Here is a 55,722-nt window from a genome sequence, read left to right on the forward strand (position 1 = left end):
GGCGCCGCCGTCGCGATCCGGCTCGCGACCCTGCCGGACGACGGTCCCCGGGGTGAGTTCTTCGACGACGCCGGGGTGGTGCCGTGGTGAGGTGTCCGTAGGCCTGCTTTCGTGGCTGACCAGCAGGGCTAGGAGTTACGTTGCACGACGGGCGGTGCACCGTGCCCGCCCGTGTGCGGAGAGGACTTCACGTGAGACTCGTTCGGTCAGTATCCCTGGTGGCGGTGACGGCCACTGCAGGGTCGATGCTGCTCTTTGCTCCTCTCACTGCTACCGCAGAGCCTCGGCAGGCTCCGACGTCCGCCTCGGTGGCCCACGACCCGGTCCCGGATCCGGAAGAGGAGCTGCGGGTCGCCATCGCCACCATCCTTGGTGACCCCGGGACGGGCAAGGCGGTGCGCGCGGCGGCGATCAAAGCCCTGGACGACGGCACCGTGGAGGCCATGACCTACTTCCTGGAGACGGGCCGCTGGATCGCTCAGTACGAGGACGACCACGTCGCGGTCGCCACCGTCCTCGCGGACCCGTCGTCCGGCGTCGCTGTACGCCGCGCTGCGATCGAAGCGCTGGAGGACGGTAGCGCAGAGGCGCTCGCCTCCTTCCTGGAGACGGGCCGCTGGATCGCTCAGGACGAGGACAACCGTGTCGCCATCGCGACCATCCTGGGTGATCCGGGGACGAGTGCCGCGTTGAGGCAGGCGGCTGTCGCGGCGCTGGAGGGCACACCGGAAGACCGGGCGTACTTCCTGGAGACCGGCCGGTACGAGGTGGAGTAGCGCCCACCTGCGCACCGGCGCGCTGCTCGCCGGCCGACCTACTCGCCGGCCGGCCGGGCAGCCTCCAGCAGCACGTCGACCAACCGCTCAGCGGCATCGGGGCGCCCGTGCTCCCGGGCGGCGTGAGCCATCCGCTCACGCCGTCCGGCGTCCGACAGCAGTGGCCTGAGCGCTGCCCGGAGGTCCCGCTCGTGCACGTCGCCCTGGAGCGCGACGGCCGCTCCCAGGTCCTGGAGCCGACGGGCGTTGTGCGTCTGCTCGTCCCCGGCCGCCGACGCGAGCGGCACCAGGACGGACGGCTTGCCCAGCGCGGTGAGCTCCGCGATGGTCCCGGCGCCGCTGCGGGAGATGACGACGTCGGCGAGGGCGAGCACGTCCGGCAGCTCGGCGCCGACGAACCCCAGGACGCGGTAGCGGGCGGCCAGCTCGGCAGGCAGGGTGGCGGTGCGGTCGAACATGTCCTGGAGGTTGTTCGGCCCGCACTGGTGGATGACGTTCGCGTGCTGGAGCAGCCAGGGCAGCGCCTCGGCGACGACCGTGTTGATCTGGACCGATCCCTGTGCCCCGCCCGTCACGTACAGGACGGGGAGATCGGGGTCGAACGAGTCGAGCCCCAGCGCGTCGACGGCCTTGAGCGGCTCCCCGTGCAGTACTTCGGCGCGGACCGGGTTACCGGTCACGACGGCCCGCTCACGCACGTTCTCCGGCAGCAGCTCGAGGGTCGACGGCGAGGACACCGCGACGCGCGTGGCCCGCTTCGCCAGCAGGCGGTTGGCCAGCCCGAGCCGCACGGTCTGCTCGTGCACCACGAGCGGACGCCGGCCCGCGGCGAGCCCGATCGGGACGGCGACATAGCCGCCGGTCGACAGGATCACGTCCGGCTTGAACTCGGCCACGATCGACCTGGCCTGCGCGACGCCGAGCGGCACGCGCGCCATGTCCTTCATGTTCGCCGTGCTCAGCATGCCCAGCGGGTTGCTCGACCGGCGGATCTTGCCCGTGGCGACGGTCACGAACCGGATGCCCTCGGACGCCGTGACCGTGGCCTCCAGGCCGTCCGCGGTGCCCGCCCAGAGGACGCTGACGGCGGTGCCTTCCGCTGCGAGCCTGGCCTGCAGGGCGCGGAGCGTGGTCAGCGCCGGATAGGTATGACCGCCGGTCCCTCCACCGGTGACGAGCAGACGGAACTCGCGCGGGTGTGAACTCACGAAGACATCTCCCAGGACGGCAGGGGGTGGGCGCGGGTCAACTGTAGAGGATCCACGGGGCACTGAACTTCGCGGTTGTGGTCCTGGGTACACGTGTGTGCTGCGCTCACCGGCTCGCGGCCAGCACCGCCGAAAGTCCTTCCTGCAGATCCCTGACGAAGTACTCGGGCACCTCCAGCGACGGGAAATGTCCGCCGGCCTCCGGCGTCCTCCAGCGGACGATCTGGCGGTACCGCTCCTGGGCCCACGGGCGCGGGCACTTCTCGACGTCGCGGGGATACATGGTGAGTGCTGCCGGGACGTCGACCCGGAGCTCGGGATCGAGCGAGTTGTGGCTCTCGTAGTAGATCCGGGCGGCCGAGGCGCCGGTCCGCGTGAGCCAGTACAGGGTGACGTCGTCGAGGACGCGGTCCCTGGAGATCGTCTCGAACGGGCTGTCCTCGGTGTCGGACCACTCGGCGAACTTGTCGAGGATCCAGGCGAGGAGGCCGACCGGTGAGTCGACGAGCGAGTAGCCGATGGTCTGCGGCCGGGTCGCCTGCTGCTTCGCGTACGCCGCGCGCCTGCCCCAGAAGTCGCGGGTCTCCTCGACCCACCCACGCTCGACCGCCGTGAGCCCGTCCGTCGTCAACCCGGGCGGCGCCTCCGCAAAGGTGGTGTGGATACCGAGAACATGCTCCGGGAACCGGCCGGCGAGAACCGTGGTGATGTTGCCTCCCCAGTCGCCGCCATGAGCCAGGAACCTGGCGTAGCCGAGCCTGCCCATCAGCTCCACCCAGGCGGCGGCGACCTTCTCGGTGCCCCATCCGGTGGTGGCCGGCCGGTCGCTGTAACCGAAGCCGGGCAGCGACGGGACCACGACATGGAACGCCGGGGCGTCGGCATCCCTCGGATCGGCCAGCTCGTCCACGACATCGATGAACCGGGCGACGCTGTCCGGCCAGCCGTGCGTCAGGAGCAGGGGCGTGGCGTCCGCACGCGCCGACCGGCGGTGCAGGAAGTGGATACCCAGGTCGTCGATGGTCGTGCGGAACTGACCGACCTGGTTGAGGCGCTCTTCGAACGGCCGCCAGTCGTACCCGGTGCGCCAGTAGGTCACGACGTCCACGAGGTCGGCCAGGGGAACGCCCTGTTCCCATCGGCGCCTGCCGGGCCCGGCGGGACGGACCGTCTCGGGCTCCGGCAGTCGTGCGGCGGCCAGTCGTGCACGGAGATCGTCGAGGTCGGCGTCGGGCGCGTGGGCTTCGAATGCTTGCACGTCGCTGGTCGGGCGGGGCATGAGACCTCCTGGCCGTCGTGGAACCGGGCTGTTCATCGAGAGAACCGGCTAAGCCGGTTCTAACAGTTCCTCGGGGCGCGTCGCAACCGTCTAAGGTGGTTCCATGCGCGCTGGGTTCCCTGACTTCCGCCTCGGTAGCGTGCTGGCGACCAGCTTCACGGGGACTCTGTCCGAGCGGCATGGCGACGCCGTGGAGCGCATCCCCACGCCGCAGCGGCTGATCGACTGGCTGGCGGAGTACGGCCTCGCCGTGGACTCCTGCACCCCTGCTCAGCTCGACCTCGCCCGGGAGCTGAGGGAGTCGATTCACGCCGCCGCGACGGCGGCCGCTACGCAGGACGCGCTTCCCGCACCCGCTGTGCAGGTCATCAACGACCGCAGCGTTCAGGGTCGGGCCGCGGCGGTCCTGACACCCGAGGGCGAGCGGCGGTGGCGGCTCAGCTCGCCGTCCCGCGTGGAGGACGCTCTCGGCGTGATCGCCGCCGACGCGGTCAGCATCGTCGCCGGCGAACGAGACGGCAGGTTGGCCCTGTGCGCCTCACCCACCTGCCGGGCGGCCTTCTTCGACACCAGTCAGAGCCGCACCCGCAGGTGGTGCGACATGAACACGTGCGGGAACCGCCAGAAGAAGGCGCGCTTCCTCGCCAACCAGCGCAAGGACTCCGGATCTCCCCGCTGCTGACAGCAGAAGCGCCGCCGTCGGCCGGACGGTCGGTCCTACGCTCAGGTATGGCCGAAAAACGAGAGCCGCTGTGGCGGCACATGGTCGGCGAACGCCTGAGGCACCTGCGTCACGTGCGCGGCGAGACCATCGACCAGACCGCTCGTCGCGCGGGGATCTCGCCGCAGTACCTCTCGGAGATCGAGCGTGGCGTCAAGGAACCGTCGAGCGAGATGATCGCGGCGGTCACCGGTGCGCTGGACGTCCCGCTGGTCGACCTGGTCTCCGGCGTCGCCGAGCGGCTGGTCGCCGTGCGCGACACCATGCGGCAGCCGACGGTGCAGGCGGCGTTCGCGCTGGCGGCGTGACTCCCGGGCCCGCCGGACGGTAGGTCCGGCGGACCCGGGAATCGCGCCCTGCGTCACCGCTGGTCGATCACGTGGTCCAGGAGGCCGTACTCGCGTGCGGCGGTGGCCGTGAAGATGCGGTCCCGGTCGGTGTCCGTGCGCAGCGTCTCGACACTCTGACCCGTGTGCTGGGAGAGCGAGGTCTCCATGTCCGCACGGATACGGACCACCTCGTCGGCCTGCAGGATCAGGTCCGGGATCGCGCCGCGGCCCTGCGCAGCGGGCTGGTGCAGGATGACGCGTGCGTGGGGGAGCGCCGCACGCTTGCCCTCTGCCCCGGCGGCGAGCAGCACGGCGCCGACCGCCACGGCCTGTCCGACGCACGTGGTCGACACCTGGGGCCGGATGTAGCGCATGGTGTCGTAGATGGCCATCCCGGCGCTCGGGTCCCCGCCCTCGCAGTTGACGTAGAGCTGGATGTCGCTGTCCGGGTTGCTCGACTCCAGGTGGAGCAGCTGGGCGATCAGGGCGTTGGCGACGCCCGCGTCGATGGCGGTGCCGAGGTAGATGATCCGCTCGGAGAGCAGCTGGGAGTAGACGTCCATGATCCGCTCGCCCCGGGGGTGCGACGCGATGACGTTCGGGATGGTGTAGCTGCTCATCGTGCGTTCCTCTCGGTGACGGCGCTGAATCCGGTGGGCTGGCGGTCGCGGGGCCGGATGCCCTCGAAGCCCTGCACGATCGTGTCGATGAAGCCGAAGTCGAGAGCCTCGTCGGCCGTGTACCAGTGGTCGTGCAGCGAGTCGTCGAAGATCCGCTCCACCGGCTGCCCCGTGTCCTCCGAGATCAGCCGCAGCACCGTGTCGCGGGTGTGCCGCAGGTCGTCCGCCTGCAGCTCGATGTCGACGGCGGTGCCCGCGATCCCGGCGGAGCCCTGGTGCATCAGCACCCGCGAGTTCGGCAGCGCGCGACGCTTCCCGTGGGTGCCCGCCGAGAGGAGGAACTGTCCCGCGCTGTAGGCGATGCCCAGCACGAGCGTGGAGACGTCGTTGGGGATGGTTCGCATGATGTCGCGGATCGCCAGCATCGCCGGCACCGATCCGCCGGGGGAGTGGATCCACAGCTCGATGTCGGACGACGGGTCCTCGGTGGCCAGTGCGATCAGCTGTGTCATCAGGAGCGTCCCGTTGTCGTCGTCCAACGGTCCGTCCAGGACCAGGACGCGGCGCTCGTAGAGCTCGCGTCGTGAGTTCTCGCCGAACATCGGCGCCTTCGGTGCATCAGTCATGACCTCACCGTGCACTCCGGGAGGGGTTCCCCGGGGCCGGATCTGCCGTGAGCAGCCCTGCTCTCAGCAGCGCTGCTCAGGGCAGCGACGTCGGGGCAGCGAGGTCACGCTGGGGAGCGGGGGCCACCCGGCCGGCGACGTCAGATCCAGCCGCGTTCCTCCGCGAGGAGCACCGCCTGCTGGCGGGAGTCGACGGCGAGCTTGCCGAGCACGGCGGAGATGTGGTTGCGCACGGTGCCGGGGGCGAGCGACAGGGTGCGGGCGATCTGGCCGGTCGTCTCGCCGCGCCGGCCGGCGCGCAGGACGTCGAGCTCCCGGTCGGTCAGGGGCGAGCGTTCGTCGCTCAGCGCGTCGGCGGCGATCTCCGGGTCGACGTACCGCCCGCCCGCCGCCACGCGGCGGATGACGGCCGCGACCTCGTCGGCGGAGCGGGACTTGGGCAGGAACCCGGCAGCCCCGGAGGCCAGCGCACGCCGCAGGACGCCGGGTCGGGCGTGGCGGGTGACGATCACGCACCGGGTGGCCGTCGTGCGGTTCAGCTTCTCGGTGACCTCCACGCCGTCGAGGCGGGGCATCTCGAGGTCCAGCAGGCACACGTCCGGCGTGAGGCGCTCGGCGTCGGCCACGGCCGCGGCGCCGTCGGAGCACTCCGCGACGACGTCGATGTCCGGTTCCAGACGGAGCAGCGCGGCCAGCGCGGAGCGGATCATGCCCTCGTCGTCGGCGAGCAGCACACGGATCATCCAGCAACCTCTTCTTCCGCAGGTGCCTCGTGGGCAGGCCTGTCTTCGGCGGGGACCGTGACGACCACGGTGAACGTCTCGCCCTCGCGCCGCACCTCGAGGTCGCCGTCGGCCTCGGCAGCTCGCCGGGCGATCCCCTCCAGGCCTGCACCGCCCGCGCCGCCTGGCAGGTCGGGGACGTCAGGTACGTCGGGGACGTCGTTGGCGATCTCGTAGCGCCACGCCCCGTCGGTGCGGGTGAGGGACAGGCGCGCCCACCGGCCACCGCCGTGGCGCAGCACGTTCGTCGTCGTCTCCCGGACGACCGGCCCCAGGGCGGACGCCGGGGCGAGCGACGCGTCGGGGTCGACCGTGGCCTCTGCCTTCGTACCGGCGGCACGCAGCAGGTCCACCGCGTTGGCCAGCTCGTCACGCAGCGGCACGGAGCGGAAGCGGGTGGCCAGGTCACGCGTGCCCTGCCGGGCGCCGTCCACGCTGGCGCGTGCGGCGCGCAGCTGTTCCATGCCCGCCTCCGGGTCGCGGGGCATGAGCCGCTCGGCGAGCTCCAGCTGCAGGGCGATGACCTGGAGGTGGTGCCCCTGCAGGTCGTGGACGTCGGTGGCCAGGCGCAGCCGCTCCTGGGTCGCGGCCAGCTTGGCCTCCGAGGCGCGAGCCTTGTCGAGCGCGACGAGCACGTCCCACCACCACAGCGAGGAGACGGTGACGACCGGAAGGATGACGGCGAAGACGGCCAGCTGGATCCAGCTGGCGGTGCTGTCGTCCGCGACATGGGCGCGGAAGTCGATCACCGCGAGCGCGACGAGCAGAACGGTCACGACCAGCACCAGCCGGAACCGCACACCCGGCGGCCAGTTCAGCAGCATGGCGACCTGGAGCACCGGCGCGAGGCTCACCACCCAGGTCTCGGTCACGAGCCCGGCCGTGAGCCCGAAGACCACCCCGATCAGGAGCGGCGTGAGGTGGCGCCGCCAGATCATCAGCGGTGCGTCGACCGACCGGTGCCGATAGTCGAGCAGCGGGACCAGCGTCGCGAGCCACCAGAGCAGGGCGCTGATCCCGACCGTACCGGCCGCGACCGTGCCGGCGTCGGTCTCGGCGACAGCAGCCACCGCCAGGAGGACGACCGTCCCTTCGAAGAAGACCACGCTCACCGCGACGTACCACCAGGTCACGTTGATGCTCCGCGTCAGCCGCAGCGCCGTGCTGCGGACGTCCGACGCCGCAGGCTCGGGGGCGGCGGACTCGGGCAGGCGGCTCATCCGCCCAGGTTACGGCCATGACACATGTCACGGGTGGGGCGTGGGAAGGGCCCGGACAGCGGTGACAGCCAGGCACTTCTGGGCTGCGCTCCCGAGCGGTGGACTGGAGTCAGTACCGGGGGCCACCCCGAGACCCCTAGCGACAGGAGCACATCATGAGCCTCATCGACACCCTGCAGGACCTCGTCGGGCAGGTGCCCGAGCTCGTGCAGCCGCTGATCGTCGCCGTCGCGGGCGGCATCCCGTTCGTCGAGGGCGAGGGCGGCGTCGCGATCGGGATCATCGGTGGGATCAACCCGTTCGTCGCCGCGATCGCCGCGATGGCCGGCAACTTCCTCGTCGTGGCCGCGCTGGTGCTGCTCAGCTCCGGTGCGCGCAACGCCGTCGTGACCCGGCACCGGGAGAAGGTCCTGGCCCGGGACGGTGCTCCGGTCCACGTCGGGTCCACGCTGGAGGTACCGCCCGGCGAGAGGCCGGACAGCCGGAGCGCCGCGCGCCGCGCGAAGTTCCAGCGCGCCTACGAGCGCTACGGCGTCCCCGGCGTGAGCCTGCTCGGCCCGCTGCTGCTGCCCACGCACTTCACCGCCACGATGCTCGCGGCCTCGGGCGTCGGCAAGGCCCGCATCCTGATCTGGCAAGCCGTGGCGATCATCGCCTGGACCACGCTCACCGCCCTCATCATCAGCGGCGTCATCAACGCCGCCGCCTGATCGCTCACAGGCAGGGCGTGACGAGCCGCGCCCCGGCGACCGTGATCTCCACGAGGTCTCCCGGCGCCACCGTGAAGTGGGAGTGCGGCGCACCGGTCATGACGACGTCGCCCGGGCCGAGATCGACCCACGAGGTGACGTAGGCGAGGCATGCGGCGATCGACGACGGCAGCTCGTGGCTCCCGGTCGCGGCACGCTCCTCGCGATTGACGGCGACGTGCAGGTCCACCCGATCGAGATCGACGTCCGTCTCGACGAACGGCCCGAGCGGGGTGTAACCCGCGCCGCCCTTGCCCTCGAAGTTCCGCACGTCGACGGCGTTCCGGTCGGGGTTGGTCACGTCGTTCACGGCGGTCACGCCGAGGACGTACTCGTGAGCGTTGTGCACGTCCAGCCCGTCGGTCGGCCGGCCGATGACCACCGCCACCTCGCCCTCAGCGATGACCCGGCCCACCTCGCGCCGCAGCCGCACCCCTGTGCCGCTCGGCACGACCGTGCGGGAGCTCTTGAGCCACGCCTGCACGGGCAGCGGGGCGTCCGGCCCGTTCTGGGCGATGCCCACGAGCACGCGTGGCTCGCACGGGGCGAGCACCTCGGCCTGTGCGGCCGGTACCGGGGCCGCACCCGTCGGACGCGGCTCGCGACCGGCCGCGAAGGCGACGAAGGGGTCCTCGCACGCCAGGTACGTGTCGCCGTCGGCCCGCGCGTAGGTGGGCCCGTCCGTCGTGGCGATCCGGGCGATCCGCATCAGGCGACTGCCGTCAGGTCGAAGAACTTCATGTCAGCGCACTGCTCCCTCTGTCGTGGCCGCCCGCGATCCCCACCGAGAGCTCCCTCGCCCTCGTGATGCCCAGGCGATGGTGCCGGTTGCCGAACGGCTCGGGCAGCATCGCACACCGCGGGCCGGCCGATCACGCGGAGACGAGCAGAACCGGTCGGCCGGACCTGTCGTGGTCGCTCACCAGCGGGTCAGGGCACCTCACCGCGCCCCCAGCCTCCGGCTGACCTCCCGCGCCGCACGGGTCGCCTGCTCCGCCAGCCCGGCTCGCCCGTCGTCGTCGTAGGCCTCCGAGCGGAAGGTCACCGCCAGCCCCGCCACGGGTCGTCCCGTGTGGTCGACCACCGCCGCGGCGACGGACGCGAATCCGGCGGTGACCTCGCCGTCCTCCACCGCGAACCCCCGGGCGCGCGCCTCCCGCAGCACCGTCCGTAGCTCCCGCAGCGTGCGCGGCCCGGCGCTGGTCAGGCCGGTGAACGACCCCGGCGTCGGGTACAGGGCGCGTACCTGCGCCGGGGGCAGCAGCGCGAGCACGGCCCGCCCGCTGGCGGTGAGGTGGCTCGGGAGGTGGACGTCGACGTCGGTCACCAAGGGCGGACGGCCCACCGCCCGCTGCTCCACCAGGTACAGCACCTCCCGGCCGTTCAGGACGGCGAGGTGCCCGTTCTCCCCGGCGGCCTCCACCAGCCGGGCGACCACGGGGGTGGCCAGCCGGGTGAGCGGCGCCTGCCGCGTGTACGCGCTGCCCAGGCCGAGGGCGGCCACGCCCAGGCCGTAGCGGCGCTCGTCGGGAAAATGCCGCACGAACCCCTCGTCGCCGAGCACAGACAGCAGGTGGTAGACGCTGGACCGCGGCACGCCGATGCCGTGCGCGATGGCGCCAGCGGGCACGGGCCCGGGCTGCGCCGCCAGAAAGCTGAGCAGCCGCGCGGTCGTGCGGGCGGCGGGAACGCTGCTGCTGCCTGCCATGGCTCCCTCCTGCGTCGGGTGGTGGCGGGTGGTCGGCAGTTCGTCAGGTGATCGGCATTCCGAGCTACCGACTACCTGACGGACTACCGATCACCTGACGGAATGCCGACCACCCACCACCCACTGCGAGTCTCGTATCCCAGACTGTATCCGTCCGGGCGGGCGTGCCAGCGGGGGTTCAGCGGGGTTCTATGAGCGCATGAGCACCCTGCACCACGAGGCCACGCCGCCGGCCACCCGCCCGGCCGACCGGGACCTGCCCCAGCACGTCGTCCTGGACGGGACGCCGCTCACCGTCGAGCAGGTCGTCGCCGTTGCCCGCTACCGCGCCGCTGTCGAGATCCACGAGGACGCCCTGGCGCGCATGGCGACCAGCCGCGCCGTCATCGACGACCTGGCGCACGACACCGTTCCCCACTACGGCGTCTCCACCGGCTTCGGCGCGCTGGCCCGCCGGCACATCCCCACCCAGATGCGGGCCCAGCTCCAGCTCAGCCTCGTGCGGTCGCACGCGGCCGGGTCCGGCCCCGAGGTCGAGACCGAGGTGGTGCGCGCGCTGCAGCTGCTGCGCCTCGCGACGCTGGTCACCGGGCACACCGGAGCCCGTCCCGTCACCGCGCAGACCTACGCCGCGATGCTCAACGCCGGGATCACCCCGGTGGTGCACGAGTACGGGTCGCTCGGATGCTCCGGGGACCTTGCGCCGCTCGCCCACGTCGCGCTGGCCGCGATGGGGGAAGGGCAGGTGCGGGTGCTGGGCCCGGGGGTCTCGGCACGCTCGACCGACGGAGCCGCGGGCGAGCCCACCGAGGCCGCGGAGGCGCTCGCCGCAGCCGGGATCGACCCGCTCGTGCTCGCCGAGAAGGAAGGGCTCGCGCTCATCAACGGCACGGACGGCATGCTGGGCATGCTCTGCCTCGCCATCCACGACCTGCGGCGCCTCCTGACCACCGCCGACGTCGCCGCATCGCTCAGCGTCGAGGCCCTGCTCGGCTCGGACGCCCCGTTCGCCGAGGACCTGATCGGCATGCGCCCGCACCCCGGCCAGGCAGCGTCGGCGTCGAACATGCGGCAGGTCCTGGCGGGCTCGCCCCTCATGGCGAGCCACCGCGAGCTGGACGACGCCGGAAACCCCGCGTGCACCCGCGTCCAGGACGCCTACTCGCTGCGCTGCGCGCCCCAGGTGCACGGCGCCGCCCGCGACACCCTGGAGCACGCCGCCACGGTGGCGGGCCGGGAGCTGGCGTCCGCCATCGACAACCCGGTGGTCACGGTCGACGGGCGGGTGGAGTCCAACGGCAACTTCCACGGCGCTCCGGTCGCGTACGTGCTGGACTTCCTCGCCATCGCGGCCGCCGACCTGGCCAGCATGAGCGAGCGGCGCACCGACCGGTTCCTCGACGTGTCGCGCTCCGAGGGTCTGCCCGCGTTCCTCGCGCACGACCCCGGCGTCGACTCGGGGCACATGATCGCCCAGTACACGGCGGCAGGGATCGTCTCGGAGATGAAGCGCCTGGCCGCGCCCGCCAGCGTGGACTCCATCCCGAGCTCCGCGATGCAGGAGGACCACGTCTCCATGGGCTGGTCGGGCGCCCGCAAGCTCCGCCGGTCCGTCGACGGGCTCACGCGGGTGCTCGCCATCGAGGTGCTCACGGCCACGCGAGCCCTCGACTTCCGTGCGGAGGCGCCCGCGGCGGGCACGGGCGCGGTGCACGACGCCGTCCGCGCCGTCGTGCCCGGTCCCGGACCGGACCGCTATCTCGCGCCGGAGATCGAGCACGTGGTCCGCCTCGTGGCGACCGGCGCCATCGCGGAGGCGCCGGCATCCGCGGTGGGCTCCCTCCTGTGACCCCCTGTGCTGTGGGCGCGAGCTGTGCGCCTGAAACGGGTAGGACGTCGCAACGATCACGCCCACAACCACGAAGGAGAGGCACTCATGGAGAAGCTTGACCGGGGGGTCCCCGTGCCCGTCCGGGCGGCACGGGGTACCACCCTGACCGCCCGCAGCTGGCAGACCGAGGCCCCGCTGCGCATGCTGATGAACAACCTCGACCCCGAGGTGGCCGAGCGGCCCGACGACCTGGTCGTCTACGGCGGCACCGGCCGCGCCGCGCGGGACTGGCCGAGCTACCACGCGATCGTCCGCTCGCTCACCGACCTGCGCGACGACGAGACGCTGATGGTGCAGTCCGGCCGCCCGGTCGGCGTGCTGCGGACCCACGAGTGGGCGCCGCGCGTGCTCATCGCCAACTCGAACCTCGTGGGCGACTGGGCGACGTGGCCCGAGCACCGCCGGCTCGAGCAGCTCGGCCTGACGATGTACGGGCAGATGACCGCCGGGTCGTGGATCTACATCGGGACGCAGGGGATCCTGCAGGGCACGTACGAGACGTTCGCGGCGGTGGCGGCGAAGTCGTTCGACGGCACGCTGGCCGGCACCCTGACCCTGACCGGTGGCTGCGGCGGCATGGGCGGCGCCCAGCCGCTCGCGGTGACGCTCAACGGCGGCGTGTGCCTCGTGGTCGACGTCGACCCCGCCCGCCTGCACCGCCGTGTCGAGACCCGCTACCTCGACGTCGTCGCCTCGTCGCTGGACGAAGGGGTCGAGCTGGCGCTCGCGGCGAAGAAGGAGCGGCGCGCGCTGTCGGTGGGCGTGGTCGGCAACTCCGCCGACGTCGTGCCGGAGCTGCTGCGTCGCGGCGTCGAGCTCGACATCGTCACCGACCAGACCTCCGCGCACGACCCGCTGTCGTACCTGCCGTCCGGCGTCGCGCTGGAGGACTGGGCCGCCGAGGCCGAGAAGGACCCCGTGGGGTTCACGGACCGCGCGCGGGAGTCGATGGCGCGGCACGTCGAGGCCATGGTCGGCTACCAGGACGCGGGCGCAGAGGTGTTCGACTACGGCAACTCGATCCGCGACGAGGCCCGCCAGGGCGGGTACGGCCGGGCGTTCGACTTCCCCGGCTTCGTGCCCGCGTACATCCGCCCGCTGTTCGCGGAGGGCAAGGGCCCGTTCCGCTGGGCCGCCCTGTCGGGGGACCCCAAGGACATCGCCGTCACCGACAAGGCCGTGCTCGACCTCTTCCCCGAGAACGACCACCTGGGCCGCTGGATCCGCGCGGCGCAGGAACGGGTCGCCTTCCAGGGCCTGCCCGCCCGCATCTGCTGGCTCGGGCACGGCGAGCGTGACGCCGCGGGGCTCCGGTTCAACGAGCTGGTGGCGTCGGGGGAGATCTCCGCGCCGCTCGCGATCGGGCGTGACCACCTCGACTCGGGCTCGGTCGCGTCCCCGTACCGGGAGACCGAGGCCATGGCGGACGGGTCCGACGCCATCGCCGACTGGCCGCTCCTGAACGCCCTCATGAACACCGCCTCCGGCGCTACGTGGGTCTCCATCCACCACGGCGGCGGCGTCGGGATGGGCCGGTCGCTCCACGCCGGCCAGGTCTCGGTGGCCGACGGCACGCCGCTCGCCGCCGAGAAGCTGGCCCGCGTGCTCGCCAACGACCCCGCGACCGGCGTGCTGCGGCACGTCGACGCCGGGTACGACGACGCGGTGGCCGCCGCCGAGCGCGGCGGGCTGCGCGTCCCGATGCGGGAGAGGCCGTGACGGCGACCCCGGCCGGCACGACCCCGGCCGGCACGACGTCGGCGGGCCGGCTGCTCGCGGCGATCGCCGACGTCGGGCGGGCGCCGTCGGGCGGCTACGAGCGGTTCGCGTGGACCACGCACGACCTTGCGCTGCGCGAGTGGTTCGCCGCCGAGGCAGACGCTCGGGGCCTGACCGTGGTGACCGACCGCGCCGGCAACCAGTGGGCGTGGTGGGGCGACCCGGACGCCGACGGGCCGGGCGTCGTGACCGGCAGCCACCTCGACTCGGTGCCCGGGGGCGGCGCGTTCGACGGCCCGCTCGGGGTGGCGAGCGCGTTCGCGGCGCTCGACGCCCTGCGCGCCGCGGGCGTGCGCCCGGCGCGGCCGCTCGGGATCGTGAACTTCTCCGACGAGGAGGGCGCCCGGTTCGGGCTCGCCTGCCTGGGGTCGCGGGCCGTCACGGGCACCGTGCCCGCCGACCGGCTGCTCGCCCTGCGCGACGGCGCCGGGGACAGCCTCGCCGACGTGCTGGACCGGGTCGGCCGCGCGGGTTCGGGCGACCCGACCGCAGGGTTCGGGCCCGCGCACTACGGGCGCGACGAAGAGGCCCTGGCGCGCGTCGGCGTCTTCGTCGAGCTCCATGTGGAACAGGGCCGGTACCTCGCCGACCTTCCGCCCGGTGAGGAGGCTCCCGTCGCCGTCGGCGCCGCGATCTGGCCGCACGGTCGCTGGCGTGTCGACCTGGTGGGCGAGGCGAACCACGCCGGCACCACCCCGCTGGCCCACCGCCACGACCCGATGCTGGACCTCTCCCGGCTCGTCACCGACGTCCGCTCGGCCGCCGAGCATGCGGGAGCGCTCGCCACGCTGGCCAAGGTTCAGGTCGAGCCGAACGGCGTCAACGCGATCCCGTCCCGCGTCCGCGCGTGGATCGACGCCCGCGCGGATCAGGAGTCCACGGTCCGCAGTGTGCTGACACACCTGTCCTCCAGCTCGGCACCCGACGGATCCGGTGCCGGGTGGGAGCTGGTCCAGGAGTCCTGGACGCCCGCCACGGTGTTCGACCCGGTACTCGCGGCGCGGCTCGCGGACGTCGTCGGGCGGCCGGGTTCCGACCTGCCCGCACCCGTGATCGGGACGGGCGCCGGGCACGACGCCGGGATCCTCGCGGCGGCCGGCGTGCCCACGGCGATGCTGTTCGTGCGCAACCCGACAGGCATCTCCCACTCACCGGCGGAGCTCGCGGAGGAGGCCGACTGCGACGCCGGGGTCCGCGCCCTGACCGCTGTCCTCGCGGACCTCCTCACCGTCGGGGAGAGCCGATGAGCTTCTGGTGCGAGCGGGCCTGGCTGCCCGGGGACGGCGGGACGCCGGGCGGGGTCGCCGCGTCCGTGCGGCTCGAGACGGCCGGAGGCCGGATCGCCGCGGTCGAGGTCGGCGCCCCGGCGGCGGACGGCGACGTGCGGCTGGGCGGGCTCGTGCTGCCCGGGCTCGCCGACGCGCACTCGCACGCGTTCCACCGCGCCCTGCGCGGCCGGACGCACGCGGACGGCGGCTCGTTCTGGACCTGGCGCGAGGGGATGTACGCCCTGGCCACGGCCCTGACCCCGGAGCTGTACGAGCGGCTGGCGCGCGCCGTCCTCGCGGAGCTGGCCCTGGGCGGCACGACGGCCGTCGGCGAGTTCCACTACGTGCACCACCGCGCCGACGGGACGCCCTACCCGGCGCCCGAGGGTGGGCCGAACACCATGGCCGAGGCCCTGCGCTCCGCCGCGCGCGACGCCGGGGTGCACCTCACCCTGCTCGACACCTGCTACCTGCACGGCGGCCTCGGCCCCGGCGGCCACGAGCCGCTCGCGCCCGAGCAGGCACGCTTCGGCGACGGCACCGTCGAGGCGTGGGCACGGCGCGTGGACGCGCTGCGGGCCGCCTGGGCCGACGACGACCGCGTGCTCGTCGGCGCCGCCGCCCACTCGGTGCGCGCCGTCGCACCAACGGAGCTCGCGGAGCTGGCCCGCTGGGCGCAGCAGGCCGGAGCGCCGCTGCACGTCCACCTGTCCGAGCAGCCCGGGGAGAACGAGGCGGCGCTCGCGGCCTTCGGCGTCACCCCGACGCGGCTGCTGCACGACGCCGGAGCGCTCGGGCCCGGCACCACCGCCGTGCACGCCGTGCACCTGACCGACGACGACGTGACGCTGCTCGGCACCTCCGGCACGGGGGTCTGCCTCTGCCCGACGACGGAGCGCGACCTCGCCGACGGCATCGCCCCCGGTCTTCGGCTGCTGCGGGCGGGCAGCCCGCTGTCGGTCGGCACGGACCAGCACGTCGGCGCCGACGTGCTCGCCGAGGCGCGGGGCGTCGAGGAGCACGAACGCCTCGCGACCGGGCGGCGGGGCGCGTTCCCGCCCGCGACGCTGGTCGAGCTCGCGACGTCGGCCGGGCACGCCGCGATCGGCCGGCCGGACGCCGGCCGGATCGCCGCCGGGGCGCCCGCCGACCTCGTGGCGATCCGCCTGGACACGGTGCGCACGGCCGGGATCGACCCCGCGCAGGTGGTGCTGGCTGCGGGCGCCGCCGACGTGTCCGACGTCGTGGCGGGCGGCGAGCTCGTCGTCCACCACGGCGAACACCGGGCCGGGAACGTCGCGCGCATGCTCGCGGACGCGATCGAGGAGGTCTGGGCCGCCGCCGGCCAGGACGTGACGAAGGAGACCAGGACATGAGCGTGCTGCTGACCAACATCGGTGAGCTGGTCACCCACGACCCGGCGCACGGCGACGGGCCCGGCATCGTGCCGGACGCCGCGATCGTCGTGCAGGCCGGCAGGATCGCCTGGACGGGGCCCGCCGCGTCGGCGCCCGCCGCCGACAGCGCGGTGGACCTCGGGGGGCGGTGCGTGATCCCCGGCTTCGTGGACTCGCACTCCCACACGGTGTTCGCGGGCGACCGGGCCGCGGAGTTCGCCGCACGCATGACCGGCGAGCCGTACACGGGCGGCGGCATCGCCACCACCGTCGCCGCCACGCGGACGGCGAGCGAGGACACCCTGCGGGCGCGCGGCCAGGCCCTGGTGCGCGAGATGCTCGCACAGGGCACCACCACCGTCGAGATCAAGAGCGGCTACGGCCAGGACGTCGCCACCGAGGCCCGCATGCTGCGGATCGCCCGGGAGCTCACGCCGGAGACGACGTACCTCGGGGCCCACACCGTCCCCGCCGAGTACGCCGACGACCGCGCCGGGTACCTCCGCCTCGTGACCGGGCCGATGCTCGCCGCCTGCGCGCCGCACGCCCGCTGGGTCGACGTGTTCTGCGAGCCCGCCGCGCCCACCGCGTTCGACGAGGACGAGTCCCGCGCCGTGCTGCGGGCCGGACTGCGAGCCGGCCTGCTCGCCCGGGTGCACGGCAACCAGCTCTCGGCGGGCCCGGGAGTCCGGCTCGCGGTCGAGGTCGGCGCGGCGAGCGTCGACCACTGCACCCACCTGACCGACGCCGACGTCGACGCGCTGGCCGGGTCGGACACCGTGGCGACCCTGCTGCCCGCCGTCGAGTTCTCCACCCGGTCGCCGTACCCGGACGCGCGCCGGCTGCTCGCCGCAGGCGCGCCGGTCGCGCTGGCCACCGACTGCAACCCGGGCTCGGGCTACAGCTCGTCCATGCCGTTCGTCGTGGCGCTCGCGGTGCGTGAGATGCGGATGAGCCCCGCGGAGGCCCTCTGGTCGGCGACGGCGGGCGGAGCGGCGGCACTTCGCCGGGACGACGTCGGCCACCTGCGCGTCGGGGCCCGCGCCGACCTCACCGTCCTCGACGCCCCCAGCCACACCTACCTGGCCTACCGCCCGGGCGTGCCGCTGGTGTCCGAGGTCTGGAAGGACGGGACCCGGGTCTGACGCCCCCTTGCCGGGCGCCGGGGGCCTGTCCGGAAGAGCCGGCGGCTCGGCGGAGCAGGGTGTGCTGGATCGGCGGGTGCCAGCAGGGCCGGACTTCGTTCGCGTCAGCACCGGGTTTGCGGGCTGTGCTGAAAAGTTCAGCTGACGCGAGATGAGCGGGGCCAGGGTGAACAAATTTCAGCACGCCTGGCACCCGCTCCCCGGTACTGCTTCGCCCCGGGACCGTGGTGGCCGAGACCCTTACCGCACGGCCTACTGCTCCGTGACGCCCAGGTCCGGGCCGCCCACGAACGACGCCCGCCTGCTCGCCGCGCCGTGCAGCTCCAGCAGCACGAGCTCGTTGCCCGTCTCGCGCACCAGCGGTCCCGGCACGTACAGCGTGTGCGTGGGGCCGAGGCTCCAGTAGCGGCCGAGCAGCTCTCCGTTGACCCACGCCAGGCCCTTGGTCCAGCCGTCGAGCCGCAGGAAGTGGTCGGCGCCGGCCACGGAGTCGAACGTGCCGCGGTGCAGGCCGGCTACGGCCGCGCCGCCCCCGTCCACCGTCACCGCAGCGTCCGGCGCCGCCCGCAGCAGCGCCGGCGCGTCCTCGACACGCAGCGCGCCGGCACGCCACTCCTCGAGCGTCCGCACGGCGGTGCGCACGGGCCCGATGATCCCCTTCGGCTCGCCGATCCGCGGCCCGTAGTTGACCCGCCCCTGGTCCTCGACCAGCAGGGTGAGCTCGCCCGCACGGGCCGGGAGCGCGACGGCGAACGTGTGCGAGCCGCGGTCGAGCACGCCCACCTGCTCGCCGTCGACGAGCACCACCGCGCGGTCGCGCACCTCGGCGACGCTCAGGACGGCGTCGTCGGCCCGGAGGCCGGTGCGGTAGACGGCGAAGCCCGACCACAGCTCCAGGTCGTCGGTGGTCGGCACGTGCGGATACGTGCGCGGCTCCGCCCGGAGCAGCCCCGGCAGGACGTCGGCGAGCGGAACGTGCGTGGTGAGCTCGACGTCGAGCACGGGCGCGGACCTGGCGGCCACGTACTCCGCGCGCAGCTCCTCGGCCGGTGCCACGGGCAGGTGCCGCGCGATCACGTCGCGCATCGCCCAGTACTTGGCGGTCGGGGTGCCGTCCTCGGCGAGCGGTGCGTCGTAGTCGTACGACGTGGCGATGGGCCGGTAGATGCCCTTGTCGTTGGCGCCGCTGGTGAGCCCGAAGTTGGTGCCGCCGTGGAACATGTACAGGTTGACGGAGCCGCCGGCCGCGAGCAGGTCGTCCAGGTCGGCGGCGTTCGCCTCCGCGGGCGCCAGGTGGTGCTCCAGGCCCCAGGAGTCGAACCAGCCGTTCCAGAACTCCATGCACATCAGCGGCCCGGTGGGCTGGTGCCTGCGCAGCACCTCGAACCGCTCCGTGGTGCGCGACCCGAACGTCGCCGTCTTGTGCAGCTCCGGCAGCCCGCCGCGCTCCAGCATCTCGTCGTTCGCCTGGTCGCAGGTGAACAGCGGCACCTCGATGCCCTGGCCGCGCACCAGGTCCACGAGCGCGCGCAGGTACTTCTGCCGCTCCGGGACCAGGTCGTCGCCGTAGGCGCCGTACTCGTTCTCGACCTGCACCATCAGCACGGGCCCGCCGCGCGTCACCTGACGCTCGGCCACGAGCGGCAGCAGGCTCGCGTAGTACGTGCCGATCGCGTCGAGGAAGCGCGGCTCGTGGCGGCGTACGCCCACGGCGCGGTCGGCCAGCAGCCAGGCCGGGAGCCCTCCGCCGTCCCACTCCGCGCAGATGTAGGGTCCGGGGCGCACGATCGCGTGCAGGCCCTCCGCGGCCACCAGGTCGAGGAACCGGCCCAGGTCGCGCCGCCCGTCGAGGTCGAAGACCCCGGGCTCCGGCGCGTGGAAGTTCCAGGGGACGTACGTCTCGATGGTGTTCAGGCCCATCAGCCGAGCCTTGCGGATGCGGTCGGCCCACTGGTCGGGGTGCACGCGGAAGTAGTGCAGAGCGCCACTGACGACCTGCATCCGCTCGCCGTCGAGCAGGAAGTCGTCGGGTCCGATGTCGAACGTGGGCATGTGTGGGTTCCTCGGGTGCTGTGGTGACGGGGGAAACGGTGACGACGGCGGGGGAGACACCCCCGCCGTCGTCACCGGTTGCGTGCCGGGTGGCTCACTCGCTGACGGTGAAGCCCTGCTCGTTGCCGTAGCCGACGATCGACTCCTGCCAGGCGGCCAGGCCGTCCGTCAGGGACGTCGAGCCGGTGTACGCCTGGCCGGCCGTGTCGGGGAACACGCTGTTCGCGTAGACCTGGTACGGCAGGTACTGCCAGCCGGGCACGACGCTCGTGGCCGACTCCGAGAGCACCTCGTTGATCTTCTGGCCGCCGAAGTACTCGGACTCCTCGGCGAGGAACGCCTCGTCGGTGAGGTCCGCGAGCGTAGCGGGGAAGTTGCCGCCCTCGAGGCGCGTGGCGACGCCGTCGCCCGCGTTCGCGTACTCCAGGAAGCCGTAGGCCAGCGCCTTCTTGTCGCTCGCCTCCGTGATCGACAGCGCGGAGCCGCCGTTCTCGGCGGTCTCACCGGCGCCGGCGGTCCACTGCGGCATGGGCGCGACGCGCCAGTCGCCCGACGCCGGGGCGGCACCGGACTCGAGGTTCGCGGGCATCCAGGCGCCCGTCACCAGTGCGGCGATCTCGCCGTTGCCCAGGCCCTGGAACCACTCGTCGGACCAGCCGGGGACGTCGGCGAGGAGGCCGTCGTCGATCAGCTGCTGCCACATCTCGGCCCACTTGGCCGAGCCCTCGTCGGCGAGGTCCACGGTGACGTCGGTGCCCTCGACCTGGAACGGGTGGCCACCGGCCTGCCAGATCATCGACGTCGCAAACCCGGCGTCGCCGTTGTCGGACGTGATGTAGGTGTTCGGGTCGTGGTCGTGGATCTGCTGGGCGGCGTCGGCGAACTCCTCCCAGGTGGCGGGCACGTCGACGCCGGCCTCCTCGAACGTCTTCGCGTTGTAGAACAGCGCCATGGGGCCCGAGTCCATCGGCAGGCCGTACACGGCGTCGCCGTCGGTCACCGCGCCCCACGGGCCGGGGGAGTAGGTGCTCTCCAGCTCGCTCGCGCCGAGGGGCGCGAGGTCGGCCAGGGACTCGCCGATGGAGAACTGCGGCAGCGCGTAGTACTCCATCTGCGTGACGTCGGGCACGCCCGAGCCCGCGCTGATCGCGTTCTGCAGCGCCACGTAGTGGTCGTTGCCCGTACCGACGTTCGCCATCTCGACGTTCACGTTCGGGTACTCGGCCTCGAAGTCCTCGACGACCTGGTCCAGGGTGGGCTCCCACGCCCAGACCAGCAGGTCGCCGCCCTCCTCGAGCGCGGCGGCGATGTCCTCGGCGGACACTGCCTCCGCCGCGGCGTCGTCGCCGTCGGACCCGGACCCGCACGCGGTCAGGGCGAGCGCCAGGGCGCTCGCGGCGGCGAGCGCACCTACGGCGCGGTGGTGGCGGAAAGTCATGGTGGTTCCTCTCACTTCATTGTCAGTCGAACGGAGTCTCTGCAGGTCGTGCAGGGGGTGCTCACTCCTTGACGCTGCCGGCGGCGAGACCCGACTGCCAGTAGCGCTGCAGGAGCAGGAAGACCGCGATGAGCGGCAGGATCGTGAGGAGCGCGCCGGTGATGACGAGGTTGAAGATCGCCTCGCCGCCGGCGGTGGTTGCCTGCTGGTTCCACGCGTTCAGGCCCAGGGTCAGGGGGTACCAGTCCGGGTCGCGCAGCATGATCAGCGGCAGGAAGTAGTTGTTCCAGGTCGCGACGACGGTGAACAGCAGCACCGTCACGATGCCGGGGGCCAGCATGGGCAGGGCGACCTGGAAGAAGGTGCGGGCCTCGCTGGCGCCGTCGATCCGGGCGGCCTCCATGATCTCGTCCGGCACCGCCTCGGCGGCGAACGTCCACATGAGGTACAGCCCGAACGGCGAGATCAGCGACGGGATGATCACCGACCAGGGAGTGTTCGTCAGCCCCATGTTCGCGAACATGAGGAACGTGGGCACGGCCAGGGCCGTGCCCGGCACGGCCACCGCGCCGATGACGACGGCGAACACGGCGCGCTTGCCCGGGAAGCTGAACTTCGCGAGGCCGTAGCCGCCGAGCAGGGCCAGCAGCGTGGCGCCGCCCGCGCCCAGCACCACGTACAGCAGGGTGTTGAGGAACCAGCGGCCGAACACGCCGTCGTTGTAGGTCAGGACACCGGTCAGGTTGTCCCAGAGGGCGAACTCGCCGCTGAACCACAGGCCGAACGAGCTGAACAGGTCGGGCTGGGTCTTCGTCGCGTTGATCAGCAGCCAGACCAGCGGGATCAGCGCATAGATGCCGACCAGGGCGGTGAGGACGGTGAGCAGGACGCTGCGCGTGGGCCGGGCGTGCGAGCTGCGGCGGTTCCTGATGCGCGGGCGGGGCCGGCGCGCCTTCACGGTGGGCGCGGACAGCAGGGTGTGGGTGCTCATGGCTCAGGCCTCCTTGCGCATGCCGCGCAGCTGCACCACGTAGGCCACGAGCATCGTGAGCACGCCCATGATGATCGCCACCGTGGCCGAGTAGTTGTACTGCTGGCCGGAGAAGGACAGCGAGTAGGCGTACAGGTTGGGGGTGTAGTGCGTCGAGATGTAGTTGGGCGACAGCGCCTGCAGGATGCTCGGCTCGTTGAAGAGCTGGAACGAGCCGATGATCGAGAAGATGGTCGCGATCACGAGGGCGCCGCGGATCGCGGGGATCTTGATCGCGGAGATCACCTGCCACGGGCCCGCGCCGTCGATCTCCGCCGCCTCGTAGAGGGAGGCCGGCACGACCCGCAGCGCCGAGTAGAAGATCAGCATGTTGTAGCCGACGAACTCCCAGGTCACGATGTTGCCGATCGCGGGGAGCACCAGGACGGACGCCAGTGGGTCCGGGATGCTGGTGCCGAGCAGGTCGTTGATGTTGCCGACCAGCCCGAACCGCTCGCCGTACATGAAGCCCCACATCAGCGCGGCGACGACGCCGGGCACCGCGTAGGGCAGGAAGATCGTCAGGCGGAAGAAGTCGCGCCCGTAGAGGCGGCCGCTGTCGATCGCCAGGGCGACGAGCAGCGAGATCCCGAGCATCACGGGAACCTGGACGAGCAGGAACAGGGTGACGCGGCCGACGCCGTCCCAGAACTGCGGGTCGCTGAACGCCCGGGCGTAGTTGGCGAAGCCGACGAACGACGTGCCGCCCACGAGCTGGGTCTGGAACAGGCTCAGGTAGAGCGAATACACGATCGGCGCCAGGAAGACGAGGGCGAACACGATCATGAACGGGCCGACGAAGCCCCATCCGGTCCAGCGGGAGCGGCGTCGCATCCGTCCCGTGGTCCGGGGCACGGCCGAAGGCGATGCGAGCGTGGTCAAGGGAAGTCGCTCCTTCACGAGTGGGGCCAGCATGACGTCGTGTTGACGTAAACATGGTGACGCCGACTAGGGTGCTCGTGAGTTACCGGGGTGTCAAGCGCGCACCGGTGTGACGGTGCATCACGAGGAGGTGGATGCGGTGGAGGGCAGAGGTCCGTCCATGGCCGACGTGGCCGCGCTCGCCGGGGTGTCGACCCAGACGGTGTCCCGCGTGTCGATGGGGCTGGACAACGTGCGGCCGGCGACGCGGGACAGGGTGCTCGCGGCGATGGCGGAGCTGGGTTACGCGCCCAACACGGCGGCACGAGCGCTGCGGTACGGGAGCTTTCGGACCATCGGCGTGATCGCCCACCGGCTCGCCCGGACCGGCGAGTCCCGGACGGTCGAGGCGGTGGTCGAGGCGGCGCGCAAGGAGGGCTACACGGTGACGCTGATCGACGTCGAGAGCCCGTCGTCCGACGTCGTCTCCGCCGCGGCGACCAGGCTCTCGCACCAGGCCATCGACGGCCTGGTGATCATCCGGGCCGAGACCGCCTCGCCGGACACGCTCGCCCTGCCGCCGCGGATGCCCGTGGTGGTGTCGGACTCGCGGTTCGTCGGCCACCACCCCGCCGTCGGTGCGGACCAGGCCGACGGCGCGCGCCGCGCCACGCAGCACCTCCTGGACCTGGGGCACCGCACGGTGCACCACGTCGCGGGGCCGTCCGACTCCATACCTGCCCAGCTGCGGGCCGAGGCCTGGCGGGCGACGCTCGACGCGGCCGGCAGTCCCGTGCCCGAGGTCGTGGAGGGGGACTGGACGTCGGCCTCCGGGTACGACGCCGGACGCCGGCTCGCCGCCGATCCCGAGGCCACGGCGGTCTTCTGCGCGAACGACGAGATGGCGGCCGGTGTGCTCCGGGCCCTGCACGAGGCAGGGCGGGCGGTGCCCGGCGACGTCTCGGTCGTGGGCTTCGACGACATCCTGCTGGCGGGATACCTCTGGCCACCGCTGACGACGGTGGCGCAGGACTTCGACGAGATCGGCAGGCGGCTCGTGGCCCGGCTGCTGCAGCAGGTGCGGTCCGGGGAGATCGAGGACGACGGCGACACGGAGGACCTGCACGAGGTGATCCCGGTGGAGCTCCTGGTCCGGCAGAGCACGGCGCCCCCGAGGTATACGGTCGTCCCCGGGCAGGTGTGAACGTGCCGGAATCCTTACCCGCTGCGCCCGCACGACACATATCTGGTACCGAACATTCACCCTGAGACCCGTAGGATCGGCTCGATGGCGCAATCAGATGGCAGGGGTGGTACGCGCGTGGAGTCACCGTCAACCGAGGCTCCGCTCGACCCGTCGACCCTTCCGACCTGGCGCAGCTCGATGGTCGCGGCAGGCCTCGGGGTGCTGCTGTTCGCCTTCCTCATCTGGCAGGTCGTCGTGCGCGGCCCGTTCATCGCCTGGGACTGGCAGTTCCACTACTACGTGGACGCCCACCACCCGATCGGCTGGGAGAAGGTCTTCCTCGACATCGTCGCGAGCGTCACCGGCGAGCGCATGTTCACCATCCCGATGGTGGGCGGTACCGCGCTCTACGTCGCGTGGAAGCAGGGCGGCCCCGGCTCGCTCTGGAAGATCGGCACCCGGCGCCCCGTGCTGGCGGTGCTGGCCGGCCTCGCGACCATCGCGTCGATCGGCTACGGCACCAAGTTCGGCCTGGGCCGCACCGGCCCCCACCACAACATGGACGTGCTGCACGCCGGCGGCCAGGCGTTCCCGTCCGGCCACGCGGCGAACACGTTCTTCACCGGCTTCTTCATCCTCTGCCTGCTCTTCGCGCACGGCGGGCTGCGGCCGAACGTCACCACGCTGCGCAAGCTGATCCCCGTGGTCGGCGTGATCGTGGCGGTCGCGGGCGCCCTCATGTCGTGGCTGGACTATCACTGGCTCAGCGACATCCCCGGCGGCTGGCTCCTCGGGTTCATCGCCTGCATGGTGGCGCTGTCGGTGCTGCGCGCCCCGCGCCGAGAACGAGAACGGGCGCCCGCGAGCTAGGGGCGGGGCCGTGACGTTCCTCCTGTGGTCGGGCGCCCTCGGCTCGTGGTTGTTCATCGTGACGTTCCTGCTGGACGGCTGGACCCGGCCGGGCTACCGGCCCGTGCGCCACGCGGTCAGCGCGCTGGCCCTCGGTTCGCGCGGATGGCTCCAGACGACGAACTTCATCGTGTGCGGTCTCGCGATCACCGCCGGCGCCGTCGGCCTGGCGAGCGCCCTGGACAGCGTGCTGCTCGCGCTGGTGGTCGCGGTGTTCGGTGTCGCGCTGGTCGCCTCGGGCGTGTTTCCCATGGATCCCATGCGGGCCTACCCGCCCGGGACGCCCGACGAGACGCCGACGGAGGTGTCGACGCGGGCCTCATGGTGTTCGGTCAGGCCTGGGAGGACGACCACCCGCGTACCGGCCTCGTGCAGCGCGCGACGATCATCGTCGGCTGGGTCTGGCTCGGGCTCCTCTTCGCCCACGCGGCCGGATAGCGGCTCGTAGCGGCTCGTAATGGCTCGGCGTAGCGGCTCGGTCAGAGTCGCGCCAGGGCGTCCCCGACCAGCTCCTGGACGACGTCGCGCACCGCCGCGCGGTCCGCAGGGACCAGCCCGATGCGTGTGCGCCGGTCCAGCACGTCGTCCGCGTCCAGGGCGCCCTCGTGGGTGACCGCCCACTCGAGCTCGGCGCGCGTGATGTCCAGGTGCCCGGCCTCGGCGACGCCCTGCCCGACCGCGGCCGCCGAGCCCGGCAGCGCAGCGGCGGCCAGCACCTGGGCGGCCTCGCTGCCGTACCGGGCGACGAGCGCCGGTGGCAGCCCGGCCGGTGATCCGGTGGTCGGGCCCGGCGGTACCGGGGTCCCGAGCGGCTGGACGAGCGAGGGCGCACCGACCAGCGGGAGGGCGGTCGTCCAGCACGGCCCCGCGGTGAGCCCGGCGTGCTTGACCGCGAGGTCGACGGCGTCCTCGGCCATCGTGCGGTAGGTCGTCAGCTTGCCGCCCAGCACGTTCACGGCGCCGGTTGACGGCGACACCTCCACGAGGTGCCGGCGCGAGACGTCGGCGGACGCCTCGTCACCCGACCCGGCGGAGTCGACGAGGGGCCGCAGCCCTGCGAAGGTGCCCACGACGTCGTCGGGCAGCAGGGGACGGGCCAGCACGGTGGACACCGTCTCCAGCAGGAAGTCGATCTCGGGCTGGGTGGCCACCGGCACGTCCGGGACGGGGCCGGGCGCCTCCTCGTCGGTGAGGCCGATGACCACCCGCCCGAGCTGGGTCGGCAGCGCGAACACGTACCGGGAGGCGGAACCCGGCACGGGCACCATGAGGGCGCCCGTCGGGCTGCCGAGCCGTGCCGCGGGGACGACGACGTGCGTGCCGCGGCTCGGCCGGAGCCGCACCGAGGGGTCGACGGTCCCCGCCCACACGCCCGTCGCGTTCACCACGACGCGGGCCCGTACGGCCAGGGTCGCGCCGGTGAGCGTGTCCTCCAGGGTGGCGCCGTCGGCGCGCAGCGTGGTGGCCCGGACCCGCGTGAGGATCTTCGCCCCGCGCCCCGCCGCGGTACGGGCGAGCGCGACGACCAGCCGGGCGTCGTCGACGAGCTGACCGTCGTGCGCGATCCACGCGCCGTGCAGACGCTCGTGCGCGACGGCGGGCACGAGCCGGGCGGCCTCGCCGGGCCGGGCGAGGCGCGGCCCGGGCAGCACCAGCGACGACGTCCCGGCGTCGCGGCGCAGCAGGTCGCCGAGGCCGAACCCGATGCCCACGGTGAGGCCACGCCGCCGCCCCGTGCCGGAGGTGAGGGGCAGCACCTGCGGCAACGCCCGGACCAGGTGCGGCGCGGTGCGGGTCATGAGCACGTGCCGTTCCCGGGCGCTCTCGCGGGCCACGCCGACGTCGCCGGTCGCCAGGTACCGCAGCCCGCCGTGCGCCAGCTTCGAGCTCCACCGCGAGGTGCCCCAGGCGAGGTCGCGCGCCTCGACGAGGGCCACGGACAGGCCGCGCGCCGCGGCGTCCAGCGCCACCCCGGTGCCGGTCACGCCGCCGCCGACGACGAGCAGGTCGACGGTCTCGGCGGCGAGCTCGTCGAGCTCGCGCGCACGGCGCCGGGCGGTGAGGGCGGTGCTCTGCATCGGTCCTGCTTCCGGTGGGGGCGCCCGGGTCAGGGGCGGAGGTAGCCGTCGATGGCGTGGGCGAGCTCGGCCCGCAGGGCGTCGGCGGAGATCACCGTGGTGACCGTCTTGTGCGAGAACACCGCCGACTGGGTGAGGAGCAGGACCATGACGGCCATGTCCGTCGCGGAACCGGGCCGGACCGTCCCACCCTCCTGGGCGGCGGTGATGTTGGCGGCCAGCCACTCGAGGATGACCCGCTGCGACCGGCCGATCCGCTGGAAGGCGTACCGGGTGAACACCTCCGGCTCGGTGCCCAGCAGCCGGCTGAACACGGCGTCGGCGTGGAACAGCTCGCCGAACCGGACCACCCGGTCGACGATGGCCGCCCGGTCGTCGGCACCCGGGCCCACCGCGGTGATCACGAGCTGCATGCGGTGCGCGATGAGGGCGCGGAGCACGTCGTCGGCCGACTCCCAGCGGCGGTACACCGTGGGCCGGGAGACGCCGGCGGCCCGGGCGAGCTCGGCGATGGACAGGCCGCGCGTGCCGCGGGTGGCGACGATCTCGGTGGCGGCCTCCAGGAGGCGGGCCTCCGTGCGGTCGGGACCGTCGTCGGGGCCGGTGGCGGAGGCGGCGCCGGCTTTCGGGGCTGCGTTACGGATTGTCATCTTGTGTCAAACTGTAACGCGGGTCACGATGGGATGCCACACCTGCGGGACCCGCCGAATCGAACCGCCGACCCAGCACGGAGGACGCGTGACCACGCTGCCGGACAACGAGCGCCCGGACCACGAGCACACCTACATGCGCTGGGACGGCTGGGGTGATCCGACGCGAGCACACGGGCTCCCGGGCGGCGTGAAGCTGCTGCTCGCCGCGGTGCTCGGGCGGACGCCGAAGGCGCCGCCCGCGCGGCGCCTCGCCGAGGTGACGATCAGCAGCCCGCCGCTGGCCGCCGACGACCTGGCGGCGCTGGCCGAGGCGGTGGGCGCGGAGCAGGTGGACGCCGGCCATGACGTGCGCCTGCTGCACGCCGGCGGCAAGTCCACGCCGGACCTGCTACGGCGTCGGCAGGCCGAGCAGGCGGCGCCGGGCGCCGTCGTGCTGCCCGCCTCGGAGGACGAGGTCGTGGCGGTCCTGGCCGTCGCGGTCGAGCGTGGCCTCGCCGTGGTGCCGTTCGGCGGCGGCACGGCAGTGACCGGCGGGCTGGAGCCCGACGCCGGGCCGCACCGCGGCGTGGTCAGCCTCGACCTGCGCAGGCTGTCCGGGCTGGTGGCGTTCGACGAGCTCGCCCACGAGGCGACCTTCCTGGCCGGCACCACGGCGCCGGTTGCCGAGATGTTCCTGGCGGAGCGCGGCTTCGAGCTCGGGCACTTCCCGCAGAGCTTCGAGTTCGCCACGCTCGGCGGGTTCGCCGCGATGCGGTCCTCCGGGCAGAACTCCGCCGGGCACGGGCGGTTCGACGCCATGGTCACCGGGCTGCGCGTCGTCACCCCCACGGGCACGCTCGACCTCGGCCGGGCGCCCGGCTCGGCGGCGGGACCGGACCTGGTGCGCTGGTTCCTCGGCTCCGAGGGCACGTTCGGCGTGATCACCCAGGTGCGCCTCCGCGTCCATCCGACCCCCGAGGCCCGCCTGTTCGACGCCTGGACCTTCGGCAGCTTCGCGGCCGGGGCGGAGGCGCTGCGGAACGTCGCACAGCTCGGCACGGGACCCACGGTGATCCGCCTGTCCGACGAGGACGAGACGGCGGTGTCCCTCGCGCAGGTCGGCAACATCGGCAAGGCGCTCGCCACGGGCTGCTCCGCCGTCGTCCTGCACGAGGGCCCCGCCGGGCTCGCGGCCGCCCGCCGCGAGGCGACCGGGCGGGTGCTGCGGGAGGCGGGCGGTGAGCCCGCCGACGCCAAGCTGGCCGCCTCCTGGGACCACGGCCGGTTCAAGGCGCCCTACCTCCGCGACGCGCTGCTGGCCCACGGGGTGTTCTGCGAGACGCTGGAGACGGCCACCACCTGGTCGAACCTGCACGCGCTGAAGACGGCGGTCACGGCGGCGCTCGCGAGCGGGTTCGCCGAGGAGCACGCGAAGAACCGCGTCCTGTGCCACATCTCGCACGTGTACCCCACGGGCGCCTCGCTGTACTTCACGGTGATCGCAGGCCTCGGCACCGAGCCGCTCGAGCCGTGGGGCCGGGTGAAGTCCCGGGTGAACGACGCGATCATGGCGGCCGGTGGAACCATCAGCCACCACCACGGCGTCGGCTCGGACCACGCGCCGTGGCTGGAGCAGGAGATCGGCTCGGCGGGGATCCGGATGATCAGGGCGGTGCAGGCGGAGCTCGACCCCGCCGGGATCATGAACCCGGGTGCTCTTGTCCAGCGGACGACCGCGCAGTGGTGACCGGCAGTGTCGACCGGTGGCCGCTGACCGGCTTGCGGTGGTCCGGTAGGTTTCGGCCATGACCGAGCAGGACAGCAGGACCGGGCACGTCGCGGTGCTCGTGAACCCGGTGTCGGGGCGCGGTGCCGGCCGCGACTGCGGGCACGCGGCGGTCGACCGGCTGCGCGCGCGGGGTGCCGACGTCCGGGTCTACGAGGGCAGCAGCGGGGACGAGACGGTGGCGCTCGGCCGCCGAGCCGTCGCCGAAGGCCCCGAGGTGCTCGTGGTCGCCGGCGGTGACGGGACGGTCTCCTCGGTGCTGCCGCCCCTGCTGGAGTCCGGCATCCCCCTGGCCGTGATCCCCGCCGGCACGGGTAACGACCTCGCCCGTGAGCACGGCATCCCCCTGGCCGACGCCGCTGCCGCCGCGGACCTCTCGCTCGACGGCGCCCGGCGCAGGGTCGACACGGGCACCATCACCGCCGCCGACGGCACGGTGCGCCACTTCGTCACGGTGCTGTGCGCGGGGCTGGACTCGCTGACCAACGAACGCACCAACCGCATGACGTGGCCGACGGGCCCGGCGCGCTACCAGGTCGCCGTCTACCTCGAGTGGCTGCGGCTGCGGACGTTCGGCTACCGGCTGCACCCCGTGGGCGCGTCGCCGCTGGAGCAGGACGGGTACATGCTCGCGGTCGGCCTGACCAGGTACTACGGCGGCGGCGTCCCGATCTGCCCGGACGCCGACCCCGCGGACGGGCTCCTGGACGTGACCCTCGTGCACGCCGTCGGACGGTTCAAGGTGCTCGCGTTCGACTCCCTCATCAAGGCGGGCACGCACGTCCGGCGGCCGGACGTGACCACGCTGCGTGCCTCGGCGATCACGCTGGAGGCCCCGAGCGGCCTGGTCGCCTACGCGGACGGCGAGCACGCGGGCCCCCTGCCGCTGACGGTGGAGGCCCACCGCGAGTCGCTGACCCTCTGCGTCCCCGCGTGACGGGCGTCACCGCGGGCCGGTGTCAGGTTTCGGCGGGCCACGAGGTCTGGAGGGTGTCCGACAGCAGCCACCGAACGGAGACCGACCCATGCCCCGCACGCCGAACGAGCCGGCCCGCAGCATCAGCACCCGAATCAGCGGCGACCTCCCGAACACCCTGACCAACCGTGTGCTGGCTGCGTTCTCCCGTCGGCGGTACGGAGCGGTGCTGGACCCGCTGGTCGCCGTCGGGCACCACGGGAAGGTGACGCGGACGTACGCGCTCACCGAGCTCGGCGTCGGCGGCTGGAAGGCCCTGGACCCCGGCCTGAAGTCGCTCGCGGTCATGGCCGCCTCGGTGTCCATCGGCTGCACGTGGTGCGTGGACTTCGGCTACTGGGAGGCCGAGCACGAGCACATCGATCCCGCCACGCTGCACGACGTCCCCGCCTGGCGGTCCAGCGAGCGGTTCACCGACCTGGAACGGGACGTGCTGGCGCTCGCGGAGGCCGAGACGGCCACCCCGCCGTCGGCCGACGACGAGCTGGTCGCGCGCCTGATCGCGGCCCTCGGCGAGGAGGCCTTCACGGAGCTGGTCGCGATCGTTGCCGTGGAGAACCTCCGCAGCCGCATCAACGCGACGATGGGCCTGAGCGCGCAGGGCTTCAGCGACCGGTGCGAGGTCCCGCTCGGCGGCGCGCTCGGTGAGGTCGCCGGGCCGTAGCGCCCGGCAGTGCCCGACGACGCCGCGGTCGGTCAGGCCCGCGCGAGGTCGCCGGCCACCATGCTCAGCTCACGGCGGGCGTGCTGAGGCACGACCTCGCCGGGGATGCTGAGCCCGACCGCCCACGTGGTGTCGTCGTGCGCGCGGCGGGGGACCAGGTGGGCGGCACAGGTGATGTCGTCGCGGAACTCGCCGTGCTCCTCGACGACCTTGTCCGGCTGCAGCCGGGCCAGCTGGGCGTCGAGCGCGGAGATGTCGGCGGCGGTGCGCGCGGTGAACTTGCGCATCCCGGCGTCGACCACGAGCTCGTAGCGCTCCCGGCGGGAGATGCCGAGCAGCAGGGCCTTGCCGAGCGCCGTGGCATGGGCGGAGACGTCGAGCCCGCGCTCCAGGTCCTCCAGGTACGGGGAGCCCGGGGCCTCGGCGTAGTCGACGACGACCACGCGGCCGGCGCTGATGCGGCCGAGGTAGGCGCTGTAGCCGGTGCTCTGCGCGAGGTGGCGCAGCACCTCGCGCGTGTCCGGGCCGCGGCCGAGCGAGCCGAGCTGCTCGTAGAACCGGCGGCTCACCTGGCCGCCGATGTCGTACGTGCCGTCCTTGAGACGGGTGACGTAGCCCTTGTACGCGAGCGTGCGCACAAGGTGGTACGTGGTGGAGAGATTGAGCCCGCTGCGGCGTGCGATCGCCTTGACCGGCAGCCCTGGAGAGCGGGTCACGACCTCCAGGACGCGGAAGGCGCGGGCCACACTCTGCACCAGGTCGTCCGGGCGTTCCCGGTCGGCGTCCAGCGTCACGTGCCCCCCTTGCTCGTCGGCGATATGCCGGCGTTCGTTTCGACTGCAGGTCCTGCCCGGATGGGTCTCGACAGGGTCGATCGAGGGTGCGACAGTGTCTGTGCCCTCGCGGACATCGTAGCCACGGGCGTGGCCGAGGTCACGATGCATGGTGGGAACACGGGCGGGTTCACCCCTGGGCGATCAACGACGACTGCACAGATACGGCGAATCCATGAATTTACCTGAACCGGATCAAATCCGGCAAGTACCCTCAGGTCCTCGGCCCGTCGTCTCGGGCACGATCCCTGCTCCGAGAGGGCCGGCCACATTGCTCGATGACATGCGCAGCACGCAGGACCGCCCGTGGCCCGGCAGCAGGCCGGTGCGGCTCAGCGGGGTCTCGAACCCGAAGCCCCTGGTCCGCGCGTCGGGCATGCCGGACCCGCGCGTGTTCTACGACGAGCTCGAGAGCGAGTGGGGCGAGGTGGCGCCGGTCGAGCTGGAGCCCGGCGTGCCGGCCTGGCTCGTCATGGGGCAGCGGCTCGTCTACGACGTCATGCGCAACGAGCACGTCTTCGCGACCGACCCCCGGACGTGGAACGGGCACGCACGCGGGGGCCTGCCCCCGACGTCGGGCCTGCGGCCGGTCCTCACGTCGCACCAGCGGTTCGCCGCGAACCACACCGACGGCGCGCTGCGCCAGCGCCTGCGCGAACCCCTCGACGACGCGTTCGCGCAGCTCTCCGAGGGCATCACCGCCTCGAAGACCCGTTCGCTGTGCAACCTCCTCATCGACCGCTTCGAGGACCGTGGGCGCGCGGACCTGATGCTCGAGTACGCGTCGGTGGTCCCGTTCCTCGTCGTCGCCGACATGATCGGGCTCGACCCGGAGGACGGGCAGCGCCTGTTCGACCTGACGCGCCGGGTCTCCGGCGGCGGGACCGACGCCGCTCAGGCGGTGGCCGAGGTCGACAGGATGTTCGGTGGTCTCGTGGCGGCCCGCCGCACGGCACCGGGGCGGGACCTCGCCAGCTCGCTGGTCGCGCACCCGAACATGGGCGAGGACGTCGAGGTGGTCCACACCCTGCTGCTCGTGGCCTACTCGGGCAACCTGACCCTGACTGCCTGGGTCGCGCAGACGCTGCTGCTGACCCTCGCCGACACGCGGTTCTCGGGCCGGCTGCACGGCGGCCGCATCGACCTGGACAGCGCCATGGACGAGGTCCTGTGGCGCTCCACGCCAACCATGCACACCCTGCCCCGGTTCGCCCGGCAGGACATCGTGCTGGACGGCAAGCTCGTCGCCGCCGGCGACCCGCTCGTCCTCGCGATCCACGCCGCGAACACCGACCCGCGGATGGACACCGGCGACCCGTGGGACCACGTCGGCAGCCGCGCCCACGTGTCGTTCGGCACCGGCCCGCACGCGTGCCCGGCGCCCCGGACGGCGCGCGTGATCGCACGGATCGCCGTCGAGACCCTCCTGCGCCGGCTCGACGTCGTCCTGCGGATCCCCGCCGCCGACGTCACCTGGGACCAGACGCTGTGGATCCGCCAGCCGGTGAGCCTCCCGGTCACGTTCCCGGCACCGGTGGACTCGGCGTAGCGCCGGGGTGTGCCCGGTCCGCCCGTGGGGGCGGTAGGTTGCGCACGTGAGCGAGGAGGTCACATGCGCATCGGTATCCCGGACGACGGCGGGCCGCTCGTGCCCGCCACCCCGGCAACCACCGCCCGGCTGGTCGGTCTCGGCTACGACGTGGTGGTCGCGGCAGGCGCTGGGTCCGGCGCGGGTTTTCCCGACGCCGCGTACCAGGCGGCAGGTGCCGCCGTCGTGCCCGACGCCGAGGCGTGGTCCGCCGACGTCGTGGCGATCACCCGGGCACCGGACGCGCTCGCCACGCCCGGCCCCGCAGGGTTGCGGCCGGGCGCGCGTGGCCCGGACGGGCTGCGGATCGGCGCGGTGCTGATCGCCCAGATCGCCCCCGCCGCCCGCCCCGACCTGGTGCGCGCGCTCGCCAACCGCGGCGTCACCGCGCTCGCCCTGGACGCCGTGCCGCGCATCTCCCGGGCGCAGTCGCTCGACGTGCTCAGCGCGCTGTCGAACGTCGCGGGGTACCGGGCGGTCGTCGAGGCCGCGGCCGAGTTCGGCGGCATGTTCTCCGGCCAGGTCACCGCGGCGGGCACCACACCCCCCGCGAACGTCTTCGTGATCGGCGCCGGCGTGGCCGGGCTCGCGGCCATCGGCGCGGCCGGCAGCCTCGGCGCGCAGGTGCGCGCCTTCGACGTACGGCCGGAGGCCGCCGAGCAGATCGAGTCCATGGGCGCGACGGTGGTCCGGGCGGACGACGCCGCGCAGCAGGTCAGCGCCGACGGCTATGCCTCGGCGCTCACCGCCGACCAGGAGGCGGCGGCGCTGCGCGCGTACGCCGTCGAGGCCGCCGCCGCCGACATCGTGATCACCACGGCGCTCGTGCGGGGTACCGCACCCACCACCATCACCGCCGAGATGGTCGCCACCATGCGGCCGGGCAGCGTGATCGTCGACCTCGCGGCCCCCGGCGGCGGCAACTGCGAGCTGACGGTGCCAGGACGACGGGTCGTCAGCGACAACGGCGTGGTGATCCTCGGCTGGACCGACCTGCCCGACCGGATGCCCCGGCACACCTCCGAGCTGCTCGGCACGGCGGTCGCCAACCTGGTCCAGCTCGGCACCCCGGGCCGGGACGGCCGCCTCGTGCTCGACCCGGAGGACGTCGTCGTGCGCGGGATGACCGTCGCCGCGGGCGGCGAGGTGCTGTGGCCACCACCGCCGGTAGCGGTGTCCGCGCCGACGGCGCCGGGCGGGCCCGGCTCGGTGGCCGCGCCCGACCGGACCGCGCCAGGCTCCCGACACGCTCGACCAGCGGCGGGCGGGGCCCGCCCGGCCTCGCCGATGGTCCGGAACGGGCTGCTGGCGCTCGGCGGGCTGCTCGCCGTGCTCGCCGTGGCGGCGTCACCCGCCGAGCAGGCGGCGCACTTCACCGTGCTGGCGCTCGCCGTCGTCGTCGGGTTCTACGTGATCTCGCACGTCAGCCACGCCCTGCACACCCCGCTCATGTCCCAGACCAACGCCATCTCCGGGATCATCCTCGTCGGCGGGATGCTGCAGATCGGCTCGTCCGACCCGGTGGTGACCACGCTGGCCGTGCTCGCCTCGACGGTCGCGAGCATCAACATCTTCGGTGGGTTCCTCGTGACCCACCGCATGCTCGGGATGTTCCGCAGGGGCGACGCCGCCGAGGGGAGCAACCGATGACCGTCGAGTCGGTGGTCCAGGCCGTCTACCTCGTGGCCGCGGTGCTCTTCGTGCTGTCCCTGGCCGGGCTGTCGAAGCAGGAGACCGCGCGGCGCGGTGTCCTGCTCGGCATGACCGGCATGGGCCTCGCCCTCGCGGCGACCGTAGCCCTCGCGCTGGACCGGTCCGAGCGGCCCGTCGGCGTGACCGCCGGCCTGATCCTGCTCGTGCTCCTGGTGGGCGCGGCAGTGGGTACCTGGCGGGCGCGGACCGTCGAGATGACGCAGATGCCGGAGCTCATCGCGCTGCTGCACTCGTTCGTGGGCGCTGCGGCGGTCCTGGTGGGCTTCGGGTCCTACCTGACCGAGCCCCACACGAGGGGCGCCGGGAGCACCGTGCACCTCGTCGAGGTGTTCCTCGGCGTGCTGATCGGCGCCGTGACGTTCACCGGCTCCGTGGTGGCGTTCGGGAAGCTGTCGGCGCGGCTGAGGTCGTCCCCGCTGATGCTCCCGGGCCGCAACTGGCTCAACCTGGCCGCCGTCGTCGCGTGCGGCGGGCTGCTGTGGTGGTTCCTCGCCGCGGGCAGCGCGGGCCTGCTCCCGCTGCTGCTCATGACGGTCGTGGCCCTGGCGCTGGGCTGGCACCTGGTGGCGGCGATCGGTGGAGGCGACATGCCCGTCGTCGTCTCGATGCTGAACTCCTACTCCGGGTGGGCGGCCGCCGCTGCCGGGTTCATGCTCGGCAACGACCTGCTCATCATCACCGGCGCGCTCGTCGGATCGTCGGGTGCGATCCTCAGCTACCTGATGTGCCGGGCGATGAACCGGTCGTTCGTCAGCGTGATCCTCGGCGGGTTCGGCGCCGGGACGGGCGCGGTCGCCCAGGGCGGTGTCGCCGAACCGGGCTCCTACCGCGAGACGACGGCGCTCGAGGTGGCCGACCGCCTGACCGCCGCCCGCTCGGTGATCGTCGTGCCGGGCTACGGCATGGCGGTGGCGAAGGCGCAGTACCCGGTGGCCGACCTGGTCGCACGGCTCACGGCGCGGGGGACCACCGTACGGTTCGGCATCCACCCGGTGGCCGGCCGCCTGCCCGGCCACATGAACGTGCTGCTCGCGGAGGCGAAGGTGCCGTACGACCAGGTGCTCGGCATGGACGAGATCAACGACGACCTGCCCGGCACCGACGTCGTGCTGGTGATCGGCGCCAACGACACCGTGAACCCGGCCGCGCAGGACGACCCGGCGTCGCCCATCGCGGGCATGCCGGTGCTCGAGGTGTGGCAGGCTCGCGAGGTGGTGGTCTTCAAGCGGTCCATGGCGACCGGCTATGCCGGCGTACAGAACCCGTTGTTCTTCCGCGAGAACACCGCGATGTTGTTCGGCGACGCGAAGGACCAGGTGGAGCTGATCGTGCAGGCGCTCTGACGGCACGGACCCGGTTCGCCGGGCTGGTACTTTTTGCGTTCGGGCGGTCATGTGTGGGTGAATTGAAAGTGACGCGCTGACATCGCGCGGTAACGACTTGGTATAAAGGGCGCGCCAGGAGAGTCCGGTGCAGTTCCTCAGTGCGGAGGCCGAGTGTTGACACGCTCTCTCGTGACCGTCACGGTCGCGATCGTGGGGTTCCTGGTGCTTGTCGCGACCACCGAGCTCTTCTACTTCGGGCCCCCTGCCGGGGCCCACAACGCCGGCGAGGTGTTCGCGTCGCTCGGTGGCGCCACGCTCACGCTCCTCACCTGGGCTGTTGTCGGGTGGGGGGTCGCGCGGACGGCCCGGGCCCTCCGCCTGGTCCGGCTCTCGGTCCTCGTCGGCATGGTCGTCCCCGTGGCGGCGATCGTCGCCTTCGCCCTGACCGTCGAGCTTGATGCCTGGTCCACCGGGTTCGGGGCGTTCGCGTTCGCGGCGGCGTCGGCCGGCGTGCTGGTGACGATCCGCCGCCGCCCGACCACGGAACCCAGCCCGGTAGCCCGGCACAACGGCCACCCACCGGTCCACATGGCCGCATAACCGGCCGAGCTGTCTCCCGACCCGCCGCCTCCGCAGAGCCCCTCGGGCACCCCGCTTCGAGGTCTAAGTTTCTCCGCCCTGAAACGTTTCAAAGCGGAGAAACTTAGACCTCGAAGGGGAGCGGTTGTGCCGGACTCGGGCGACCCTGGCGGTCAGGGGTCCGGGGCAGCCGCAGGAGTGGTCTCTTCATCGGGTTCGATGAAGAGACCACTCCTGGATTCGACGGACCAGCCGAGGTCAGGCGCCGGCGGTGACCCGGTCCTGGGACGCGAGGTCCGCGGCGCTGTAGTCCGCGCCGCCGCCGAGGCTCGGCATCATCGAGGTGAGCTGCGGCTTCCACCCGGCGTACCGGTCGGGGAAGCAGCGCTCCAGCAGGCCGGTCATGGCGGAGACCGCGGTCGAGGCACCCGGGGAGGCGCCGAGCAGGCCGGCGATGGTGCCGTCCTTGGCCGCGACGACCTCGGTGCCGAACTCCAGCACGCCGCCCTTGCCCTTGACCCACTTGATGACCTGGACGCGCTGGCCGGCGGTGATCCGCTCCCAGTCGCCGGGCTGCGCGGTCGGCATGAACCGCTGAAGCTCGTGGAACTTGGTCTCCGGAGCGGCCGCGACCTGGCCCACCAGGTAGCCGGTGAGGTCGAGGTTCTTCACGCCGGCGCCCAGCATCGAGAACACGTTGTGCGCGCGCAGCGAGGTGATCAGGCCGAGGTACTTGCCCTTCTTGAGGTACTTGGGGCTGAACCCGGCGTACGGGCCGAACATCAGGTAGCTCTTGCCGTCCACGATGCGCGTGTCCAGGTGGGGCACGGACATCGGCGGGGCGCCGACGTCGGCCTTGCCGTACACCTTGGCCTGGTGCTGGGACACGATCTCCGGGTTGTCCGTGCGCAGGAACTCGCCCGAGATCGGGAAGCCGCCGTACCCGCGCGCCTCCTTGATGCCCGAGGACTGCAGCAGCGGCAGCGCGCCACCACCGGCGCCGACGAAGACGAACTTCGCGGTGACGGTGCGGCGGCGGGTGCCCGCGTTCCAGGAGCGGTCGCGCAGGTTCAGGCGCCAGCGGCCGTCGCGCAGCTTCTTGAGGCCGCGGACCTCGTGGTTCAGGTGCAGCTCGGTGTTGTGCGCTGCCGCGAACTCGACGAGCTTCTTGGTGAGCGAGCCGAAGTCGACGTCGGTGCCGGCGGCGGCACGCGTGGCCGCGATCGGCTCGTCGCTGTCGCGGTCGAGGGTCATCAGCGGTGCCCACCGGCCGATCACGGCGGGGTCCGAGCTGAACTCCATGTCGCTGAACAGCGGGTGCACGCTGAGCGCCTCGTAGCGGCGGCGCAGGAAGTCCACGTTGTCCGCGCCGCGCACGAACGTCATGTGGGGCGTGACGTTGATGAAGTCGGTGCCCTCCATCAGGCCGGCGGTCAGGAGGTGGTTCCAGAACTCGCGGGAGGTGTGGAACTGCTCGTTGATCGTCACCGCCTTCGAGATGTCGACGGAGCCGTCCTTGCGCTCGGGCGTGTAGTTCAGCTCGCAGAGCGCGGCGTGGCCGGTACCCGCGTTGTTCCACGGGTTCGACGACTCTTGCGCGACCTCGTCGAGGCGCTCGTAGATTCCGATACGCCAGGTCGGCTCGAGGATCGTGAGCAGCGCACCGAGCGTGGCGCTCATGATCCCTCCGCCGATCAGCGCGACGTCGACCTCTTCGGAGGGACGCGGGGCTGTCTGGAGGTAAGAAGTCACGTCAAGAACGATAGCGGGCTTGTGAAAAGCGGAACGAGCGCTGTGGCGCGAATCACGCGATGCGATCCGTGACGTCCCTCACGCTCGTCCCGCAGGCCTCACCCCGCGCGCCCGACCTCGCGCCCGACCCCGTGCGTCACCGGGCCGGGAGGGCGGACGGCCACGGCCCCAGCTCGGGGAGATCGGTCCCCAGCGGTGCCGCCGGGACACGTCCGGCCAGCCACGCCGTGACGTCGCGCGGGTCGCCGGCGATGTCGTCCGCGGACACGCCGTCGGGCAGCCGGACTGCGAGGAACGCGCGCAGGTGGACGCACAGGGTGTCGTCCCAGGTCTCGTACCCGACTGCCGGGGAGGTGCCGGCGAGGGCGTCGACCGAGTGGATCCGCACCTCGCGCCACCAGGCGAGCAGGCAGCCCGACAGAGGCCCGCCGCGGTAGCCGCTCGGGGCGTCCCAGAGCGGGGAGCCGGGCTCCGGCCACGCCTGCGCCAGGTCGTCGCCGAGGGCACCCAGGACTGCGAGGTGCTCGGCCACCGTCCGGCCCGAACCGGCCTCGATCCCGGCGTTGCGGGCCTCCTGGCTCGCGTAGACGGGGACCACCTCGCCGCGCTCGGCCGCCTGGGTCTGGCCGAGCATCGCGCCGCCGATCCCTGCGACGTGGGACAGGACGTGCCCACGCGTCCAGCCGTCCAGGGGCGACGGTCCGGCGAGGTCCGCATCGGTCAGCTGCCCGACGGCGGACAGCAGCGCGTCCAGCGCTGCTGCCGAGTCGGCCAGGGCGTGCAGGACGAGGTCGGTGCTGTCGGTGGTGCTGGTGCTGCTGGTCACTGTGGTGTCCCTCCAGAGGGTGTGGGGTCATCGGGTCGTCGGACGTCGAGGTCGGTCAGGCGGCCTGTACGCCTGGTAGGCCGGCGGGTGGGGGCAGGATCAGGGCCAGAGCAGCCCGGTGGACCAGCCGTCGGCCTCGGCGCGGTACAGCAGGCGGAGGTGCGGGCCGTCGTCGGGCGCCTGCCAGAACTCGACCTCCGTGGGCGTGAGGACGTAGGCCGTCCAGTCCGGGGCGGCCAGCTCCGGGTCGGCGGTGACCGCGCGCAGTGCCTCGCCGAAGGCCCGCACGTACTCCTCCCGGGACGCCAGCGGCTCGCTCTGGCGGTTGACCAGGCCGGCGGCGCGGGAGGCGTCCGGCCGCGCGAGGAAGTCCGCGCGGCTCGCCTCCACGCCGGCTGACGCCGCCGTCCCCGTCACCTTGACCTGACGGCCCAGCTCGGGCCAGAAGAACGTCAGCGCCGCGTGCGGGTTGGCCGCCAGGTCGCGGCCCTTGGGCCCCGTCGACTGCGAGGCGAACCACCACCCGTCCACCGTCACGTCCTTGAGCGCGACCGTCCGGGCATGCACCCGTCCTGACGGCTCGGCCGTCGAGAGCGTCATGGCGTGCGCCGCCAGCAGGCCGGCCTCGATCGCCTCGTCCATCCAGGCGACGAACAGCTCGTGCGGGCTGGGCGGCGCGGCGTCCGGGTCGAGGACCGGGAGCCCGGGCCGGGCGAAGGTGGGCAGGGCGCGCAGGCGCTCGCGGAAGATCACGTGTTCTTCTCCTGGGTGGTCAGCAGGCCGACGAAGCCGCGCACCGCCGCGGTCAGCGCCCCTGGGTCCTGCGTGGCGCGGGCCAGGACGTAACCGCCCTGGATGATCGCGAGGGCGGCGTGCGCCCGGTCGCGGGCGACGTCGGCGGGCAGGCCGGTCTCGCGGAAGATCGCCGTGAGCACGCCGAGCAGGCGCACGAAGTAGGCGTCGAGCACGTCGCGCAGGCCCTCGTCGTCCATCACCGCCTGGTCGGAGGTGTGCCGGCCGACCTTGCAGCCGGCCAGGGCGTCGCGCGGCCGTTCCAGGTAGGCGACCAGGCGCTCGATCGCCGGGGCGTCGGTGCCCAGCGAGCGCATCGCCTGGGCGAGCGCGTCGTCCACGGTGGCGCCGACGGCAGCGACCGCGAGGTCGTGCTTGGTGGGGAAGTGGTGGTAGAGGCTGCCCTGCCCGACGCCGGACGCCGCCAGCACCGCGCGCGGGCTGGTCGCCCCGACGCCCTGGGTGGCGAAGAGATCCTGTGCGGCGCCGACGAGGCGGTCGCGTGCTGTGGTCGTGCTCATAGCCGCACCATACCTACCTCCAGGTATGGGGACAAGCGGCGACTGCCGGAAGTTCGGGCCGGTCGAGCGGTCCGAGGCAGGCGCGTCGGGCTCAGAACAGCGTGAGCGCGCCGAGCACACCGACCGCGAGGGCCAGCGCGAGCGAGACAGAGATCAGGACGCTGTGCACGGTGAGGAACCTCGTCGCGCGCCCGTCGGCGTCGCGGGACCGGGGGTCCGCGGCGATGCGCTGCCAGAACCGCGGCCAGATGAGCAGGTTCCACGCGGCGGTGACGAGGAGCACGACGGACCAGGCGACCGGAATATCCACGCGCCGAGTATGGGCCGTGGTCGTGGGCGCGATCGTTGCGCCTCAGACGGGCTGATGGCCGCAACGGTCGCGCTCACGACAACCGGGTCGGGTTCAGAAGTAGTCGCGGACGTGGAGCTGGCGGTTCGGGAACAGCGCGGACAGGACGGCGTCGTGGTCGGGTGCGCCGGTCAGGTGGCCGGCGAGTCGCAGGTTGGCCGCCGACTGCGCCCCCGTGTACAGCAGGGCCAGCCCGTTCGGGCTGAGCACGGGTCGCTCGTGGTGCGCGTCCTCGATCGCGACGGGGTCACGCTCGAGATGCGTGGCGCCGTCGGACACCGTGAGCGTCCAGGCGCCGTCGAGGTCGCGTGCCCCGCGGACCGCGAACGGGACCCGTGCGCCCTCGAGCGGCGACCGCACCCCGCCCAGCGCTCCCGCCACGTCGAGGATCCGCAGCATGTAGGGGTGGGCGGCGTGGACCGTCGAGGTCAGGTCGGGGAGCACCAGCCACGCCGGATCCAGGCCCGACGTCGACACGCGCGCCGTGCCGACCACCGTCGAGAAGCTGCCGACGGTGCGCCACAGGGCGCGGGCGGCGTCGGGCGTCAGGGCGATGAGGTCGTCGACCTCCATGACGGCCGTCGCGGGCGTGTAGCCCTCGCCGCGGATCCAGCTCGCGAAGCCGAGCACCTCGCCCGCGCCGCCCGCCGTCGCATCGATCGCGAGGGTGACGCCCGTGTAGTCGGCGAAGAACTTCTCGGGCGGGGTCCAGAAGGGCTTCTCTGCCCGGGACACCGGCCCGTTCTGCGCGGCGGCCCACCGGTGGTGGACGGCGACGACGGCGTCGAAGTCGGCCACCGCCGCCCGGCGCGTGACGACGCCGTCGGGCGCCGGCACACGGTTCAGGTTCAGCAGGGGAACGTCGACGTCGTCGAACGAGCCGACCACCTCGTAGCCGAGCCCGCGGTAGATGCCGGGTGCCGTGGGGAAGAGCGTGGAGATCACCTCGCCGTGCTCCCGCGCCTCCTCCAGGGCCGCGCCGAAGAGCCGGCCGAGGTGGCCGGAACCGCGCCGCTCCGGCTCGACGGCGACCCCGGCGACGCCCGCCGTCGGCACCCGCGCGCCGTGGAACCACGACGTGAACCCGTACACCCGCAGGCGGGCGGCCAGGCCGTCGTCGTCGAACGCGCCCCACTCGCGGAAACCGGCGGCCTCCCACTCCTCGCGCGTCGGGACCGGGCGGCCCCCGCTCGGCGTGCCGAACGCCTCGCCGCCGAGGCGGTTGAAGTCGGGCTGGTCGGCGTACTCGACGGGTCGCACGGTGAGACTCATGCAGGCGACCCTAGAACGTGGCAGGGCTCTCCGGAATCGGAGCCGGAACCTGATGCCGGACGGGCTGTCCGGGCCCGGCCCGGCCCGGGGCTTGCTCAGTCGCCGAAGTAGGCGACCAGCTCCTCGGCGGGGTGGGGGCGGAGCAGCGGGGTGCGCGTGACCTCGAGCGGTTCGGGCGTGAGCAGGCCCGGCAGCTCCGCGTCGGCGGTGCGGTTCCCGGGGGCAGAGCCGGTGTCGGGTACGAGGTCGCGCTGGAAGAGCGCGGCGTCGTGCCACTGGCCCAGCTTCCAGCCGATCTTCTCGAACGAGCCCGCACGGTGGAAGCCGGCGGCCTCGTGCAGCGCGATGGCGGGGTCGTTCGGCAGCACGATGCTGGCGACGGCGCGGTGGTACCCCCGGCGCGCGAGCCGCGCCAGGAGCGTGTCGTAGAGGGCGCGGCCGCCGCCCTGCCGCTGGTGGTCGGCGGCGACGTACACGTTGGTCTCGAGCGTCCAGCGGAACGTCGGGCGGTCCGCGAACGGCTTGGCGTAGGCGAAGCCGGCCACGACGCCCTCCGTCTCGAGCACCAGCCAGGTCTCCCGGCCGAAGAAACGCTCGATGCGGCGCGTCATCTCACGGGAGTCCGGTGGGCTGGTCTCGAAGGTCGCCGCCGAGTCGGCGACGAACGGGGCGTAGATCGCGGCGCAGGCTGCGGCGTCGTCTGGTGTCGCGACGCGGACGATGCTGTCCATGAACGGATCTTGCCGCGAACGGGCCGGACGCGATGATCGCAGCGCGGGCTTGACGACGGCGGGGTGAGGGGGTAGTTCGGGCAGGCCCACCCGAGGGCGACGGGTGTCGGTGGCTCGGCATACCGTGTGGCCGTGACCACGCTCCAGAGACGGGTGCTCCTCGTCGCCATCCTCGGTTCGTTCGTGTCGTTCCTCGACGGCACGGTCGTGAGCGTCGCGCTGCCCGCGATCGCGCGGGAGCTCGGTGGCGAGGGCGTGGAGGCGCTGGCCCTGCAGCAGTGGGTGGTCGACGCCTACCTCGTGACCCTCGGGGCGCTGATGCTCGTCGCGGGTTCGGTGTCCGACGTCTACGGGCGACGCCGGGTGCTGGCCGTGGGGCTCGTGGGGTTCGCCGTCGCCTCGGTGCTGTGCGCGCTCGCGCCCACGGGGCCTGTCCTCGTCCTCGCCCGTGCGCTGCAGGGCGTGGCGGGCGCCCTGCTGGTGCCGAGCTCGCTGGCCCTGATCGTCGCGACGTTCCGCGGCGAGGCGCAGGCCCGCGCGATCGGCCGGTGGACGTCGTGGACCACCGCCGCGATGATCGTCGGCCCGTTCGTCGGCGGCATGCTCGTCGACCTCGTGTCCTGGCGCTGGGTGTTCTGGATCAACGTGCCCGTCGTCGCCGTGACGCTCTGGCTGCTGCGCGGGGTGCCCGCGGCAGAGGGCGAGCCGGGTCGGCGGATCGACGTCCCGGGTGCGTCGCTCGCCGCGTTCGGCCTCGCGGGCGTGGTGTTCGGGCTCATCGAGGGGGAGCGGCTCGGATGGACGTCACCGGCCGTCCTCGGGTCCGTCCTCGTCGGTGCCGCGATGCTGGTGGCGTTCGTGCTCCACCAACGGCGGGCCGCGGACCCGATGCTGCCGCTGCGTCTGTTCGGGGCGCGCAACTTCGCATGGGGCAACCTCGCGACCTTCGCGATCTACGGGGCGCTCTCGCTGGGCGGATTCGTGCTCACGCTGTTCCTGCAGCAGGTCGCCGGGTACTCCGCGACGTGGTCCGGCGTGGCGCAGCTGCCGACCACGCTCGCGATGATCCTCTTCTCGGCGTGGTTCGGCACGCTCGCCGGCCGGTACGGGCCGCGGCTGTTCATGACGCTGGGCCCGATCGTCGCGGCGGCGGGGTTCCTCCTGATGCTCTCGATCGACGAGACCGCGTTCTACCCCACCCAGGTGCTGCCCGGCCAGCTCGTGTTCGGCCTCGGGCTCTCGATCACGGTGGCGCCGCTGACGGCCGCCATCCTCGGCGCCGTCCCCACGCAGGACGCCGGCATCGGCTCCGCGGTGAACAATGCCGTCGCGCGGGTGGCCGGGCTGGTGACCGTCGCCTTCGCGGGGGTCATCACCGGCGGCGTGCTGGACGTCGACACGTTCCACCGCGCCCTCCTGGTGACCGCGGCCCTGCTGGTGGCCGGCGGTCTGCTGTCGCTGGCGGGGATCCGGAACGCGCGCGGGGTAGATCCAAGCGACACCCTGGTCAAACGGACTTAGGTGTGCCTAACCTCAGTGCATGGCATTCAAGGGGCGCAAAGCGGTCGACCCGCACGTCGTGATGGCTGAGGTCGTCAACACCAAGCGGATCACGCCGAACATGATGCGCGTGACGCTCGGCGGCGACGAGCTGGCCCAGCTCACACCCGCCGGCTACGACCAGTGGTTCCGCCTCTTCCTGCCCCGGGCGGGGCAGGACATGCTGCGCCTGCCGACCCGTACGTCGGGGCTCTGGTACGCGGAGTACCTCACCACCCCGAAGGCCCGGCGTCCCTGGGTACGCAACTACACGGTGCGTGCCGCGCGGCCCGACCTGAACGAGATAGACGTCGACTTCGTGCTGCACGCCGGTGAGCACGACACGTCAGAGGGCGCCGGGCACGTGTCCGGCCCGGGAGCGGGCTTCGCCCAGGCCGCCGACCACGGCATGCGCGTCGGCATCCTTGACCAGGGTGTCACCTACGACCCGCGGCACCCGCACGACTGGACGCTCCTGGTGGCCGACGAGTCGGGGCTGCCCGCCGTCGCCGGCATCTGCGAGTCGCTCCCCGACGACGCCCGCGGCATCGCCGTCGTCGAGGTCCCCACGGCCGGGGACGAGCAGGAGTTCCGGGCGCCGTCGGGCGTCGAGGTGCGCTGGGTGGTGCGGTCGGACGGCGACGCGCACGCCGTCCCCGGCCGAGCCGCGCTCGCGGAGCTGCAGGAGCTCGACCTGACCGGGTTCGGCACCGCGGTGTACGCGTTCGCCGTCGGTGAGGCGTCGCTGGCCACGGGCGCGCGCCGGCACCTGGTGAACGAACGCGGCGTGCCCAAGTCGCACGTGGACTTCGTGGGCTACTGGCGCCACGGCCGCTCGTCCCCGGGCTGACCGCTTGTCTGGGTGCGGGCAGGGCCGAACCCGGGTGGTCGGCAATACGTCAGGTGATCGGCAACTCGGATTGCCGATCACCTGACATTCTGCCGACCACCCGACCTCTCGCCGAACACCCGGGTGTGGTGCTGTGAGTGCGACCACAGGCGTGTCAGTTCGAGGCCCGTGCACAGATGGCGTGCCAGGAGCCCCACGCGAGCCGGATCTGCGCCACGGTCTCCGTATGGACCAGTCCGAGATCCTCATCGCACGGGAGCACGACCGAGAGGCGCTACGCAGAGCACTCCGGGACAAGAACGTCGAGAAGGTTCGCCGGGGTGCCTATCGCGACAGACCGGTCACCACCGGTGACCGGTATCGCGACGCGACGGACCGCGCTGTCGCTCGTGTCGTCGCGGTCGGCACACAGCTGCGCCGCGCGTGGGTGAGCCACGAGTCGGCCGCTCTCCTGCACGGGCTGCGCCTGTGGCAGCTGCCGGAGCGCATCCATGTCATCCAGCGGTACCGGGCGTCCTCGGCGTCGGCCCGCGACATCGCGCGGCATCGCCTGACGGTCGGCGCCCACGAGGGACCACCGTCGACGGCGTGGCGGTGACCAGCCTGGAGCGCACCGTCGCGGACTGCTGTGTCTCGCTGCACCCGTTGCCCGCGCTCGTCGTCGCGGACCATGCGCTCGCGCTCGGGATGGACCTCCCGGCCGCCCGCGAGTCGGTGATGAGCATGCGTGACGTGCGCGGCCGCCGCCGGGCGCTGCTGGTGCTCGAGCTGGCGGACAGAGGTGCGGAGTCCGCGTGGGAGACCTGGCTCCGGTACCTGGTGCTGCGGGCGGGCCTGCCTCGCCCGGTCACACAGCTCCGGGTCAGCACTCCCTATGGTGAGTTCCGGGCGGACCTGGGCTGGACGGCGTTCCGGCTGCTCGCCGAGTTCGACGGGCGCGTCAAGTACGTCCCCGGCGCGCTCGGCGCCGGGCACGACGCCGGACGCGCGCTGTTCGACGAGAAGCGCCGCGAGGACCAGCTCCGGGAGGAGCGTTGGGGAGTGGTGCGCGTGACGTCGTCGGACGGCGCGGGCCCCGCCCTGGCCCGGATCCTCGGACACGTCCCGGACGAGATCCGCGCAAACCTCCGCCCGCTCCGCCAGCTCCCGCCCCCGGCGCCCGCGGCAGGCCGCACGAATGGTCGGCAGAACGTCAGGTAGTCGGTAATCCGGGGTACCGAACACCTGACGTTCTGCCGACCAGCCGGGGCAGTGCCCGGCGTGAAAAGTGTTGGACCGTCGGGTGGGATGTGTCAGGGTCCGAGCGTGGCTACCTTCATCTCGCACCTGACCATCGACTGCTCCGACGCCTACTCGCTCTCCGAGTGGTGGAAGCCGGTGCTCGGGTACGAGGACGTGCCCGACGACCCGAACCTGCCCGGCCACGACGAGTGCATGCTCGTCGACCCTGCGGGCAAGGGCATGACCGTCCTGTTCATCGAGGTGCCGGAGGGCAAGTCGGTCAAGAACCGGCTGCACCTCGACCTGCGCCCGCGCGAGGACCCGCAGGACACGGAGATCGAACGGCTGATCGCGCACGGCGCCACGGTCGTGGCCGACCGCCGAGGGCAGTACGGGCCGGGCACCGGCTGGGTGACGCTCGCCGACCCGGAGGGCAACGAGTTCTGCGTCCTGCGTTCGCCGGCTCAGCTCGCGGAGCAGTCGGCGCCGACAGAAGCCGCTGACGCCTGAGCGGCTGGGCGACCGGCCCGAGGAGAGCGGCCGGGATCCGGGAGATGCTGGTCCTACCCGCTGGTCTCAGGTGCGCCCTGAGAGGCCAGCCGCGCGTGGTCGGCAGAACGTCAGGTGGTCGGTAGTTCGAACTGCCGACCACCTGACCTTCTACCGACCACCTGACGTTTTACCGATCACGCCGCACGCCCGCGCCCGCATGCGCACCGGTCAGACTCGGACTACCACCTTGCCGCGCGTGTGGCCCGTCTCGTTGGCCCGGTGCGCTTCGGCGGCGTCGGCCAGGTCGAACACCTGCGCGACCTCCACCGACAGCTTGCCGGCGTCGAAGAGCGCGGTGAGGGCGTCGAGGTCCGCCGTGGACGGGCGCACCCAGAGGTAGTGCCCGCCGTGCTCGGTGCGGGCTGTGGCGTCCGTGATCGACGCGATGGTGCCGCCGTCGGCCAGCACCTCGGCGCTGGTGGCGACGGCCTCGCCGCCGGCGAAGTCGAGGGCGACGTCGACGCCGTCGGGCGCGACGGAGCGGACCCGGTCCGCGAGACCGTCGCCGTAGGTGACCGGTTCGGCGCCGAGCGCGCGCAGGAACTCGTGGTTGCCCTCGCTCGCGGTGCCGATGACGCGGGCGCCCAGTGCCTTGGCGAGCTGCACGGCGAACGCGCCGACGCCGCCGGCCGCCGCGTGCACCAGCACGGTCTGCCCCTCGGTGACCCCGGCACGCCGGATCGCCTGGTACGCGGTGAGGCCCGCGAGCGGTACCGCCGCCGCCTCCTCGAAGCTCAGGGACGCCGGCTTGCGCGCCAGGGTGCGCACCGGCGCCGCGACGAGCTCGGCGAACGTGCCGCCCTGCACCGTGTCCTTGCGCACGTAGCCGTACACCTCGTCGCCGACCTGGAACTCAGGGGTGTCCAGGCCGACCTGCTCGACGACGCCCGCGACGTCCCAGCCCGGGATCGCGGGGAACGTCGTGTCGATCAGGCCCTCCAGGTAGCCCTGGCGGATCTTCCAGTCGACCGGGTTCACCGAGGCGGCCCTGACCCGGACGAGCAGGGTGTCGGGCCCGATGTGCGGGTCGGGCTGGTCGGAGAGCTCGAGGACGTCGGCGCTGCCGAACGTGGAATACGTGATGGCTCGCATGTCAGCGACAACCCGCCCGGCGGACGCGGGTATTCCGTGACCGCCGGGCGGGCCGCCGCACAGGCCCGCTCAGTCCAGCCGCAGGCGCGTGACCCAGTACGCGGTGTCGTCCTCGGGCGTCGTCGTGAACCGGGCGTTCGGCAGGTACAGCGCACCGGCGAAGCGGGCGATGGTGGTGGGGGTGTCGAAGTCGTCGCTGGTGCGGGTCTGCACCACCCGCCCGGAGGACGCCGTCCGGTCGAGCCGCACGGTCGACACCTGGTTCCGGGTGTTCTGCGCGACGTAGAGCGTGCGACCGGTACGGAGCATCCCGTCGCCGTCCGTGAGCTTCGTGTCGCCGAGGTCCACCCGGTCGGCGTGCCCGTTGTCCGGGTCCACCCGGAAGAGGTCACCGGTCGTCGAGTTCACGACGAGGAGCGCCTTCCCGTCGGGCGAGGTCGTGATGCCGTTGGCGTTGAACCCGTCGACCTGCTCCCAGTCGCCGTGCAGGACCAGCTCGTCCGACGTGTCGGTGGGCTCGCCGCGCGGCCCCAGGTGCAGCCGGTGGACGACGGCGCGCTGGGAGTCGGTGAAGTAGGCGTGGTCGTCGGTCAGCACGACGTCGTTCACGAAGCCGCCGCCGAGGTCGTACGTCGCGAGGACCTCGCCCGTACGCCCGTCGACGACCCGCGCGTCGCCGGCGGTGCCGCCCGAGACGAACAGGCGGCCGCGAGCGTCGACGGCGAGCCCCACCGACGGCGTGCCGGGACCCTGGCTGATCAGCTCGCCCTCGCCGGTCACGAGGTCGGCGCGGTAGATGTCGCCGTCGGCGAGCGAGCCGAACCATGCGTACGGGCCTGCCGTCGCGATGCCTTCGGGCCGGAAGGCGTCGGGCAGGTCGATGCGCTCCGGGAGGTCGATCTGGGGAAAGGGGTCGCGCAGGCCGTGGGCGAGCTGCTGCGCGGGGGAGCCGCTGGGGGCGGCCCCGGGTGCGGCGACCGCTGTCGCCGGGACTGCCGCGAGCGTGATCGCGGCAAGGATGGCCGTAGGGGCGGCCAGACGCTGGGGGTACCTGAACATCTCTGTCCTCCGTCCGTCGGGCAACACCGTACGTCGGTAGCCCGCCGAAGTGGAGGGAAACAGCGTAAAAGTGTGCCAAGCGGGCGACGCCCGAGAACGCCGGGCCCGATGCGCGGCCTGCCGGGTCACTTCTGCCCGGGCACCTCGACCACCACGTCGTGCGGCGACTTGTCCGGGCGCCAGCCGCGCCACACGGAGTGCCGCATCCGCCGCTCGCCCGACGCGCCGTCGCTGCCCTCCGCCCAGTCGGCGTACGTCACCTCGCCCACCAGCTTGGGCGTCACCCAGCGGGCGTCCGACGCATCGTCCGTCGGCACGCCCGACGCGCCGGGTGTCTTGCGCTCCATGCTCCGCAGCTGGGCGGTGATCTCGCGGCGCTCGCGCTCGGTGAAGCCCGTGCCGACCCGTCCGACGTAGCGCAGGCCGTCGCCGTCCGCGCCGTCGTCGGGCACCGCCATGAGGAGGGAGCCCATGACCGAGGAGTTCGCCCGGCCCGGCCGCCAGCCCACGATGACGACCTCCTGCATGGCGCTGTGCTTGAGCTTGAGCCACTCGCGTGAGCGGCGTTGCGCGTAGGTGGAGGTGCGGCGCTTGGCGACGACGCCCTCCAGACGCAGGGTGCGCGAGGTGCGCAGGGCGGCGTCGAGGTCACCGTCGAACACGGGCGGGAGATGGACGGGGGCGTGGGGCGTGACGAGGGACTCCAGCAGCTCGCGCCGCTCGGTCCAGGGGCGGTGCGTGACGTCGTCGCCGTCGGCCTGCAGGACGTCGAAGAGCATGAGGTCCACCTGGACGCGGGCCCGGGCGCGTGCGACGTCACGCTCCTTGCGGAGGTTGGCGCGGAGCTGGAGCCGGCGGAAGTCGGGGCGGCCGTCGCGGTCGAGCGCGACGATCTCGCCGTCGAGCACGACCGGGAGCCGGGCCGGGTCGACCTGGTCCGCGAGCGCGGCCAGCTCGGGGAAGGTGACCGTGAGGTCCTGGCCGGAGCGGCTGACGAGGCGCACGGTCTCGGCGTCCTGGACGTGGGCGAGGGTGCGGAACCCGTCCCACTTCATCTCGAACATCCAGTCGTCGGGCTCGGTCAGCTCGCCGGGCGCGGCGTTGGTGGCGAGCATGGGCCGCTGTGCTTTCTGCCCGGTCCCGGTCCGGGCCTTCGGTGCGGGGGAGGGCTCAGCGCTCGACGCGTTCGGGGAGCCCGGCTGGGCCTTGGTGAGGTGGATGAGCCAGTTGTTCTCGGCGTCACCGTCACGGCCGCCCGTGCGGATCAGGGCCAGACGGCGGGAGCCGCGCTCGGCGGAGCGGAGGGTGACGATCACCTCGTCGTCACGCCACTTCTCGAGCTCGTAGGTGCCGGAGTCCCAGATGGTGACCTCGCCGGCCCCGTACTCGCCGCTCGGGATGGTGCCCTCGAAGGAGCCGTACTCCAGCGGGTGGTCCTCGGTCTGCACGGCCAGGTGGTTCTTGGCCGGATCGGTCGGTTCGCCGCGGGGGAGGGCCCAGCTCACGAGCACGCCGTCGTGCTCGAGGCGGAAGTCCCAGTGCAGACGGCGGGCATGGTGCTCCTGGATGACGAAGGTGGGTTCGTCGGTGGTCGAGCCCGCCCCGGTGGTCGAGCTGGTGGAGACCTGCGTCTCCGGTCCGAACGGCTCGGGGGTCCTGGCCGGGTCGCGCTTGGTCCGGTAGGTCTCCAGCTTCTGGAAGGTGGCCAGGCGCTCCGGCGTCGGCTCCAGGGCGGAGAGGTGGCCCTCCAGGAGCGGGGCGAGCAGGTCGCCGTCGGCCTCGACGCGCGCCACCACCTCTTCGGGCGTGAGCTGGGCGAGGTCGGGGTCGTCGAGCTCCTCCCACGTGCGGGGCGCGGCGACCCACGGCCGGTCGAGGCCGCGCAGGGAGTAGGGGGTGATGGTGGTCTTGCTGCCGTTGTTCTGCGACCAGTCGACCAGCACCTTGCCCTGGCGCAGGCTCTTGCTCATGTCGCTGACGACGAGGTCGGGGTGCTCGGACTCGAGGTAGCGGGCTAGCTCGTGCGCGACGGCGGAGACGGCGTCGGAGTCGAGGCGGCTGTCCTGGGCCTTGCCCAGTGCCGCGTAGAGGTGGATGCCCTTGGAACCGGACGTCACCGGGTACGGCTCCAGGCCCATGCCCTGCAGGATCTCGCGGGCCCAGCGGGCGACCTGTGCGCACTCGGCCAGCCCCGCGCCGGGACCGGGGTCGAGGTCGAGCACCAGGCGGTCGGGGTCGAGGCGGGCGCCCGTGCGGCCGAACTGCCACTGCGGCGTGTGCAGCTCGAGGGTCGCCGTCTGGCCCAGCCAGGTCAGGGTCGCGAGGTCGTTGACCAGCACGTAGTCGTTCGCCGAGGACTTGTGCTGGATCGACCGTCGCTTGACCCAGTCGGGGGTCGAGGCGTCGAGGTTCTTCTGGAAGAACATCTGCCCGCCCGTGCCGTCGGGCCACCGCTTGCGGGTGGCGGGCCGGTTCGCGGCGTGCGGCAGCAGCACGGGCGCCACCTGCGTCAGGTAGTGCAGCACCTCGCCCTTGGTGGTCCCCGACGCCGGGAACATGACCTTGTCGAGGTTGCTCAGGCGCAGGCGGTGCCCCTCGACCGAGACCGTCTGCTGTGTGGACGCCATCCCACCATCGTGCCGCCGGTCGGTGCGTCTCGCCCAGGGTCGGCGAGATCACGTGCCGGAGGGTCGTGACCGTGGTGGGAACTCCGCTAGGCTCCGGCGAGTGATTTCGGATGACCTCGCGATCGACGTGTTCGCAGCGTCCAGGGCGACTGCACGAGACACCTCTTCGATCGCCCGACCCCAGCAGCTCACCGTCTACGGCGCCGAGTGGTGCCGTGACTGCCGCCGCAGCAAGGCGGTGCTCGACGTCCGGCGGGTGGACTACGTCTACGTGGACCTCGCCGCCCAGCCCGCCCGCGCGGACGAGGCCGAGGCCCTGACCGGGCGAAAGAGCATCCCGGTGCTGGTGTTCCCCGACGGCGAGCACCTCGTGGAGCCCACCAACGCGGAGCTCTGCGCGAAGCTGGACCGCGCGGGCCTCTGACGCCTTCCACCGCCGCCCGCGGCGTCGGCCCAGACCGAAACCTGGGCATGTGGTGCGCTTGGGGCGCACCATAGAAGGATGAGGGCTATCTGGAAGGGTGCCGTGACCTTCGGCCTCGTCAACGTTCCGGTCAAGCTGTACAGCGCGACCGAGGACCATGACGTCCAGCTGCACCAGGTACACGACGCCGACGGTGGACGTATCCGGTACAAGCGCGTGTGCGAGATCGACGGCGAAGTGGTGCCGTACGAGCACATCGACCGCGCTTACGACGACGGTGAGCGCACGGTGGTGCTCACCAAGAAGGACCTCGCCGATCTCCCGGCCGAACGGGACCGCGAGATCTCGGTGGTGGAGTTCGTGCCCACCGAGCAGATCGACCCGATCATGCTCGACCGGACGTACTACCTCGAGCCCGACTCCAAGTCCACGAAGGCGTACGTGCTGCTGCGCCGCACGCTGGAGGAGACCGAACGCACCGCCGTCGTGAAGTTCGCGCTCCGGCAGCGCACCCGGCTGGCCGCACTGCGGGTGCGGGACGAGGTGCTCGTGCTGCAGACCCTCCTGTGGGCCGACGAGGTCCGCGAGGCCGCGTTCCCGTCCCTCGACGAGCCGGCGAAGGTCTCCGACAAGGAGCTCGCGATGTCGGCCCAGCTCGTCAGCAGCTTCGAGGCGGACTTCACGCCCGAGGACTACGAGGACGAGTACCAGGTGCAGCTGCGCAAGCTCGTCGAGGCCAAGCTCGAGGCGGGCGAGACCGTCGACACGGCCGCGACGTTCGGCGAGGCCCCCGAGGGGGAGGAGGGCGAGGGCGCCGAGGTGGTCGACCTCATGGAGGCCCTCAAACGCAGCGTGGCGGAGTCGAAGTCCAAGTCGTCGTCCGGGTCGTCGTCGAAGTCCGGTTCGCGCTCGACCTCGAAGGCGAAGTCCCCGTCGAAGTCCCGGTCGAAGTCTCAGAAGGCGGGCTGACCCGGCTCAACCACGCAGCCGCTCCGCCAGGCCGCGCTCGCCCGCCCGCATCACGCGGGCGTGCGCCCAGGCGAGCGGGCCGGGACCGATCCGGGCCGCGGCGCGGAACCAGGCGGGGACCGGGGACACCTGCCAGAGGAGCTGGACCTCGGTCGAGACCCCTGCTCCCGCCCCACCGGCCCGCACCTCGGACACCGTCACCTCGGCGCTGCCCTCCAGATCGCCGACCACGTCGAGCAGCGCACGGCCGGGCACGCCGTCGGACGGCGCCGTCGTCCGCCTCAGGTCGAGCCGAAACCGTAGCGAGTACCCGAGCGGGCTGCGGACCTGCAGCCGGGCCCACGCCCCGGGCCCGGCGAGCCCGTCCGGTCCGACGACGGGGCGGGTCTGTGACGCGGTGAGTCCCGGCCACCAGTCGGGCCAGGTGAACCGGGGGTCGGCGAGCACCGACCAGACCTGCGCCACGGGCGCGGCCGGGCGCCAGACGGATCGAAGTGTGAACATCGGGCCATCGTGCCGCCCGGGGAGCCGAGCCGACAGCCGCCGTCCCGCCGAACCGCAAGTTGGTCGCCGGTCTGGCCGCCGAGCCGCAAGATCCGCGTCGATGTTGGTGCGCGGCGACGTGTTCGCATCGGTTCGGCGCCGGAGGACCCCTCTGAGTTGCGGCTCGGCGCCGGACCAGGCCGGCCAGGTTGCGCCTCGTTCGCCAGGGCGACCGCGCGGACACGTCGCATGTCCGACACGTCGCATGACAAGGTAGAGCCGATGAGTCGCAACAACCCGCCCCGCTGGCTGCGGTGGACCCTGGCCGCCGTGGCGGCAGTTCTGGTGTGCGTGACGTTCGGGATCACGACGGCGAAGGCAGACCTGAGCCTCGGCCCGCACGAGGCCACCTATACCGTCACGGCGAACGACCGGCTGATCGCAGACCTCGGCCCGCTGGGCACCGTGGTCACGGACTCCCCGCTGCCGTTCACGCTCGGTGTGCGGATCACGGTCCACGAGATCCCCGCCGATCTCGCGGCAGTGGACACCGCCAGCTTCGACGCCCTCGCCGGCGACCTCGACGGGTATCTCCAGTTCTTCGACACCCCGCAGCAGACCGTGCGCACCGTGGCGTGGGCGCTGATCTGGGACGCCGTGCGCGGCACCGGTACCGCGGCGCTGGTGCTGGTCGTGGCCGGCCTCGGGCTGCGGGCCCTGCTCGGGCCCGCCCGACGGCGGGATCTCTCCCGGACGCTGGTGCCGCGTACGTGGCAGATCACCGGCGCCGTGCTCGTCACCGTGCTCGTGGCCGGAACCGTCACGTCGAGCGCCGGGCCCGAGGAGCGCGCCGCGCTGCCCGCCTCGCCGGTGTTCGCGGGGACGGCACTGGAGGGTGCGCGGATCACCGGCCGGCTGGCGGGCGTGATCGACACGTACAGCGGCCAGCTGGTGGAGACCTATCAGGCCAACGAGGTGTTCTACGCCGGGGCGCGGGAGCGGCTGAACGAGGCGTGGGACGCGCGGGTCGCGGAGCAGGAGGCGGCGGAGGCGGCGCAAGGGCCTCCGGCGTCGGAGAGCCCGGAGGAGACCGACTACGTGACGCTCCTGCTGGTCTCGGACCTGCACTGCAACACGGGCATGACACCCCTGATCCGTGATCTGGCCGACCGGCTGGGACCGGACGTCATGCTCAACGCGGGGGACACGACGATCAACGGCACGAGCGTGGAGTCGGTGTGCGTGGACTCGTTCGCGTCCGCGGTTCCCGACGGTGTGCCGTTCGTGGTCTCGGACGGCAACCACGACTCCCGCCTGACGACGGCGACGGAGCTGGCGAACCGCCAGATCGTGCTGGACGGCGACGTGGTCGAGGTGGAGGGGGTGCGGATCCTCGGTGACCGGGACCCCCTGGAGACGCGGATCGGCGGCGGCACCATGCTGGCCCGCGAGGAGACACCGGAACAGGCGGGCGAGCGGCTGCGGGACGTGGCGTGCGAGGCGGCGGGAGAGCCG

General features: G+C 72.8%; 54 protein-coding genes (2 of these 54 running past the window's edge). 28 read left to right on the forward strand and 26 right to left on the reverse strand.

Annotation, left to right across the window (positions count from 1 at the left end; translation table 11 throughout):
* Together LUM46_RS06170 and LUM46_RS06175 are read left to right on the forward strand one after the other, a co-directional pair.
* Nucleotides 1–90: the end of an SDR family oxidoreductase gene (locus LUM46_RS06170; protein WP_274992897.1), read on the forward strand. It extends 627 nt beyond the left edge of the window; 90 of the gene's 717 nt are visible here — the last part of the coding sequence; its start codon lies off the left edge, out of view; it ends in the stop codon at nt 88–90.
* 218 nt (nt 91–308) lie between these two features.
* Nucleotides 309–776 (forward strand): ALF repeat-containing protein, encoded by a 468-nt coding sequence (locus tag LUM46_RS06175; RefSeq protein WP_274992898.1) that lies wholly within the window; start codon nt 309–311, stop codon nt 774–776.
* A 38-nt stretch (nt 777–814) separates the two neighbouring features.
* Here the strand turns inward: LUM46_RS06175 and LUM46_RS06180 are convergent, their stop codons facing one another.
* Nucleotides 815–1,984 (reverse strand): UDP-N-acetylglucosamine--N-acetylmuramyl-(pentapeptide) pyrophosphoryl-undecaprenol N-acetylglucosamine transferase, encoded by a 1,170-nt coding sequence (locus tag LUM46_RS06180; RefSeq protein ID WP_274992899.1) that lies wholly within the window; start codon nt 1,982–1,984, stop codon nt 815–817.
* 106 nt (nt 1,985–2,090) lie between these two features.
* On the reverse strand, nt 2,091–3,263 hold the full coding sequence (locus tag LUM46_RS06185; RefSeq protein WP_274992900.1) for an epoxide hydrolase family protein: 1,173 nt from the start codon (nt 3,261–3,263) through the stop codon (nt 2,091–2,093).
* A gap of 103 nt (nt 3,264–3,366) precedes the next feature.
* Between LUM46_RS06185 and LUM46_RS06190 the strand changes: the two genes are divergently transcribed.
* Both LUM46_RS06190 and LUM46_RS06195 read left to right on the forward strand, forming a co-directional pair.
* Nucleotides 3,367–3,945 carry a CGNR zinc finger domain-containing protein gene (locus tag LUM46_RS06190; RefSeq protein WP_274992901.1) on the forward strand — a complete coding sequence of 193 codons (579 nt, stop codon included), beginning with the start codon at nt 3,367–3,369 and terminating at the stop codon, nt 3,943–3,945.
* A 47-nt stretch (nt 3,946–3,992) separates the two neighbouring features.
* Nucleotides 3,993–4,292: a helix-turn-helix domain-containing protein gene (locus LUM46_RS06195; protein WP_274992902.1), complete on the forward strand. Its 300-nt coding sequence runs from the start codon at nt 3,993–3,995 to the stop codon at nt 4,290–4,292.
* Nucleotides 4,293–4,345: 53 nt separating this feature from the next.
* Here the strand turns inward: LUM46_RS06195 and LUM46_RS06200 are convergent, their stop codons facing one another.
* The 4 genes from LUM46_RS06200 to LUM46_RS06215 form a co-directional block, all read right to left on the reverse strand.
* A complete protein-coding gene (locus tag LUM46_RS06200) occupies nt 4,346–4,933 on the reverse strand; it encodes a ClpP family protease (protein ID WP_274992903.1) in 588 nt (195 codons plus the stop codon).
* Nucleotides 4,930–5,559 carry a ClpP family protease gene (locus tag LUM46_RS06205; protein ID WP_274992904.1) on the reverse strand — a complete coding sequence of 210 codons (630 nt, stop codon included), beginning with the start codon at nt 5,557–5,559 and terminating at the stop codon, nt 4,930–4,932. Before LUM46_RS06205 ends, LUM46_RS06200 begins: the two co-directional genes overlap by 4 nt.
* A 140-nt stretch (nt 5,560–5,699) precedes the next feature.
* Entirely contained in the window at nt 5,700–6,302 is a 603-nt protein-coding gene (locus tag LUM46_RS06210) for a response regulator transcription factor (RefSeq protein ID WP_274992905.1), read from the reverse strand.
* Entirely contained in the window at nt 6,299–7,561 is a 1,263-nt protein-coding gene (locus tag LUM46_RS06215; RefSeq protein ID WP_274992906.1) for a sensor histidine kinase, read from the reverse strand. The genes LUM46_RS06210 and LUM46_RS06215 overlap by 4 nt, the downstream gene beginning before the upstream one ends.
* 155 nt (nt 7,562–7,716) lie before the next feature.
* Between LUM46_RS06215 and LUM46_RS06220 the strand changes: the two genes are divergently transcribed.
* Nucleotides 7,717–8,271 (forward strand): small multidrug efflux protein, encoded by a 555-nt coding sequence (locus LUM46_RS06220; protein ID WP_274992907.1) that lies wholly within the window; start codon nt 7,717–7,719, stop codon nt 8,269–8,271.
* A 4-nt stretch (nt 8,272–8,275) separates the two neighbouring features.
* On the opposite strand, the gene LUM46_RS06225 is transcribed toward LUM46_RS06220, so the two are convergent.
* Both LUM46_RS06225 and LUM46_RS06230 read right to left on the reverse strand, forming a co-directional pair.
* Entirely contained in the window at nt 8,276–9,019 is a 744-nt protein-coding gene (locus tag LUM46_RS06225; protein ID WP_274992908.1) for a fumarylacetoacetate hydrolase family protein, read from the reverse strand.
* A gap of 231 nt (nt 9,020–9,250) precedes the next feature.
* Entirely contained in the window at nt 9,251–10,018 is a 768-nt protein-coding gene (locus tag LUM46_RS06230; protein WP_274992909.1) for an IclR family transcriptional regulator, read from the reverse strand.
* Between the two features lie 199 nt (nt 10,019–10,217).
* Between LUM46_RS06230 and hutH the strand changes: the two genes are divergently transcribed.
* From hutH to hutI, 5 genes are all read left to right on the forward strand, one after another.
* A complete protein-coding gene (gene hutH, locus LUM46_RS06235) occupies nt 10,218–11,867 on the forward strand; it encodes a histidine ammonia-lyase (RefSeq protein ID WP_274992910.1) in 1,650 nt (549 codons plus the stop codon).
* A gap of 87 nt (nt 11,868–11,954) precedes the next feature.
* A complete protein-coding gene (locus LUM46_RS06240; RefSeq protein ID WP_274992911.1) occupies nt 11,955–13,628 on the forward strand; it encodes a urocanate hydratase in 1,674 nt (557 codons plus the stop codon).
* Nucleotides 13,625–14,935, forward strand: coding sequence for an allantoate amidohydrolase (locus LUM46_RS06245; protein ID WP_274992912.1), 1,311 nt, complete (start codon nt 13,625–13,627; stop codon nt 14,933–14,935). Before LUM46_RS06240 ends, LUM46_RS06245 begins: the two co-directional genes overlap by 4 nt.
* Nucleotides 14,932–16,332: a formimidoylglutamate deiminase gene (locus LUM46_RS06250; RefSeq protein WP_274992913.1), complete on the forward strand. Its 1,401-nt coding sequence runs from the start codon at nt 14,932–14,934 to the stop codon at nt 16,330–16,332. Before LUM46_RS06245 ends, LUM46_RS06250 begins: the two co-directional genes overlap by 4 nt.
* A complete protein-coding gene (gene hutI, locus LUM46_RS06255; RefSeq protein ID WP_274992914.1) occupies nt 16,329–17,498 on the forward strand; it encodes an imidazolonepropionase in 1,170 nt (389 codons plus the stop codon). Before LUM46_RS06250 ends, hutI begins: the two co-directional genes overlap by 4 nt.
* Nucleotides 17,499–17,750: 252 nt before the next feature.
* Here hutI and LUM46_RS06260 read toward each other — a convergent pair whose 3' ends face one another.
* The 4 genes from LUM46_RS06260 to LUM46_RS06275 form a co-directional block, all read right to left on the reverse strand.
* The gene (locus LUM46_RS06260) at nt 17,751–19,550 is read right to left on the reverse strand and encodes a glycoside hydrolase family 35 protein (protein ID WP_274992915.1); all 1,800 of its coding nucleotides are present in this window, start codon (nt 19,548–19,550) and stop codon (nt 17,751–17,753) included.
* A 94-nt stretch (nt 19,551–19,644) separates the two neighbouring features.
* Complete coding sequence (locus LUM46_RS06265) at nt 19,645–20,988, reverse strand: ABC transporter substrate-binding protein (RefSeq protein WP_274992916.1); 1,344 nt, start codon at nt 20,986–20,988, stop codon at nt 19,645–19,647.
* A gap of 61 nt (nt 20,989–21,049) precedes the next feature.
* Nucleotides 21,050–21,979, reverse strand: coding sequence for a carbohydrate ABC transporter permease (locus LUM46_RS06270; RefSeq protein WP_274992917.1), 930 nt, complete (start codon nt 21,977–21,979; stop codon nt 21,050–21,052).
* Nucleotides 21,980–21,982: 3 nt separating this feature from the next.
* A complete protein-coding gene (locus LUM46_RS06275; RefSeq protein WP_274992918.1) occupies nt 21,983–22,900 on the reverse strand; it encodes a carbohydrate ABC transporter permease in 918 nt (305 codons plus the stop codon).
* 160 nt (nt 22,901–23,060) lie between these two features.
* Here LUM46_RS06275 and LUM46_RS06280 point away from each other — a divergent pair, with 160 nt between their 5' ends.
* The 3 genes from LUM46_RS06280 to LUM46_RS06290 all read left to right on the forward strand — a co-directional run bounded on the left by LUM46_RS06280 (nt 23,061) and on the right by LUM46_RS06290 (nt 25,422).
* On the forward strand, nt 23,061–24,083 hold the full coding sequence (locus LUM46_RS06280) for a LacI family DNA-binding transcriptional regulator (RefSeq protein WP_274992919.1): 1,023 nt from the start codon (nt 23,061–23,063) through the stop codon (nt 24,081–24,083).
* A gap of 117 nt (nt 24,084–24,200) precedes the next feature.
* Nucleotides 24,201–24,935 (forward strand): phosphatase PAP2 family protein, encoded by a 735-nt coding sequence (locus LUM46_RS06285; protein ID WP_274992920.1) that lies wholly within the window; start codon nt 24,201–24,203, stop codon nt 24,933–24,935.
* Between the two features lie 10 nt (nt 24,936–24,945).
* Nucleotides 24,946–25,422 carry a DUF998 domain-containing protein gene (locus tag LUM46_RS06290; protein ID WP_274992921.1) on the forward strand — a complete coding sequence of 159 codons (477 nt, stop codon included), beginning with the start codon at nt 24,946–24,948 and terminating at the stop codon, nt 25,420–25,422.
* A gap of 31 nt (nt 25,423–25,453) precedes the next feature.
* On the opposite strand, the gene LUM46_RS06295 is transcribed toward LUM46_RS06290, so the two are convergent.
* Together LUM46_RS06295 and LUM46_RS06300 are read right to left on the reverse strand one after the other, a co-directional pair.
* Entirely contained in the window at nt 25,454–27,052 is a 1,599-nt protein-coding gene (locus tag LUM46_RS06295; protein ID WP_274992922.1) for a glycerol-3-phosphate dehydrogenase/oxidase, read from the reverse strand.
* Between the two features lie 29 nt (nt 27,053–27,081).
* The gene (locus tag LUM46_RS06300; protein ID WP_274992923.1) at nt 27,082–27,702 is read right to left on the reverse strand and encodes a TetR/AcrR family transcriptional regulator; all 621 of its coding nucleotides are present in this window, start codon (nt 27,700–27,702) and stop codon (nt 27,082–27,084) included.
* Between the two features lie 88 nt (nt 27,703–27,790).
* On the opposite strand from LUM46_RS06300, the gene LUM46_RS06305 reads away from it, so the two are divergent.
* The 3 genes from LUM46_RS06305 (at nt 27,791) to LUM46_RS06315 (ending at nt 31,110) form a co-directional block, all read left to right on the forward strand.
* Nucleotides 27,791–29,431, forward strand: coding sequence for an FAD-binding oxidoreductase (locus LUM46_RS06305; RefSeq protein ID WP_274992924.1), 1,641 nt, complete (start codon nt 27,791–27,793; stop codon nt 29,429–29,431).
* Nucleotides 29,432–29,489: 58 nt separating this feature from the next.
* A complete protein-coding gene (locus tag LUM46_RS06310; protein ID WP_274992925.1) occupies nt 29,490–30,407 on the forward strand; it encodes a diacylglycerol kinase family protein in 918 nt (305 codons plus the stop codon).
* 88 nt (nt 30,408–30,495) lie between these two features.
* Entirely contained in the window at nt 30,496–31,110 is a 615-nt protein-coding gene (locus LUM46_RS06315; RefSeq protein WP_274992926.1) for a carboxymuconolactone decarboxylase family protein, read from the forward strand.
* 32 nt (nt 31,111–31,142) lie between these two features.
* On the opposite strand, the gene LUM46_RS06320 is transcribed toward LUM46_RS06315, so the two are convergent.
* Nucleotides 31,143–31,904 (reverse strand): IclR family transcriptional regulator, encoded by a 762-nt coding sequence (locus tag LUM46_RS06320; protein WP_274992927.1) that lies wholly within the window; start codon nt 31,902–31,904, stop codon nt 31,143–31,145.
* 322 nt (nt 31,905–32,226) lie between these two features.
* Between LUM46_RS06320 and LUM46_RS06325 the strand changes: the two genes are divergently transcribed.
* From LUM46_RS06325 to LUM46_RS06340, 4 genes are all read left to right on the forward strand, one after another.
* Entirely contained in the window at nt 32,227–33,492 is a 1,266-nt protein-coding gene (locus LUM46_RS06325) for a cytochrome P450 family protein (protein ID WP_274992928.1), read from the forward strand.
* Nucleotides 33,493–33,555: 63 nt separating this feature from the next.
* Nucleotides 33,556–35,181, forward strand: coding sequence for a Re/Si-specific NAD(P)(+) transhydrogenase subunit alpha (locus tag LUM46_RS06330; protein ID WP_274992929.1), 1,626 nt, complete (start codon nt 33,556–33,558; stop codon nt 35,179–35,181).
* Nucleotides 35,178–36,587 (forward strand): Re/Si-specific NAD(P)(+) transhydrogenase subunit beta, encoded by a 1,410-nt coding sequence (gene pntB, locus LUM46_RS06335; RefSeq protein ID WP_274992930.1) that lies wholly within the window; start codon nt 35,178–35,180, stop codon nt 36,585–36,587. The genes LUM46_RS06330 and pntB overlap by 4 nt, the downstream gene beginning before the upstream one ends.
* Nucleotides 36,588–36,740: 153 nt before the next feature.
* Nucleotides 36,741–37,169: a hypothetical protein gene (locus tag LUM46_RS06340; RefSeq protein WP_274992931.1), complete on the forward strand. Its 429-nt coding sequence runs from the start codon at nt 36,741–36,743 to the stop codon at nt 37,167–37,169.
* 237 nt (nt 37,170–37,406) lie between these two features.
* Here LUM46_RS06340 and mqo read toward each other — a convergent pair whose 3' ends face one another.
* The 7 genes from mqo to LUM46_RS06375 all read right to left on the reverse strand — a co-directional run bounded on the left by mqo (nt 37,407) and on the right by LUM46_RS06375 (nt 43,391).
* Nucleotides 37,407–38,900, reverse strand: a complete 1,494-nt coding sequence (gene mqo, locus LUM46_RS06345; RefSeq protein WP_274992932.1) for a malate dehydrogenase (quinone) — start codon at nt 38,898–38,900, stop codon at nt 37,407–37,409.
* Nucleotides 38,901–39,036: 136 nt separating this feature from the next.
* A complete protein-coding gene (locus tag LUM46_RS06350) occupies nt 39,037–39,726 on the reverse strand; it encodes a maleylpyruvate isomerase N-terminal domain-containing protein (protein ID WP_274992933.1) in 690 nt (229 codons plus the stop codon).
* A 99-nt stretch (nt 39,727–39,825) separates the two neighbouring features.
* Nucleotides 39,826–40,479: a pyridoxine/pyridoxamine 5'-phosphate oxidase gene (locus tag LUM46_RS06355; protein WP_274992934.1), complete on the reverse strand. Its 654-nt coding sequence runs from the start codon at nt 40,477–40,479 to the stop codon at nt 39,826–39,828.
* A complete protein-coding gene (locus LUM46_RS06360) occupies nt 40,476–41,039 on the reverse strand; it encodes a TetR/AcrR family transcriptional regulator (protein WP_274992935.1) in 564 nt (187 codons plus the stop codon). The genes LUM46_RS06355 and LUM46_RS06360 overlap by 4 nt, the downstream gene beginning before the upstream one ends.
* Nucleotides 41,040–41,130: 91 nt before the next feature.
* Nucleotides 41,131–41,349 (reverse strand): SCO4848 family membrane protein, encoded by a 219-nt coding sequence (locus tag LUM46_RS06365; RefSeq protein WP_274992936.1) that lies wholly within the window; start codon nt 41,347–41,349, stop codon nt 41,131–41,133.
* A 93-nt stretch (nt 41,350–41,442) separates the two neighbouring features.
* On the reverse strand, nt 41,443–42,660 hold the full coding sequence (locus LUM46_RS06370) for a GNAT family N-acetyltransferase (RefSeq protein WP_274992937.1): 1,218 nt from the start codon (nt 42,658–42,660) through the stop codon (nt 41,443–41,445).
* 95 nt (nt 42,661–42,755) lie between these two features.
* Nucleotides 42,756–43,391 carry a GNAT family N-acetyltransferase gene (locus LUM46_RS06375; protein WP_274992938.1) on the reverse strand — a complete coding sequence of 212 codons (636 nt, stop codon included), beginning with the start codon at nt 43,389–43,391 and terminating at the stop codon, nt 42,756–42,758.
* 126 nt (nt 43,392–43,517) lie between these two features.
* Here LUM46_RS06375 and LUM46_RS06380 point away from each other — a divergent pair, with 126 nt between their 5' ends.
* From LUM46_RS06380 to LUM46_RS06400, 5 genes are all read left to right on the forward strand, one after another.
* Complete coding sequence (locus LUM46_RS06380; RefSeq protein WP_274992939.1) at nt 43,518–44,912, forward strand: DHA2 family efflux MFS transporter permease subunit; 1,395 nt, start codon at nt 43,518–43,520, stop codon at nt 44,910–44,912.
* Nucleotides 44,913–44,931: 19 nt separating this feature from the next.
* Nucleotides 44,932–45,780, forward strand: coding sequence for a siderophore-interacting protein (locus LUM46_RS06385; protein ID WP_274992940.1), 849 nt, complete (start codon nt 44,932–44,934; stop codon nt 45,778–45,780).
* Nucleotides 45,781–46,006: 226 nt separating this feature from the next.
* Complete coding sequence (locus LUM46_RS06390; RefSeq protein ID WP_274992941.1) at nt 46,007–46,378, forward strand: hypothetical protein; 372 nt, start codon at nt 46,007–46,009, stop codon at nt 46,376–46,378.
* Nucleotides 46,369–46,980 (forward strand): hypothetical protein, encoded by a 612-nt coding sequence (locus LUM46_RS06395; protein WP_274992942.1) that lies wholly within the window; start codon nt 46,369–46,371, stop codon nt 46,978–46,980. Before LUM46_RS06390 ends, LUM46_RS06395 begins: the two co-directional genes overlap by 10 nt.
* A gap of 105 nt (nt 46,981–47,085) precedes the next feature.
* Entirely contained in the window at nt 47,086–47,511 is a 426-nt protein-coding gene (locus LUM46_RS06400; RefSeq protein ID WP_274992943.1) for a VOC family protein, read from the forward strand.
* Between the two features lie 210 nt (nt 47,512–47,721).
* Here LUM46_RS06400 and LUM46_RS06405 read toward each other — a convergent pair whose 3' ends face one another.
* The 3 genes from LUM46_RS06405 to LUM46_RS06415 all read right to left on the reverse strand — a co-directional run bounded on the left by LUM46_RS06405 (nt 47,722) and on the right by LUM46_RS06415 (nt 52,331).
* A complete protein-coding gene (locus LUM46_RS06405; RefSeq protein ID WP_274992944.1) occupies nt 47,722–48,645 on the reverse strand; it encodes an NADP-dependent oxidoreductase in 924 nt (307 codons plus the stop codon).
* Nucleotides 48,646–48,714: 69 nt separating this feature from the next.
* Entirely contained in the window at nt 48,715–49,704 is a 990-nt protein-coding gene (locus LUM46_RS06410; protein ID WP_274992945.1) for an SMP-30/gluconolactonase/LRE family protein, read from the reverse strand.
* Nucleotides 49,705–49,829: 125 nt separating this feature from the next.
* Nucleotides 49,830–52,331 (reverse strand): ATP-dependent DNA ligase, encoded by a 2,502-nt coding sequence (locus LUM46_RS06415; protein WP_274992946.1) that lies wholly within the window; start codon nt 52,329–52,331, stop codon nt 49,830–49,832.
* 100 nt (nt 52,332–52,431) lie between these two features.
* Here LUM46_RS06415 and LUM46_RS06420 point away from each other — a divergent pair, with 100 nt between their 5' ends.
* Nucleotides 52,432–52,755 carry a glutaredoxin family protein gene (locus LUM46_RS06420; RefSeq protein ID WP_374726973.1) on the forward strand — a complete coding sequence of 108 codons (324 nt, stop codon included), beginning with the start codon at nt 52,432–52,434 and terminating at the stop codon, nt 52,753–52,755.
* 78 nt (nt 52,756–52,833) lie between these two features.
* Entirely contained in the window at nt 52,834–53,724 is an 891-nt protein-coding gene (gene ku / locus LUM46_RS06425; RefSeq protein ID WP_274992947.1) for a non-homologous end joining protein Ku, read from the forward strand.
* Between the two features lie 6 nt (nt 53,725–53,730).
* Here ku and LUM46_RS06430 read toward each other — a convergent pair whose 3' ends face one another.
* The gene (locus LUM46_RS06430) at nt 53,731–54,228 is read right to left on the reverse strand and encodes an SRPBCC family protein (RefSeq protein WP_274992948.1); all 498 of its coding nucleotides are present in this window, start codon (nt 54,226–54,228) and stop codon (nt 53,731–53,733) included.
* Between the two features lie 261 nt (nt 54,229–54,489).
* On the opposite strand from LUM46_RS06430, the gene LUM46_RS06435 reads away from it, so the two are divergent.
* On the forward strand, nt 54,490–55,722 hold the 5' portion of the coding sequence (locus tag LUM46_RS06435; protein WP_274992949.1) for a metallophosphoesterase family protein. The gene runs 438 nt beyond the window's last position; the window shows 1,233 of its 1,671 coding nt (coding positions 1–1,233); the start codon lies at nt 54,490–54,492; its stop codon lies beyond the right edge, outside the window.

Origin of the sequence: Promicromonospora iranensis (assembly GCF_028994805.1) — a bacterium.
Taxonomy (GTDB): domain Bacteria; phylum Actinomycetota; class Actinomycetes; order Actinomycetales; family Cellulomonadaceae; genus Promicromonospora; species Promicromonospora iranensis.

Excerpts from the sequence above, each read along its gene's own strand:
- LUM46_RS06185 (WP_274992900.1), bottom strand. The coding sequence starts at position 3,263 with ATGCCCCGCCCGACCAGCGACGTGCAAGCATTCGAAGCCCACGCGCCC.
- LUM46_RS06190 (WP_274992901.1), top strand. The coding sequence starts at position 3,367 with ATGCGCGCTGGGTTCCCTGACTTCCGCCTCGGTAGCGTGCTGGCGACC.
- LUM46_RS06195 (WP_274992902.1), top strand. The coding sequence starts at position 3,993 with ATGGCCGAAAAACGAGAGCCGCTGTGGCGGCACATGGTCGGCGAACGC.
- LUM46_RS06200 (WP_274992903.1), bottom strand. The coding sequence starts at position 4,933 with ATGAGCAGCTACACCATCCCGAACGTCATCGCGTCGCACCCCCGGGGC.
- LUM46_RS06205 (WP_274992904.1), bottom strand. The coding sequence starts at position 5,559 with ATGACTGATGCACCGAAGGCGCCGATGTTCGGCGAGAACTCACGACGC.
- LUM46_RS06210 (WP_274992905.1), bottom strand. The coding sequence starts at position 6,302 with ATGATCCGTGTGCTGCTCGCCGACGACGAGGGCATGATCCGCTCCGCG.
- LUM46_RS06215 (WP_274992906.1), bottom strand. The coding sequence starts at position 7,561 with ATGAGCCGCCTGCCCGAGTCCGCCGCCCCCGAGCCTGCGGCGTCGGAC.
- LUM46_RS06220 (WP_274992907.1), top strand. The coding sequence starts at position 7,717 with ATGAGCCTCATCGACACCCTGCAGGACCTCGTCGGGCAGGTGCCCGAG.
- LUM46_RS06225 (WP_274992908.1), bottom strand. The coding sequence starts at position 9,019 with ATGCGGATCGCCCGGATCGCCACGACGGACGGGCCCACCTACGCGCGG.
- LUM46_RS06230 (WP_274992909.1), bottom strand. The coding sequence starts at position 10,018 with ATGGCAGGCAGCAGCAGCGTTCCCGCCGCCCGCACGACCGCGCGGCTG.
- hutH (WP_274992910.1), top strand. The coding sequence starts at position 10,218 with ATGAGCACCCTGCACCACGAGGCCACGCCGCCGGCCACCCGCCCGGCC.
- LUM46_RS06240 (WP_274992911.1), top strand. The coding sequence starts at position 11,955 with ATGGAGAAGCTTGACCGGGGGGTCCCCGTGCCCGTCCGGGCGGCACGG.
- LUM46_RS06250 (WP_274992913.1), top strand. The coding sequence starts at position 14,932 with ATGAGCTTCTGGTGCGAGCGGGCCTGGCTGCCCGGGGACGGCGGGACG.
- hutI (WP_274992914.1), top strand. The coding sequence starts at position 16,329 with ATGAGCGTGCTGCTGACCAACATCGGTGAGCTGGTCACCCACGACCCG.
- LUM46_RS06260 (WP_274992915.1), bottom strand. The coding sequence starts at position 19,550 with ATGCCCACGTTCGACATCGGACCCGACGACTTCCTGCTCGACGGCGAG.
- LUM46_RS06265 (WP_274992916.1), bottom strand. The coding sequence starts at position 20,988 with ATGACTTTCCGCCACCACCGCGCCGTAGGTGCGCTCGCCGCCGCGAGC.
- LUM46_RS06270 (WP_274992917.1), bottom strand. The coding sequence starts at position 21,979 with ATGAGCACCCACACCCTGCTGTCCGCGCCCACCGTGAAGGCGCGCCGG.
- LUM46_RS06280 (WP_274992919.1), top strand. The coding sequence starts at position 23,061 with ATGGCCGACGTGGCCGCGCTCGCCGGGGTGTCGACCCAGACGGTGTCC.
- LUM46_RS06295 (WP_274992922.1), bottom strand. The coding sequence starts at position 27,052 with ATGCAGAGCACCGCCCTCACCGCCCGGCGCCGTGCGCGCGAGCTCGAC.
- LUM46_RS06300 (WP_274992923.1), bottom strand. The coding sequence starts at position 27,702 with ATGACAATCCGTAACGCAGCCCCGAAAGCCGGCGCCGCCTCCGCCACC.
- LUM46_RS06310 (WP_274992925.1), top strand. The coding sequence starts at position 29,490 with ATGACCGAGCAGGACAGCAGGACCGGGCACGTCGCGGTGCTCGTGAAC.
- LUM46_RS06315 (WP_274992926.1), top strand. The coding sequence starts at position 30,496 with ATGCCCCGCACGCCGAACGAGCCGGCCCGCAGCATCAGCACCCGAATC.
- LUM46_RS06325 (WP_274992928.1), top strand. The coding sequence starts at position 32,227 with ATGCGCAGCACGCAGGACCGCCCGTGGCCCGGCAGCAGGCCGGTGCGG.
- LUM46_RS06330 (WP_274992929.1), top strand. The coding sequence starts at position 33,556 with ATGCGCATCGGTATCCCGGACGACGGCGGGCCGCTCGTGCCCGCCACC.
- pntB (WP_274992930.1), top strand. The coding sequence starts at position 35,178 with ATGACCGTCGAGTCGGTGGTCCAGGCCGTCTACCTCGTGGCCGCGGTG.
- LUM46_RS06360 (WP_274992935.1), bottom strand. The coding sequence starts at position 41,039 with ATGAGCACGACCACAGCACGCGACCGCCTCGTCGGCGCCGCACAGGAT.
- LUM46_RS06370 (WP_274992937.1), bottom strand. The coding sequence starts at position 42,660 with ATGAGTCTCACCGTGCGACCCGTCGAGTACGCCGACCAGCCCGACTTC.
- LUM46_RS06375 (WP_274992938.1), bottom strand. The coding sequence starts at position 43,391 with ATGGACAGCATCGTCCGCGTCGCGACACCAGACGACGCCGCAGCCTGC.
- LUM46_RS06385 (WP_274992940.1), top strand. The coding sequence starts at position 44,932 with ATGGCATTCAAGGGGCGCAAAGCGGTCGACCCGCACGTCGTGATGGCT.
- LUM46_RS06390 (WP_274992941.1), top strand. The coding sequence starts at position 46,007 with ATGGACCAGTCCGAGATCCTCATCGCACGGGAGCACGACCGAGAGGCG.
- LUM46_RS06405 (WP_274992944.1), bottom strand. The coding sequence starts at position 48,645 with ATGCGAGCCATCACGTATTCCACGTTCGGCAGCGCCGACGTCCTCGAG.
- LUM46_RS06410 (WP_274992945.1), bottom strand. The coding sequence starts at position 49,704 with ATGTTCAGGTACCCCCAGCGTCTGGCCGCCCCTACGGCCATCCTTGCC.
- LUM46_RS06415 (WP_274992946.1), bottom strand. The coding sequence starts at position 52,331 with ATGGCGTCCACACAGCAGACGGTCTCGGTCGAGGGGCACCGCCTGCGC.
- ku (WP_274992947.1), top strand. The coding sequence starts at position 52,834 with ATGAGGGCTATCTGGAAGGGTGCCGTGACCTTCGGCCTCGTCAACGTT.
- LUM46_RS06430 (WP_274992948.1), bottom strand. The coding sequence starts at position 54,228 with ATGTTCACACTTCGATCCGTCTGGCGCCCGGCCGCGCCCGTGGCGCAG.